The 42,615-nt window shown below is 39.9% G+C and carries 31 protein-coding genes, 1 tRNA gene and 1 pseudogene; 10 read left to right on the forward strand and 23 right to left on the reverse strand.

Annotated features, from left to right (window positions below):
* Window positions 1-110: pseudogene (locus FTU02_RS15130) on the forward strand (IS5/IS1182 family transposase); the annotation flags it as partial.
* Here FTU02_RS15130 and FTU02_RS15135 read toward each other — a convergent pair.
* The 4 genes from FTU02_RS15135 to cysD all read right to left on the reverse strand — a co-directional run bounded on the left by FTU02_RS15135 (window position 90) and on the right by cysD (window position 4,955).
* Window positions 90-473, reverse strand: coding sequence for a UvrD-helicase domain-containing protein (locus FTU02_RS15135; RefSeq protein ID WP_180157840.1), 384 nt, complete (start codon window positions 471-473; stop codon window positions 90-92). The pseudogene FTU02_RS15130 and the gene FTU02_RS15135 overlap by 21 nt on opposite strands.
* On the reverse strand, window positions 461-2,191 hold the full coding sequence (locus tag FTU02_RS15140; protein ID WP_180157842.1) for an ATP-dependent endonuclease: 1,731 nt from the start codon (window positions 2,189-2,191) through the stop codon (window positions 461-463). Before FTU02_RS15140 ends, FTU02_RS15135 begins: the two co-directional genes overlap by 13 nt.
* 106 nt (window positions 2,192-2,297) lie before the next feature.
* On the reverse strand, window positions 2,298-3,911 hold the full coding sequence (gene cysN, locus FTU02_RS15145; RefSeq protein WP_180157844.1) for a sulfate adenylyltransferase subunit CysN: 1,614 nt from the start codon (window positions 3,909-3,911) through the stop codon (window positions 2,298-2,300).
* Window positions 3,912-4,040: 129 nt separating this feature from the next.
* Window positions 4,041-4,955 carry a sulfate adenylyltransferase subunit CysD gene (cysD, locus tag FTU02_RS15150; RefSeq protein WP_078189893.1) on the reverse strand — a complete coding sequence of 305 codons (915 nt, stop codon included), beginning with the start codon at window positions 4,953-4,955 and terminating at the stop codon, window positions 4,041-4,043.
* 321 nt (window positions 4,956-5,276) lie between these two features.
* Here cysD and FTU02_RS15155 point away from each other — a divergent pair, with 321 nt between their 5' ends.
* From FTU02_RS15155 to pgaB (FTU02_RS15170), 4 genes are all read left to right on the forward strand, one after another.
* Window positions 5,277-5,819: a hypothetical protein gene (locus tag FTU02_RS15155; protein ID WP_111884395.1), complete on the forward strand. Its 543-nt coding sequence runs from the start codon at window positions 5,277-5,279 to the stop codon at window positions 5,817-5,819.
* A 464-nt stretch (window positions 5,820-6,283) separates the two neighbouring features.
* The gene (locus tag FTU02_RS15160) at window positions 6,284-6,922 is read left to right on the forward strand and encodes a YqiJ family protein (RefSeq protein WP_180107579.1); all 639 of its coding nucleotides are present in this window, start codon (window positions 6,284-6,286) and stop codon (window positions 6,920-6,922) included.
* Window positions 6,923-7,098: 176 nt separating this feature from the next.
* Entirely contained in the window at window positions 7,099-8,811 is a 1,713-nt protein-coding gene (locus FTU02_RS15165; RefSeq protein WP_180024120.1) for a flotillin family protein, read from the forward strand.
* A gap of 306 nt (window positions 8,812-9,117) precedes the next feature.
* Window positions 9,118-10,374, forward strand: coding sequence for a poly-beta-1,6-N-acetyl-D-glucosamine N-deacetylase PgaB (pgaB, locus tag FTU02_RS15170; protein ID WP_180157846.1), 1,257 nt, complete (start codon window positions 9,118-9,120; stop codon window positions 10,372-10,374).
* Between the two features lie 54 nt (window positions 10,375-10,428).
* Here pgaB (FTU02_RS15170) and pgaD read toward each other — a convergent pair whose 3' ends face one another.
* The 13 genes from pgaD to sdhC form a co-directional block, all read right to left on the reverse strand.
* Window positions 10,429-10,941: a poly-beta-1,6-N-acetyl-D-glucosamine biosynthesis protein PgaD gene (gene pgaD / locus FTU02_RS15175; RefSeq protein WP_180024118.1), complete on the reverse strand. Its 513-nt coding sequence runs from the start codon at window positions 10,939-10,941 to the stop codon at window positions 10,429-10,431.
* Entirely contained in the window at window positions 10,928-12,199 is a 1,272-nt protein-coding gene (gene pgaC / locus FTU02_RS15180) for a poly-beta-1,6-N-acetyl-D-glucosamine synthase (protein WP_180035367.1), read from the reverse strand. The genes pgaD and pgaC overlap by 14 nt, the downstream gene beginning before the upstream one ends.
* Window positions 12,199-14,064, reverse strand: a complete 1,866-nt coding sequence (gene pgaB / locus FTU02_RS15185) for a poly-beta-1,6-N-acetyl-D-glucosamine N-deacetylase PgaB (protein ID WP_257232793.1) — start codon at window positions 14,062-14,064, stop codon at window positions 12,199-12,201. The genes pgaC and pgaB (FTU02_RS15185) overlap by 1 nt, the downstream gene beginning before the upstream one ends.
* On the reverse strand, window positions 14,064-16,520 hold the full coding sequence (gene pgaA, locus FTU02_RS15190; protein WP_180157848.1) for a poly-beta-1,6 N-acetyl-D-glucosamine export porin PgaA: 2,457 nt from the start codon (window positions 16,518-16,520) through the stop codon (window positions 14,064-14,066). The genes pgaB (FTU02_RS15185) and pgaA overlap by 1 nt, the downstream gene beginning before the upstream one ends.
* A 232-nt stretch (window positions 16,521-16,752) precedes the next feature.
* The gene (gene sucD / locus FTU02_RS15195) at window positions 16,753-17,643 is read right to left on the reverse strand and encodes a succinate--CoA ligase subunit alpha (protein WP_078192987.1); all 891 of its coding nucleotides are present in this window, start codon (window positions 17,641-17,643) and stop codon (window positions 16,753-16,755) included.
* A 13-nt stretch (window positions 17,644-17,656) separates the two neighbouring features.
* The gene (gene sucC, locus FTU02_RS15200; RefSeq protein ID WP_078192988.1) at window positions 17,657-18,823 is read right to left on the reverse strand and encodes an ADP-forming succinate--CoA ligase subunit beta; all 1,167 of its coding nucleotides are present in this window, start codon (window positions 18,821-18,823) and stop codon (window positions 17,657-17,659) included.
* A 180-nt stretch (window positions 18,824-19,003) separates the two neighbouring features.
* Window positions 19,004-20,434 (reverse strand): dihydrolipoyl dehydrogenase, encoded by a 1,431-nt coding sequence (gene lpdA, locus FTU02_RS15205; RefSeq protein WP_078192989.1) that lies wholly within the window; start codon window positions 20,432-20,434, stop codon window positions 19,004-19,006.
* Between the two features lie 60 nt (window positions 20,435-20,494).
* Window positions 20,495-21,712 (reverse strand): 2-oxoglutarate dehydrogenase complex dihydrolipoyllysine-residue succinyltransferase, encoded by a 1,218-nt coding sequence (gene odhB / locus FTU02_RS15210; RefSeq protein WP_111884404.1) that lies wholly within the window; start codon window positions 21,710-21,712, stop codon window positions 20,495-20,497.
* A 16-nt stretch (window positions 21,713-21,728) separates the two neighbouring features.
* Window positions 21,729-24,551: a 2-oxoglutarate dehydrogenase E1 component gene (locus FTU02_RS15215; RefSeq protein ID WP_180092566.1), complete on the reverse strand. Its 2,823-nt coding sequence runs from the start codon at window positions 24,549-24,551 to the stop codon at window positions 21,729-21,731.
* 795 nt (window positions 24,552-25,346) lie between these two features.
* Window positions 25,347-26,054: a succinate dehydrogenase iron-sulfur subunit gene (locus FTU02_RS15220; RefSeq protein ID WP_078189905.1), complete on the reverse strand. Its 708-nt coding sequence runs from the start codon at window positions 26,052-26,054 to the stop codon at window positions 25,347-25,349.
* A 14-nt stretch (window positions 26,055-26,068) separates the two neighbouring features.
* Window positions 26,069-27,967 carry a succinate dehydrogenase flavoprotein subunit gene (gene sdhA, locus FTU02_RS15225; protein ID WP_078192991.1) on the reverse strand — a complete coding sequence of 633 codons (1,899 nt, stop codon included), beginning with the start codon at window positions 27,965-27,967 and terminating at the stop codon, window positions 26,069-26,071.
* A 12-nt stretch (window positions 27,968-27,979) separates the two neighbouring features.
* Window positions 27,980-28,345 carry a succinate dehydrogenase, hydrophobic membrane anchor protein gene (sdhD, locus tag FTU02_RS15230; protein WP_078189907.1) on the reverse strand — a complete coding sequence of 122 codons (366 nt, stop codon included), beginning with the start codon at window positions 28,343-28,345 and terminating at the stop codon, window positions 27,980-27,982.
* Window positions 28,345-28,743, reverse strand: coding sequence for a succinate dehydrogenase, cytochrome b556 subunit (sdhC, locus tag FTU02_RS15235; protein ID WP_078192993.1), 399 nt, complete (start codon window positions 28,741-28,743; stop codon window positions 28,345-28,347). Before sdhC ends, sdhD begins: the two co-directional genes overlap by 1 nt.
* Window positions 28,744-29,770: 1,027 nt before the next feature.
* Between sdhC and gltA the strand changes: the two genes are divergently transcribed.
* Entirely contained in the window at window positions 29,771-31,048 is a 1,278-nt protein-coding gene (gene gltA / locus FTU02_RS15240) for a citrate synthase (RefSeq protein WP_078189909.1), read from the forward strand.
* A 334-nt stretch (window positions 31,049-31,382) separates the two neighbouring features.
* Here gltA and FTU02_RS15245 read toward each other — a convergent pair whose 3' ends face one another.
* From FTU02_RS15245 to FTU02_RS15265, 5 genes are all read right to left on the reverse strand, one after another.
* Entirely contained in the window at window positions 31,383-33,023 is a 1,641-nt protein-coding gene (locus tag FTU02_RS15245; RefSeq protein ID WP_180157850.1) for an NAD(P)/FAD-dependent oxidoreductase, read from the reverse strand.
* Window positions 33,020-33,886: an SDR family NAD(P)-dependent oxidoreductase gene (locus FTU02_RS15250; protein WP_180157852.1), complete on the reverse strand. Its 867-nt coding sequence runs from the start codon at window positions 33,884-33,886 to the stop codon at window positions 33,020-33,022. Before FTU02_RS15250 ends, FTU02_RS15245 begins: the two co-directional genes overlap by 4 nt.
* Window positions 33,887-33,898: 12 nt before the next feature.
* Window positions 33,899-34,855: a metal-dependent hydrolase gene (locus FTU02_RS15255; protein ID WP_180157854.1), complete on the reverse strand. Its 957-nt coding sequence runs from the start codon at window positions 34,853-34,855 to the stop codon at window positions 33,899-33,901.
* Window positions 34,856-35,092: 237 nt separating this feature from the next.
* Window positions 35,093-36,532 (reverse strand): VWA domain-containing protein, encoded by a 1,440-nt coding sequence (locus FTU02_RS15260; protein ID WP_180157856.1) that lies wholly within the window; start codon window positions 36,530-36,532, stop codon window positions 35,093-35,095.
* Window positions 36,520-38,022, reverse strand: coding sequence for an AAA family ATPase (locus FTU02_RS15265; RefSeq protein ID WP_180157858.1), 1,503 nt, complete (start codon window positions 38,020-38,022; stop codon window positions 36,520-36,522). Before FTU02_RS15265 ends, FTU02_RS15260 begins: the two co-directional genes overlap by 13 nt.
* Window positions 38,023-38,184: 162 nt before the next feature.
* Between FTU02_RS15265 and FTU02_RS15270 the strand changes: the two genes are divergently transcribed.
* Both FTU02_RS15270 and FTU02_RS15275 read left to right on the forward strand, forming a co-directional pair.
* On the forward strand, window positions 38,185-38,700 hold the full coding sequence (locus FTU02_RS15270; protein ID WP_180126703.1) for a hypothetical protein: 516 nt from the start codon (window positions 38,185-38,187) through the stop codon (window positions 38,698-38,700).
* Window positions 38,701-39,075: 375 nt separating this feature from the next.
* On the forward strand, window positions 39,076-40,701 hold the full coding sequence (locus tag FTU02_RS15275) for an NAD+ synthase (protein ID WP_111884419.1): 1,626 nt from the start codon (window positions 39,076-39,078) through the stop codon (window positions 40,699-40,701).
* Between the two features lie 265 nt (window positions 40,702-40,966).
* On the opposite strand, the gene FTU02_RS15280 is transcribed toward FTU02_RS15275, so the two are convergent.
* Window positions 40,967-41,043 (reverse strand) — tRNA-Met (locus tag FTU02_RS15280).
* A 167-nt stretch (window positions 41,044-41,210) separates the two neighbouring features.
* Between FTU02_RS15280 and FTU02_RS15285 the strand changes: the two genes are divergently transcribed.
* On the forward strand, window positions 41,211-41,627 hold the full coding sequence (locus tag FTU02_RS15285) for a hypothetical protein (protein ID WP_218956200.1): 417 nt from the start codon (window positions 41,211-41,213) through the stop codon (window positions 41,625-41,627).
* A gap of 294 nt (window positions 41,628-41,921) precedes the next feature.
* A complete protein-coding gene (locus FTU02_RS15290; protein WP_078189919.1) occupies window positions 41,922-42,362 on the forward strand; it encodes a universal stress protein in 441 nt (146 codons plus the stop codon).
* The last annotated feature ends 253 nt before the right edge of the window (window positions 42,363-42,615 follow it).

Consider the following 42,615-nt stretch of genomic DNA (forward strand, 5'->3'; position numbering starts at 1 on the left):
TAAAAACTTTCAAAATCCTTGCCGAGCGATATCGTAATCGAGGAAAAAGACTGGGCTTAAGATTCAATTTAATTGCGGGAATCTATAATTTAGAGCTGAGCAAAAAATGAATTATGAAAGAAGTCTAGTCCATCTAACCACAAATCATAACTATCAACTTGGTTTCTATACATATCTTTCAATTGATCATTGATTTTAAAATCAAATGGGAAAATATTTTCAAAAATAAAACTATAAAATGTTGAAATCAAAACTGAAGTATTTTCAATTCTTCCAATCAAGTCACTTTTAGATTTATTTGTAAATGTAAGAATAACTATTTTTTTCCACAGCTTAATAAATCTTAATTCTCTATTAGCTTTTTCAATTAAAGTTGAAGATTTCCCTGAACCAGCACATGCTGATATAATTATATTATTATCAACACTATCTAACACTTTTTTTTGCTCTAAAGTAAACTCTATTGAAGACAATTTTTTATTTCCTTTAAAAAGTCAAATCTATAATCATTAAATAGTATTGAAAAAAGATTTTCATTTTGATTTAAAAACAAAAACATATTATGCCATTTTTTATCCTGAAGTTCTGACTTCAAATCTTGCAAATTAATCTGCTCATCGTCAATTAAACAATGTGTTATTTTCTTGTCCTTCAAGGCATTTAATAAATCATTTTCTAAATCAATCTCAGCTAAATAAATATCATGCTCAAGCTTTAATCTTTCTATGGTTGGGCTAAATTCTTTACATAGCTGGAGTTTTTTTTCATTTAATACTTCTTCACCTTCACTTTTAACACCTTTTAAATATTCCGGAAAATCATCATCTAACTCTCCCCCAATTAACCTTAAACACCTCTTTAAACCATATATATCATTTTTATAGATGTCATTATCAGTACGAACTATTATTTTAATTCCTAATTTCATAAGAAGACTCCTATAAGGTTTAAAATTTGTTCCTAAAACTGGTAGTACATATATTCTTTGGAATTGATTTCTACTTAGTTGTGTCTTTAAAATTGCATCACATAAAAGTTTCTCAGAATATCCCTCAACCAACAGTACGCAGTCTGCAAAATATCCTTTGCTTAAACTCTCCGCATACATCTTTTTTAATTCGTTATATTCTTTTACAATCTGTGCAGATTTACTTTCAGTTATTCTCTCAATTTTATTAGGTTTTCTATATAGTCTTATTAAATTACAATCAACACCTATATGATATAAAAGCTCAGGTGAATGACTAGAGCAAAAAATATATTTTATATTAGAGTCTTCAAATAATGTCTGGGATAAGTCTATTTGTGAAGTTAAAAATAAATGATTCTCAGGCTCTTCTAAAATCAGCAAAGGAATTTTTGATTTAATTTCTTTCCCTAAAAAATAATGCAACATTGCATACATTATTTTTTTCTGCCTACCATCTCCGGATGCAGGGTATAAATAGTCATAGTCATTTTCTATGGTATAAATTTTAAGCTGTTTATATAAATCATCAACTACAGACTGTGAAGTAATTTTTACTTTATAACTTTCATCAAATAACTTTAAGTTATCATTTATTTCATCCTCAATTTTCACAACCGACGATAACTTTTGGATATTTTTATTTACATTCTCAAAGCTCTCTTTAATTAACTTATCAATTTTTAAATCTTCTTTGGTTAAATCTACACCTTTTAAAATCTCTTTTTTTATTTCATTAAATATTTTTATTGTTTCAACATGTGATGGAATATATATAACGCTAAAAACATCGTCTAAAATTAAATAATTTATCCCTTTCGTTTTTATTTCGTTCAAATTCTCAGCATCATCCCCCCAATAAAACCTCTTTAGTATCCCCTCTTCTATTTTTTTCTCAATCGTCAAATTAATATAAAAATTTTTAGAGTCTTCTTTTGTTACAGCTTCATGTGCTTTAGCTATCAGTTTTTGTACATCTTCCTTACCATCTTGAGAAATATCCAATTCTATAAGAATTTCAATTGGCTCTTTATCATTTTTATTATGAAAATCAGTTGAGTGAATATCTTCTAGTCTCAATTTTTTATCAAAAACTAATCTTAAGGCATGTAATAAATTACTTTTCCCAACATCATTCATCCCCAAAATAATATTTTTATCTTTTAGCTCTATATTAATTTCTTCAAAATTTCTAAAATTCTTTAACCGTAAACTCTTAAACATAAAATTACCAATGCACACTTTTTACACATTATTCATTTTATATATCTATTTTTCAATAAAAAAAAACCCGCCATTAGGCGGATCTTTTTTAAATCAATTCAGTCTATTACAGACGAACCAACTCAACAATTTTCTCAGCAACTTCTTCAGCAGCATCGAAGGCATAAGTCACATCAGTGCCTTCGGTCGCATCTGTAATCACAACCACACCAGTTTCACGAACCAGCGCAACTTGATCAGCAGAAAGACCCGCTTTCGCAATCGCAACCACACCTTGTTGAATCAGCAAGCTTTCAATCGCTTGCGCATTTTTAAGGGCTTTTGCAGTCACAGTTACCGCAGCAGGTTTTTGACCTAGACGTGCAGCACGCGCTTCAGCAGTTACAGGTTCGTTGTGCGCAGTCCATTCAACCGCAGCTTCAACCATACCCGCACCAACAGTCACGTTGCTTAAACGGTCAATAAAGATGAATGAACCTGTGTAACGGCTGTCTTTATAACGGTCAATTACCACTGGCGCATCAAACTCAATCGTTACATCTGCAATCGCATTCAATTCAAGCTGTTCAACTTCCGTTTTTTCCAATGTGTTTACATTGGTACGGTAGTTGATTTTAGCAACTTTCGCAGGAATAGTTTGTGTACCAAACTTCACATTATACAGTTTGCCAACTACTAAAGGCGCATCTGTCATCCATACCACAGAGGCACGTGCAGAACGTGAAATTAACGGCTGTTCGCCTGCTTTAACTAAAACGTTACCACGTGAAATATCAATTTCATCATTTAGCGTAAGTGTTACCGCTTGACCTGCAACAGCATGGTCTAAGTTACCGTCAAAAGTCACGATTTCTTTAACAGTCGAAGACTTACCAGATGGTAATGCAGTAATGGTATCGCCAACTTTTACTTCACCAAGTGCAATCGTACCGCAGAAGCCACGGAAGTCGAGGTTGGGACGGTTAACATACTGAACTGGGAAACGGAATTCGTGCTTGCTCGTATCATGCGAAATTTCAACAGTTTCCAAAGTCTCCATTAAAGTCTGACCTTGGTACCACGGCGTATTTGGCGATTTGTTTACAACGTTATCACCATTCAACGCAGAAATAGGCGTGAAGATAATGTTCGCAGGTTTACGGTCGCCCAATTGGTTTACGAACTCATTGTACTCTGCTTGAATTTCATTGAAGCGCGCTTCAGAGAATTCAACCAAGTCCATTTTGTTCACTGCAACCACGATATTACGAATACCCAAAAGACTCGCAATAAATGAGTGACGACGTGTTTGCGTTTGAACGCCATAACGCGCATCAATCAAGATGATCGCTAAATCTGCAGTCGACGCACCAGTAGCCATGTTACGTGTGTACTGCTCATGCCCTGGGGTGTCAGCAATAATGAACTTACGTTTTTCAGTAGAGAAATAACGGTAAGCCACGTCAATGGTAATACCCTGCTCACGTTCCGCTTGTAGACCATCTACAAGTAAAGCCAAGTCAGGTGCATCACCCGTAGTACCGACTTTTTTAGAGTCACGAGTCACGGCTTGCAATTGATCTTCATAAATCAATTTTGAATCGTAAAGCAAACGACCAATTAGAGTCGATTTACCATCATCCACGTTACCGCAAGTGAGGAAACGTAGAAGGTCTTTATTTTCGTGTTGTTTTAAATACGCCAAGATGTCTTGGCTAATTAAATCTGATTGATGAGACATTGCTCAAAGCTCCACATATTCTTTTGAAATCGGTTTCTTTTAATCCCCCTGTTTCCCCCTTTATAAAAGGGGGACTTTCTCCTCTCTTTTTCAAAGATGAGCGGCACTGCTGCGCAAGGGGAGAGATTTTTAGAAGTAACCTTCCTGCTTTTTCTTTTCCATCGAACCTGCTTCATCATGGTCGATCATACGGCCTTGACGTTCAGAGGTGGTGGCTAAAAGCATCTCTTGGATAATTTCCGGTAAAGTTGTTGCAGTTGATTCAACCGCACCTGTAAGTGGGTAACAACCTAAAGTACGGAAACGCACCGATTTCATTTGTGGCACTTCACCTTCGTTCAAACGCATACGCTCATCATCAACCATGATCAGTGTACCGTTACGCTCAACCACTGGACGTTCAGCAGCCAAATACAAAGGAACCAATTTAATATTTTCAAGGTAGATGTATTGCCAAATATCCAACTCAGTCCAGTTAGACAATGGGAACACACGAATACTTTCACCTTTGTTCACTTTACCGTTGTAAAGATTCCAAAGTTCAGGACGTTGGTTTTTAGGGTCCCAACGGTGTTTAGTATCACGGAATGAGTAAACACGTTCTTTGGCACGAGATTTCTCTTCATCACGGCGCGCACCACCGAAAGCCGCATCAAACTGATATTTATCAAGTGCTTGTTTTAAGCCTTGAGTTTTCATGATATCAGTATATTTTGAGCTACCGTAATCGAACGGATTCACGCCTGCGTCTTTACCTTCTTTGTTTTGATGCACGATCAAATCAAAGCCATGCTCTTTTGCCATGTTGTCACGGAAAGTAATCATGTCTTTAAATTTCCAACCCGTGTCTACATGCAGTAGTGGGAATGGAAGTTTGGCAGGATAGAATGCTTTTAAAGCAAGATGCAGCATGACCGCTGAATCTTTACCGATTGAATACAGCATGACTGGGTTTTCGAACTCAGCAGCAACTTCACGGATGATATGAATACTCTCAGCTTCAAGCTGTTTAAGATGAGTAAGTCTTTCCTCATTTAATGACATGGACAACACCAGCTTAGAATATGTGTACTTATTACACTTTTAAAGATATATATACATTATAGTGATTAAGCTTTCATAACGATTGCTTGTTTTGTGATATTGATATTCTTATTCGTCATATACAAATTGTCTGATACTGCTTATCAATTTTAATTAATTTAATACGATAGGCTTATCAATTTCATTATTATTCTAGTCCGAGATCCCTAAGTTTACGCAATTTTTTATCAATTAACTAATCGCTAAATCCTCTAAACAATCGGTATTCAAACTCGCTCAATGTACTTAAAGTAGCTATATCACTCTCCAATAGTTATTGATATGCCATATAGTCACTATACGCTTGAAACCTTAAAGTCGCTGATTGAAGCCGCAGGTCTTGCTGGCTATATTTATCAGCATTCTTCACACATGCTCGTGCTCCAAGAAGCCTTGAATGATGACGGCAGCCCGCTGAATAACTTTATCCAACATGAGCTGAGTGCAGACCAAATTGGCCTTCAGTTCGGTCTACGACTTTTGGACAATAAACTCGAGTTTTTGATTGGGGTGACTCACAGTAACCAAGATCGCGGCTATGAAATTGGCGCTGGCAATTTAAAGGCCGATCAACGCGCATTTAATCTGCTCTATGCTTTTTACAATTTTCCCAAAGCATTTCACTTAATCCACTTCCCACTCGCAGCCAATAGCACCCAGTTAGAGGAAGAGATCGAAAAGCAACTGTTTCAACTTGAAAGCATGGGCTTTTTAGACACCGCGATTAAAACCAATCCGATGGGCGAACAAGTGAAGTGGATGAAAACCTTTATTGTTCAAGCCGCATTAGATATGAAAGTACGTATTCAAACTTCATTGTTATAAAAACGGTTAAAGCCACCTAAAAATAGCTCTATTGAACACCAGTTCAAATCTCCATATGACATCGAAAGTCACGGTAAAGCTCTCAGCACTGCCGTGACGGTTATAAATTTACATTTCCTAACATTGTTTTCTGTGCCTTTTAACAAGCCATTTCTCTCCCTTGAGCACGACCACTTATATATTTGCAATTAGACTGAAAATTTGATTGATCACAATGACTTAAATCTTAAATGGGTAAAGCAGAAATACTATTAACTTTAGATTTAGATAATCCTGACTTAATTGATCACCTATTTTTAAAGAAAAACTTAGTAATAGCTCACATAAAAGCCGACTTTTTGTTAATCTGATCTGTAATTTTTTTACACAATTTCGACAGATAATGTTATTTTATTTACTGAAAAAAATTCAGCCAGAATTATTTTTTTTGATTTTTTATAAGCATAAATATAGAGATAAATATAATGTGGGAATTGTTTACTCACCCGTCTAATATCGTGTTTAGCATCAGTCTCTGCTTAATGTTCTTGTTTGGACTTTTTGAGATTGTGTTAACAATTTTAGGGGGTGGTTCTCAAGGCTTCTTAGATCAATTCCTACCTGAGGATGTTGGTCATAATGCAGAGCTAGGTGTAGATGCCGATGCAGGTATCGTGACACGTGTGCTCGATTGGTTGTATTTAGGTCGTATTCCGCTGTTTGTATGGCTCATCATTTTCTTATGTGTCTATAGTTTATTGGGCTTTACTATTCAAGCCGTCGTTAACCAAATGACCAGTATGATGTTCAGTGCATGGATTATTGCACCAGCCTGTGTTTTTCTGTGCATGCCCTTCGTACGTTTTAGCGCAATGCTCATTGCCCGTATTTTACCCCAAGATGAAACCACTGCCATTTATAGTGATGAATTGATCGGTAGAACGGCCACGATCATTTTGGGTGATGCACGACCCCAGTCTCCTGCTCAAGCCAAAGTCAAAGATCAACACGGATTGACCCATTATATTTTGGTTGAACCTGAACAAGATGAAATTTTCAGCCAAGGTCAATCAGTGGTTTTAACCCAAAAAACAAATGTAGGCTTTCAAGCCACCATGCTCTAAATTTTGAATGAATTGATGCTCGATCAGTTCTTCTAACACCATATAAATACATTTAACGCATCATTCCTTCTGTAAATCTCGAAGTCATGATGAGTCAACAAAATACTGATTTTTAAACCAAACTTGTTAGCACTTTAGAGGGTTAACTTGAATTACAACAAAAGAGATAAACGTCCATGTTAGACATTATTCCAAGCGGTATCCTTGTTTCAGTCGGGATAATTTTTGCCGCACTTATTTTTATTGGTTTTATTATTGCTCGACTTTATCGTCGCTCAAGTAAAGAAATTTCATTTGTGCGTACAGGCTTCGGCGGTGAAAAAGTGATTTTAGGTGGCGGTGCTATTGTGCTTCCTGTGCTGCATGAAATTATTCCAGTCAATATGAACACCCTACGTCTTGAAGTACGTCGTGCAGATGACCAAGCGCTGATTACACGTGACCGTATGCGTGTCGACGTGATGGCGGAGTTCTATGTCCGTGTGAAACCAACCGCAGATTCGATTGCTACCGCAGCACAAACGTTAGGTCAAAAGACCATGTCGCCAAATGAGTTAAAGAATTTGGTCGAAGGTAAATTCGTTGACTCTCTACGTGCAGTTGCCGCAGAAATGGCGATGGAAGAGTTGCATGAAAAACGTGTCGACTTTGTACAAAAAGTTCAGCAAGTGGTGTCTGAAGATTTACATAAAAACGGTTTGGAACTTGAAACCGTTTCATTAACTGGCTTAGACCAAACAGGCTTTAAATACTTTAACCCACAAAATGCGTTCGATGCTGAAGGTTTAACTAAACTGACAGAAACCATTGAAGACCGTCGTCGTAAACGTAATGCGATTGAACAAGATGCAGATCTTGCAATTAAGACCAAGAACTTAGAAGCAGAACAAGCACGTCTACAAATTTTGCGTGAAGAAGAATATGCAAAACTGCAACAAGAACGTGAAATTTCAATCCGTCGTGCAGAACAGCTTGCAGAAATTGCATCACAAGAAGCTGCGAAAAAACGTGAAGCCGAAGAAGCGCGTATTGCTGCTGAACGTGAAGTTGACTTAAAGCGTATTACTGCTGCACGTGACGTTGAAAATCAAAATATTCAAAAGTCACAAATTATTCAGCAAGCCCAAGTGGAACAAAAGAAAACCATTGAACTCGCTGAGCAAGACCGTGCAATTGCCATTGCTGAAAAATCTCGTGCTGAATCTGAAGCTAAGGCACATGCCGATCAAGCCCGTGCTCAAGCGGTAAAAGCCGAAGAAGAAGTGATTACCGTTCGTCAAATCCAACAAGCTGAACGTCAAAAAGCTGTTGAATTGGTCTCTGCGAAAGAAAAAGCGGAGAAAGATGCGATTGCCATTACTGTCGCGGCTGAAGCGGGTAAACAAGCAGCCGCAGATGATGCAGAAGCGATTCGTATTGCAGCTGAAGCCGAAGCTGAAAAAGTTCGCTTAAAAGCCAAAGGTGAAGCTGACGCAAAAGTTCTGTTGGCTCAAGCGATGGAAAAACAATACCAAGTTGATGCTGAAGGTACACGTGCAGTGAACGAAGCAAACAACGTATTGTCATCTGAACAGGTTGAAATGCAAATTCGTTTAGCGATGCTGAAATACTTACCAGAAATCATTCGCGAAAGTGTTAAACCAATGGAAAACATTGATGACATTAAGATTTTGCAAGTAAATGGTCTAAATGGTGGTCATGCAGGTTCTTGCCAAGGTGATGCTCACCACGAAGGCAGCGGCAATGTTGCCTTATCAGACCAAGTGGTGAATAGTGCCCTACGCTACCGCAGCCAGGCCCCACTGATTGATAGCTTGATGAGTGAGCTTGGTATCCAAGGTGGCGATATTAATGGTTTAACTCAGAGCTTAAACAAAAAAGCTGGTTAATTCGTTTTACACGCTAAAAAAACCGCAGCTTAATCCTGCGGTTTTTTTTATTGAGATCATCGACAAGGAAGACTTACGAGAGCTTAAAAAATTCGTTCAGTACCAAATCATGACTTTAAAATGACGAAATACTGGATCACAACAAAGTGCAAACCAAATCACACTTTTAAGAATAACCCTTCCCCTGCAATCTTGCTACAATCTTCAAATTCATCATATTCTGCTTAGCTGTACTTGCTAAAACGTGCAGCAAAATATGCGATGAAAACATTTACGAATGATAATACGCTCAGTGCAAGTATAAATATGACTTCTTCCTTAAATGCCGTTACTTCCCTACGCCCCTTTAAAAAATTAATAGGTCTAATGACCTGCTTCGGTTTGGTCTTTTCAGGCTGTAGCAGTGCTGAAACGGTACGTATTACCCACCACCCTATACAAGATTTGGTCAAGCAATATGCATCAGCCAATTCTGTACATCAAACCCTGACCAATAATACACAAAAGCCAAGTACTCCTGAACGTATGCGCATTATGCATATCGACTTAGATTATGTATATGATGTCAATCAGGCTCAACAAGAACAAAATATCCGCGCATTGATTGAACGTATCCGTCGCATTGAAGCCAATACGATTTTTCTACAGGCTTTTGCAGACCCTGATGCCAATGGTTCGGCTGATGCTGTGTATTTTAAAAATCGCTATATCCCAATGCGCTCAGATTTATTTCAACGTGTTTTGCATGAGATACGACAGCAGACTCAAGTAAAAACCCTATATGCATGGCTGCCTTTAATTGCGTGGGAGTTTCCGAAACAATACCCTCTGCAATATGTAAAAAGCCAAAGTGAAAAAAAAGGTTATATTCGGATATCACCCTTTGACCCGAAAAACCAACAATACACAGCAGAAATTTTTCTAGACTTTATTCAGCAAAATAAAGTAGATGGCATTCTTTATCATGACGATATCACTCTCAATGATTTTGAGGATAATAGTGCAGCAGCGCTTCAGACCTACAAAACATGGGGCTTCGATCAACAATTGATTGGACAGCCAAAGCATGCGCAGCAGCTTGAATTTTCACGCTACAAAACCGCCTATTTAGACCAATTTGCTGAAGGCATTAGTCAGATTTTAAAACAGCAACAACCTGAATTACATTTTGCTCGCAATATGTATGCTGAAGCTGTGCTGAACCCGAATAGTGAAAAATGGTTTAGCCAGTCCAATGCCAGCACGTATCAGCATTATGATTACAACGCCATCATGGCGATGCCCTACATGGAAAAGGCAGATGACCATCGTCAGTTTTATTTAAACTTGATCGAACGTGCCAAAAAATATGACCCCAATTTGAGCCGTACCATTTTTGAACTTCAAGTGACCGATTGGAATCATCAAAAACCCATTTCCAATCAGGAGCTCATTGACACCATCCGTTTACTGGAACAACATGGTGTGCAACATATTGGGTATTATCCAGATGATTTCGTGCAAAATCATCCAGATGTACAGCAAATAAAAAAGGCATTTGCACCTGCCCTAGCTAAGGACTGATACCAATGCCTACATCATCAGATCTAGGATTCTAGATCTGATGAAGAACGCTGATTAGCTGTTGATTTTATAGTGTTCTAATTGTCCTTCGTCCGTATAGTGCAAGGTGATATTTTTTGATTCTCGCATCGTGGCTATATCACTGGCTTTTACATGAAAGCTTTTCGCCAAATCTTCATCTTGAGCATTCTCAGGCGCCTTTCTACGATCTTCCCCATGAAAACGCATCCAGTTATAACTTGCCCAAACAAATAGACAGCAAATAAAGATTCCTATTGAGAAAATCAATTTCATGATCGATAGACTGGTCATCGGTTGGGACTGATCCATAACCTGTGAATACACCACCGTGCCTTCAAACCACCAAAACACTAGGGTTAATAGCGGTAAAAATAACCACATCCAAAGCATCCAACCGACTGCCATCAGACCATAGCCTGCGGACTTACGTTTGACGTATTCAGGTTTATCAATATATTCAGGTAATTCAAGCAATGATTCATCTTGAATAATTTTAAAATCTGAATCTGCAACCGGCTTCTGATTTTGTAAATTAACTTGGTTCATTGTTTTCCTCCCCTCTAAATCCACGGTCTGGACTGACCCAACGCGCACGTTTTTGGGTTTTAAAAATAGTCTTTGGCAAAGCAACGACTGTGGTCAGCATGGCTAATATCCAGAAAAATAAGGGATACCAAATCACCCAAAAATAATTTCGCAGTAAACGTTTTTTGTCGTAAGCACGATCGATCCATAAACTCACGAGGAACTGGAATAAACAGGTTACACCTAAAATCACCCCATACCATTGAGGTAAAAGTGATTGGATCGCCCACTCACCCGGTAATGAGAAAAATAGACCATAAAAATACAAGACAAAAATACTGAACATGACATATGCCCAGATCACGCTAATGATAGATTCGAATGCAATCGGCCACATCCGACGTAAACGCCATTTAAATATTTTAGGTAAATAGGCAAATAGTACTTCGATGCCGCCTTGAGCCCAACGTAAACGTTGTTTCCAAAGTCCATTAAATGTTTCTGGCATATAGATATAGCAAAGGGCTTGCGGTACATAGTGCAAATCCCAATGATCAAACTGCAAACGCCATGACACATCAATATCTTCTGTGATCATGTCATCACGCCAATAACCGATGCGGTCGAGTGCCGTTTTTCTGAAACCTGCAATTGCCCCTGATACTGTAAAAATACGACCATAGGTTCTTTGAGATCGCTTGATTAAGCCAATAATCGAAGAAAACTCTCCAACCTGAATTTTACCCAAGATGCTTGAACGGTTCACAATACGTGGATTACCGGTTACAGCGCCCACGCGTGGAAAACTGGTCAGATGATGCATCATCCAAAGTGCCGAATGCGGGTGCAACAATGCGTCACCATCAATACAGATTAAATATTCAAATTGGCTGACCATCGCACCTGCACGTAATGCATACGCTTTGCCCTGATTCTCAGCCAAATGCACTACACGTAATTTAGGATACTCAAGTGCCAATTGATCTAAAATTTCAGCGGTTCGATCTTTACTTCCATCATTCACCGCTATCACTTCGAAATTTGGATATTGGCTCTGCATCGCATAACGTATAGTGTCTCGTACCTGTGCTTCTTCATTAAAGCAAGGAACAATAATGCTACAACCGTGTCCAGTTGGCACGGGAAGTTCAGGTTGTTTCCATTCACGCTTTAAATAGAACCACACGCCTCCAGCAATCCAAATCCACGCCATAAACAAGGGATATAGGAAAGCAAAGGCAAAAAACAGATCGTTAAAACTCAGTTCCCATTCTTGCATTACTGACCTCCTTGTATATACGGATCACGGTAAGTCAGTGGACTGCCATTCAAGCTGATGCTTTGATATAGGTGATGTTGAACGCGTTCGCCATCCTGAAGCTGATAATTATTCAGTCCGATTTTTTGAACCGACGCTGCGCGTAAAGCCTGATAGTTTTGCTGATACTTCACCCAATCTTTCTCGCTCATATTTGGATTGATATCCAAACTGACAATCAAGCGTTGCTTTTGCTCTGTATTCAAAGTCTTCAATGCTGACATAAAGGCTTTAAAACTTTGCGGATGTTGACCTGGGTTAATACTTAAATACAGAAAGTCCGACGCTGTTAAGACACGAGTCACCAACGGTTTTAATCCAGAAAACTGATGTCCAGTTAAATTCACCTTGAGCGCGGTTTGGTTGTCATTACTAATATTGGAATAAAAATGCGCTTGCGCCTTACTACGCTCTTTAATTGCAATAATTTTTTGCACTTGCTCAGTACATGCGGTTGACCACTGAGCTGAATGAATTGCACAGTCCAAGCTGTTACCGGTGTTAATAATTAAACCTTCTAGCGAACTGTTATTTTTCAATAGATCTGCCGTTAGGTCTGCTAGATTAATCCCCTGCTGTAGCTCTAAACTGATTGGAAGCTGTGCATAGACTCGATTACCAATTCGTGTACGAGCTTGCCATACGGTACGATTCAGTAAATCTTGCTGCATCGGCAGTTTTGAATTTGGAAAAAATAAGGCATCAATTTTACCGTCACCATCATGATCAACTGCGGCATTTAAAAGCAATGTATTGGTTTTTAACGCATTGACCTGGTCTAATAATGTCCCCAATTTCTGATCTGATTGCTCAGCCGTTGGTGCTTGTAATTCAGCCAAATTAAAATTCAGGAATGTTTTACGTTGTTTATAAGGCGCACGAGCTTCAACGATAAAGTCTTCCATATTTTGGTGGATAAACTCTGGTGTTGGGTTATCCATAATCAAGGCACGCTGATAGGTATGCACTGAATCTGCCTGACTGACCACATTACCCAAGCTAAACGACATGGGCAGTCCCGCTTTACGTGCATATCCCTCAATTTCCGGTGTAACTGCACCGTATGGCCAGAAGATTGCCATACTATGAATACCCAGTTGACGATCAAGTTCTTGTTTAGATTTCTTCAAATCTTGCACAATACGCTGCTCAAACTCAGCATCGGTTTCATAACGATTTTGAGCTGGAAAATACTGACGTGTAATCGCAGCAGGTTCCATATTTTTTTGTGGGTTTGCCAAAATACCATGATGCAGATCATCCGAATGCGATACAAATTCGGCATATCCCGACTTTTGCATTTCCCGCATTTGATCCCAATTCATCAAATTACCCACACCATAAGCTTCATAAGCATCTTTGGTATTTCCATTGATCCAACTGGTTGGAATGGCAAAAACTGCAGGAAATTGATATTGCTTTAACAATGGAAAGACTTTGCTATAACTACTTAGCGCACCATCATCAAAAGTTAATAACAGCGCCTTTTCAGGTAACTTTTTCTTTTGTAAACGCGCCTGCATGACATCTTCTAAACGAATGGGCTGCCAACCTTCTCGTTTAATCCACGCAAAATATTGCCCAAGATTTTGCGTACTAATCGCATAGACATCTCGATCACCACGTTTGGCAACATCATCTCGAACATCATGAAAGGTCAGCGTTACAAATTGGTTATGTGCGGTACTTTCATCAAGTTCAGGCATCGCCAAATTTGCAGTTTTTGGCACATTATTGTCAGCAAAAAGATATGTCGTACTGATGGGCAAAGTCACAGCTAGAACTAAGCTTTGCTTCAACATGCGGTGTATTAATGTATTTTTCATTAGAAGCGCCCCTCAAATCCAACAACTGCATAGCTACGATCTTCATCTTTTCCGTCATACGGATGTGAACCCCAACCTATTCCGTAGTTCAGTTTCCACGTGCGTGAGAGTTGCCAATCATGTTGATAATACAAATTATAAATCGGACGACTTGAGTAGCCTTTTTGTCCGAATGTACCGATAGTTGCTGCAAAGTGCTGGTTAAAATGACGTTCATAATCACGCCATGTCATCCAATCATGTTCCAATGTCACTTCAGCGCTATAGCTATGTTCAGGGTTAAAATAAGGCACATCAACCGGATCATTTTTTCCGTAATAACCACGCAGTGTTGCCGCAGAAATATGATGCGGAGATTGTTGGAATTGCTGTTTAAAATACCCTGACAGTTCTTGGCGTAGATTGCCATCATCAATATCGGTCAATTGATAACTTGCACCTGCTTTGCGTGATTCATTTTGTTGCCAGTTCAGTGCAAAACGATATGCCTGCCCTTCGTGGTCCTGTGCCAAAGATTGCAATGGAATATCCGCTTGGCTATCGTAACCCAGTGCATAGTTCCAATGATCATTTAACCAATGTGACCAATCCAATTGCACACCAAAACGGTCGCCATCGGTACTTTGAGAGAATAATGCAGATGCAGCTTTACGATCCGAAGCCCACTCCAAACCCATGCCAATCCGCTGGTCTTTTAATTTGCCAGACTCATACTTCGACCAACGGTTGCTATGATCGACAAAGAGTCGATAATTATCGTAAAACCATGGGCTATTGATGCGCGTCCAGTTTTCCTGTTCACGTGAACCTTTCAGGCGATTTTGTACACGAGGATCATCAGACTCACTTTTCGCAAAGGTACTTTGATGTTGAATTGACGCACGATTCCGATCATCCAATTCTTTTTTACTTTGTTTTACGCCCGTATCATCACCGACATGGCTGACCATATATTGATTGAGTTCACGCCAAGCTTGAATTTGACTTAAAGCTTGGAAATTCTGCATGCGGTTAATTTGCGTTCCCTGTGAAATGGGCTCCAAGCTATTCTGCTGCGCCAAAGTGTGCTGGGATTGCTCTGGTTTTTCACGCCAACGTTGAATTAATGCCAAATTATTTTGATACCCGATATTGCCGGGAGCCTTTGCGGTTAAGTCATTAAAGTAACGTTCAGCTTTTTCATGTTCATTGCGATAAGCAAAGTTCAATCCCTTCAACGCAATAAATTCAGTACGATCATCGTGTGGCGCCTTATCCACTCCTTTCGCATTACTATAAACAAAGGTCGGCAACTGTTTGTCCATAGTGTCGATTAACTGATTGGCTTGTTTAAATTTTTCTTGTTCGATCAAGCTATAATACAAACCAGCATAGACGTTATAGTCAGCATAATTTTTTTCAGCAAATAAACTCTGATATAAAGGCTCAGCTTTTTCAGGTTGACGTAATTTTAAATAACTGTCTGCCAAAGCATGTCGTACATAAGCAGGCATTTCTTTAGCTGTTTGACCGGTTTTTTCTACTTGTGCTAGTGCCTGCTTTGAAGCATTACGTGCATTTAAGGCATAGATATATTCATAATAAAATTTACGTTTACTGGCTTCATCTGCAGGAAGTGAGTCTTCGTAAGCACTCATTTCAGCCAGAACACGATCTAGTGGTTCAAATGCCGTTGCCCCACGCTTCATATCAAACGCATTTTTTGAGGATTGAATGCCTTGTTGGATACGCTGTGAGAACTCATTCATCTTGAGCAAATGTTGCAACACTGGCTTAGAACTATTGAGTCCATTGGCCTGAATATAGCTTTGCGCAGTGGCAAAATCGCTATTTTGCAATAGAGCCAATATATACTGTTCTTGGGTATCAGTATTTGGCTGTTTTTCTAGCGCATATTTCGCTGCATTGAGAGATTCAGCAGGCATATCCAATAATCGATAGGCATAGGCCAATTGCGAAAGATAATCTGCACCAAGCGACTGTAAGTTGAGATTTGCCAGTTTTTGTTTTGCTTGATCTTTTTGACCTGATTCTGCCAGCAACACACCCTGCCAAATCAACCACTGTTCCGATTGATCCTGCTGATAAAATTTTTGTGCCCACTGTAAGGCTTGATCATATTGTTTAAGATCACGTAAAGCTTTGATGACACTGACTTTGCCATAATCTGGAAACGTATCTGGATTAATCTGCGCCAAGTAAGTCACATCTCTAGAGCTAAAGGTTGCATTTGCATAACGCAGGAGCGTGTAATCTGCAATGAGCTTCTGATTTTCAGGATGTTGCTCTAATAAAACTTGTAATTGGTTAAATCCCTGATCCACTTTACCGACACGGATATCTGCAACACTTTGTTCTCTTTGCTGATCAATATTATCAACTGCAAATACAACCGTAGGAAGGCTCGAAAAAATCGACAAGAAACATAGACGAGATAAATAAGATTTATAAATCATGATTATTCACGTTAGAAGAGTAATTATTCATCAAATTAAATTAATGTGACGTGTTTCACATTATATCATATTTTGACCGATTAAATTTGGTTAATTATTCATACTAAAGTGTTAATAATGAATGAGAATATGCTGATTTTATAAATTTTCTTTACTATTCACCCACTATTATTAAATAAAAATAAAAAAACCCCTCATTTGAGGGGTTTTTATTAACAGAAACTTACCGTACTTAAGCAAGACCTTTTGACTTTAAGACTTCAAACATAGTTGAGCCTAATTCAGCAGGACTACGGGTATAGGCCATTCCGGCTTTTTCAAAAGCAGCAAATTTCTCTTCTGCTGTACCTTTACCGCCCGAAATGATCGCGCCTGCATGTCCCATACGTTTACCTTTTGGTGCAGTCACACCCGCGATATAACCGACAACAGGCTTAGTTACATTCGACTGGATATATTCAGCCGCTTCTTCTTCTGCTGTACCACCAATTTCACCAATCATGATGATCGCTTCAGTTTGCGGGTCGTCTTGGAACAGCTTTAAGCAATCAATTTGGTTCATGCCCGGAATTGGATCTCCCCCAATACCGATACACGTCGACTGACCTAGACCCAGCTTCGTGGTTTGCGCTACAGCTTCATAGGTCAGAGTCCCTGAACGCGAGATAATGCCGATTTTACCCGGTTGATGAATATGCCCCGGCATAATACCGATCTTACATTCACCCGGAGTAATAATCCCTGGACAGTTCGGACCAATTAGACGTGCATTGTTACCATAGGTTTCTAGGTAACGTTTAGCTTTCAACATATCGAGTGTCGGCACGCCTTCCGTAATCACGACGATCAGCTCAACACCTGAATCAATCGATTCAATAATTGAATCTAGGACAAATGGTGCAGGTACATAAATCGAGGTTGCCGTTGCACCCGTTTCACGCACCGCTTCTTTCATGGTATTGAATACGGGTAGATTCAAATGTTGTGTGCCGCCTTTACCCGGAGTCACCCCACCGACCACTTTTGTGCCGTAAGCAATCGATTGTTCTGAATGGAATGTGCCGTTTTTACCGGTAAAACCTTGTACCAATACTTTGGTGTCTTTATTAACTAATACGCTCATGATCTCTACTCCCTTAGCCTTTTACCGCAGCAACAATTTTTTCTGCAGCATCAGCCAAGCCATTTGCAGAAATCAATTTCAAACCTGATTCATCAAGTAATTTTGCACCCAACTCTGCATTGTTCCCTTCTAGACGAACAACCACAGGTACAGTCACATTTACTTCTTGAACCGCTGCAATAATTGCTTCAGCAATCATGTCACAACGTACAATTCCGCCAAAAATATTAATTAATACACCCTGCACAGAACTATCCGCCAAAATGATTTTAAAGGCTTCAATTACGCGTTCTTTGGTCGCGCCACCGCCTACATCTAGGAAGTTTGCAGGTTGACCACCATAGAGTTTAATAATGTCCATGGTTGCCATCGCTAGGCCAGCACCATTGACCATACAGCCAATATTGCCTTCTAAGGCAACATAGTTCAGATCAAATTCTGATGCTTTCAGCTCACGCTCATTTTCTTGCGTTTTATCGCGTAGTGCTGCGATTTCTGGTAAGCGATATAAAGCATTTGAGTCGATACCAATTTTTGCATCCACACATAAAATCTCGCCATTTTCACGTACGGATAACGGGTTAATTTCAAATAAAGCAAAATCATTTTCAATGAATGCTTGATAAGCCGCAGACATGATTTTGACAAATTGATTCACTTGACCATCTTTTAGGTTTAAAGCAAACGCCACTTCACGTGCTTGGAATGGTAACAATCCAACTAAAGGATCTACTTCAACTTTAATAATTTTTTCAGGCGTTTCTTCTGCAACTTTCTCAATTTCAACCCCACCTTCAGTCGATGCCATAAAGGTCACACGACGGCTAGAACGGTCAACTACAGCACCTAGGTACAATTCACGCTCTACTGGATAAACATCTTCAGATACCAAAATACCGCTGACGGGTTGACCTAATGCATCTGTTTGATAAGTGACTAAGCGTGAGCCGACCATTTGGTTCACATAATCAGTGGCTTCTTGTGCAGATTTTACGACTTTAACGCCGCCTGCTTTACCACGACCACCTGCATGCACTTGGGCTTTGAGTACCGCAAACTTACCACCCAGTTGCTCAAAAGCTTTGACTGCTTCTTCTGCGGTAGTTACAAATACGCCTTCTTGGACTGGCATACCATATTTTTTTAATAACGCTTTAGCTTGATATTCGTGTAGATTCATTGAACAACCTTTTACTCTTTCTTCGCTTTGTTATGACCCATTAAAGCCCAGACATCCGTCAAAGCAGCTTTAACCTTTTTAAATCTTAAAATATTTCTTATCTTTATTTTTAGATGATTATTCAAATTAAAACAACCATCTGAAACAAAAAAGAGCGGCCTAAGCCGCTCTTTTTACATCTTATTTACGTTTACGCTGAATCGCGTGAATTGCACGTCCATCGACTGCAAGTGCAGCTTCGTGAACGACTTCAGAGAATGTCGGGTGACCGAAAGTCATTAACTGTAGGTCTTCAACACTTGATACGAACTCAAGTGCGATCATACCTTGGTGTACGATGTCAGACGCTGCAGGTCCAATCACGTGCATACCGAGTAGACGATCTGTCTTCGCATCAGCAACAAACTTAACAAAGCCTGCGTTTTCACCAGCAGCCATTGCACGACCATTTGCAGCGAAACCAAATTGACCTGTTTTAACTTCATGGCCTTTTTCTTTCGCTTGCTCTTCTGTTAAACCAACCCACGCCGCTTCTGGGTGTGTGTAAATTACAGAGATGATAGTGTCATAGTTCACTTGAGCTGCATGACCGTGGATACGCTCAACAGCCATTACGCCTTCTTCCATTGCTTTATGTGCAAGCATTGGACCACGTACCAAGTCACCAATTGCGTATACACCTTCAACTGAAGTTGCACACCAATCGTTTACTTCAACTAGACCGCGCTCAGTGAGTTTAATGCCTGAATCTTCAGCCAATAAACCTTCTGCATATGCTTTACGGCCCACACAAACGATCAATTTATCGAAAGTTTGAGTTTTGTCTTCGCCGCCTTGAGTGTACTTAACAGTAACTTCACGGCCATTGACTTCTGTACCAGCAACTTTAGCGCCAACACGGATATCAAGACCTTGTTTAGTCAATACTTTTTGGTAATCTTTTGCCAAAGCTTTATCAGCCATTGGTAAGAATGCGTCCATTGCTTCAAATACAACAACTTCAGCACCTAGACGACGCCAAACAGAACCCAGCTCTAGACCAATAACACCCGCGCCAATAACACCAAGACGTTTAGGCACTTCTGGGAACTCAAGCGCACCAGTAGAGTCAACAATAATGTCTTGATCTACAGGAGCAACAGGAATATTTACTGGCACAGAACCCGATGCAAGGATTACATATTTAGGTTCTAAAATTTGAGTTTCACCTTCATGAGATACAAACTCAACTTTCTTACCTGCAAGTAATTTACCTGTACCTTTTAACCATTCGATACCATTGCCTTTAAGTAGGCCATCAATACCCATTGTTAATTGGTTAACAATTTTGTCTTTACGATCAAGTAATTTTGCAAGATCAAATTTCACTTCACCAGTTGTAATACCGTGGTCATCTAAGTGATGAACGGTATCTTCATAGCGGTGAGATGAATCAAGTAATGCTTTAGATGGGATACAACCCACGTTTAAGCAAGTACCACCTAAAGATGGTTTACCTTTATGAATACGTTTTTCAATACAAGCTACTTTAAAGCCTAATTGAGCAGCGCGGATAGCAGCTTCGTAACCACCAGGACCGCCACCAATAACAACTAAATCAAATTGAGACATGTGTATCTCCAAAAATGGGCTTAGAGGATCGCTCTAAGCCCATTGCATTATTCTGAAGTATTAAAGATCAAGGATTAGCTTAGCTGGTTCTTCTAACAATTCTTTGATTGTTACAAGGAAGCCTACTGCTTCTTTACCATCGATTAGACGGTGGTCATAAGAAAGCGCTAAGTACATCATTGGCAAGATTTCAACTTGACCATTTACAGCCATAGGACGTTCTTGGATTTTATGCATACCCAAAATCGCAGTTTGTGGCGTATTTAAGATAGGTGTAGAAAGCAAAGAACCGAAAGTACCACCATTAGTAATAGTGAATGTACCGCCAGTCATATCTTCAATACCCAATTTACCATCACGCGCTTTACCAGCGTATGCACGGATACCATTTTCAACTTCAGCATAGTTCATGCGGTCAGTATCACGAAGAACTGGAACTACTAGACCACGGTCGCTTGATACAGCAACACCGATGTCGTAGAAACCGTGGTAAACGATGTCATTGCCATCAATCGAAGCGTTTACAGCTGGGTAGCGTTTAAGTGCTTCAGTTGCTGCTTTAACGAAGAATGACATGAAGCCAAGACGTGCCCCATGACGCTTTTCAAAAGCATCTTTGTATTGCGCACGCATTTCCATGATTGGTTTCATGTTTACTTCGTTGAACGTAGTCAACATTGCAGTTTCTTGAGTTGCAGCAAGTAGACGTTCAGCAACACGCTTACGAAGACGAGTCATAGGAACACGTTTTTCGATACGTTCACCAACAGCAACGCTTAATGGCGCAGCAGCAGGAGCAGCTGGTTTAGCTTGATGGTTTGCAACATCTTCTTTAGTGATGCGACCGCCACGGCCAGTGCCAGCAACGTCAGCAGCAGCAATGCCAGACTCAGTCAATGCTTTACGCACTGCAGGAGCTTGATCAGCAACAGGTTGAGCACGTTCAACAACAGGAGCGGCGCCCGCTTGAGTTTGCGCAGCAGCTTGTTCTACTTTCTCTTCTGATTGAACAGCTTGAGTTTGAGCAGCGCCAGAAGCAGCACCTTCTTCAAAAGTCGCAATCACCTCAGCAGAAAGAACTGTATCGCCTTCGTTTTTAACGATTGCAGAAATCGTACCGTCAGCAGGAGCTACAACTTCTAAAACAACTTTATCTGTTTCAATATCACAAATCACTTCGTCACGTGATACTGCTTCACCTGGTTGTTTGTGCCAAGTTGCAACTGTACCGTCAGCAACTGACTCTGGGAATACCGGTGCTTTAATTTCGGTTGCCATTATTAAGAATCTCCTGTTATTCAGCTACGATAGCTAAAGCATCATTTACGAGCTGAGCTTGTTGTTTTGCGTGCAAATATGGTGAACCACAAGCCGGTGCAGCAGAAGCTTCACGACCTGCATAACTAATACGAACTTGTTTGCCCGCTTTCATCACGTCGTCATAAAGACGCGGAGCGATGAATAACCATGCACCTTGGTTCTTCGGTTCTTCTTGAGCCCAAACCAATTCTTTAATGTTTGGATATTGTGCCAGAACTTCAGCAAGACGTGCTTCTGGATACGGATACAATTGTTCAATACGAACGATTGCTGTGTTGTTCAATTCTTTTTCACGACGTTTTTCAAGTAAGTCGTAGTAAACCTTACCACCACAAAGCACTAGACGAGTTACGTCTGACTTGTTGATATTGTCAATTTCATCGATCACAGTTTGGAATGAACCATTTGCAAGTTCTTCTAAAGTAGACGTTGCAAGTTTGTGACGAAGAAGAGACTTCGGTGAAGTCACGATCATTGGTTTACGGATTGGACGAAGTGCTTGACGACGCATCGCATGGTAAATCTGCGCTGGTGTAGTCGGTGTGATCACTTGCATGTTTTCTTCAGCACATAGCTGTAAGAAACGCTCTAAACGAGCTGATGAATGCTCAGGACCTTGACCTTCAAAGCCGTGTGGAAGAAGCATAGTCAGACCGCATACACGTTCCCACTTAGTTTCGCCAGACGCGATGAACTGATCGATTACAACCTGTGCACAGTTTGCGAAGTCACCAAATTGCGCTTCCCAAATGACAAGGCTCTTCGGAAGAGTCGTTGCATAACCGTATTCGAATGCAAGAACCGCCATTTCTGACAATAATGAGTCATAAATAGCTGTACGTGGTTGGTTTTCTTTCAAGTTACATAATGGAATGTAAGTTGAACCATCTACTTGGTTATGAAGTTTTGCATGACGGTGTGAGAATGTACCACGACCTACGTCTTCACCTGTTAAACGAACAAGGAAACCTTCATCTAGAAGAGACGCGTAAGCTAATGTTTCAGCAGCACCCCAGTTCAATGGCATTTCACCAGTCTGCATTTTCAGACGGTCATCAATCACTTTAGCAACCTGACGTTGCATCACGAAGCCTTCTGGAAGCTCGCGCATTTTCGCACCAAGCTCTTTTAGACGTTCGATTGGGAAAGTGGTATCCCATTTGTCTGTGTATTCGTGGCCTAGGTAAGGTTTCCAGTCCACAAACATTTTTGTATTTGGCTCAAGTACCAACGCATTTGCAACGTGTTTACCTGCTTCAAGGTCAGAACGATACTGTTCAACCATTGCATCAGCAGAAGCGCGATCAATAACACCTTCTTGTACAAGCTTGTCAGCATAAAGCGTACGTGTAGTCGCTTTTTTATTGATGATTTGATACATCATTGGCTGAGTTGCAGCTGGCTCGTCGGCTTCGTTATGACCACGACGACGGTAGCAGAACATATCGATTACAACGTCTTTACGGAATGTATGACGGAAATCGTGTGCCAATTGAGAAACAAATAATACAGATTCAGGATCATCACCGTTCACATGGAAGATCGGTGCTTGGATCATTTTCGCGATGTCAGTACAGTATTCTGTAGAACGCGCATCACGTGGGTCAGACGTTGTGAAACCAACTTGGTTGTTTACAACGATATGAACTGTACCACCCACAGTATAACCGCGAGTTTGTGACATTTGGAAGGTTTCTTGGTTTACACCTTGACCTGCAAATGCAGCATCACCGTGAACGATGATTGGTAATACATCATCACCACCGATATCTTTACGACGTACTTGACGTGCGCGTACAGAACCTTCTACTACAGGTCCAACGATTTCTAAGTGTGATGGGTTAAACGCTAATGCCAAATGAACTTCGCCACCCGGAGTCATTACGTTTGAAGAGAAACCTTGGTGGTATTTAACGTCACCAGAGCCTTTTTTATGCAGAGATTTACCTTCAAACTCACCAAATAGATCAGCTGGGTTTTTACCCATGATGTTTACAAGAAGGTTTAAACGGCCACGGTGAGGCATACCGATAACCACTTCTTTACAGCCTACTGAACCTGCGCGTTGAATAAGCTCATTCACCATAGGAATGAAAGATTCACCACCTTCAACACCGAAACGTTTCGCACCAACGAATTTGTTACCAAGGTATTTTTCTAGGCCTTCAGCTGCAGTTAGACGTTCAAGGATGTGTTTTTTCTGGTCTGCAGTGTAGCCAAATTGACCACGAGTACCTTCAAGGCGTTGTTGAATCCAACGTTTTTCTTTTGTATCAACAATGTGCATGTATTCAACACCAATCGAAGCAGTATAAGTTGCTTCCATTGCTTGAACCATTTCACCAAGTGTTGCTTCAGACTTACCGATTGCAAGGTTACCTGTATTAAACACAGTATCTAAGTCAGACTGAGTTAGACCGTGCGCAGCAAGATCTAGATCAGGCACGATTTCACGTTTTGCAAGACCAAGTGGATCTAATTTTGCGTTTTGATGACCACGGTTACGGTATGCAGCGATCAACTGTAATACACCGATTTGACGGCGTTCATGCTCAGAACTTACTGCACTTTGCACTACTGGCTGAACACGGCTTGAATTACGGCCTAATAATAGGAATTGCTCACGTACATTGCTGTGTGGTTGATCACCTTTCGGGAATTTATCGAAGTATTCACGCCAATCAGCCTCTACTGAGTCTGGAGCCGTTAGATACTGCTCATAAAGTTCTTCAATATACGCTGCACTGTCAGCGCTAAGTTCAGTGTCAAGACGCAGTGCGTCAGCAACTTCTTGCATTTGTGGACCCATTTCCTATTGCAAAACATTTCAGGATGCTTTTTAAGCGAACCCATGATTAGTAATGTCAAATTGGTAATATGACATTAGTCCCCATTAGGCTTAAGCCTTGAGGCGTTATCACTACATTAGGATTACCCAATGTGATTAATGAACAATAACGCCCTCAGCGGCATCATTACTCATTGAGAAATACCCGACATAAATCGGGCAATTTTTGCAAATCGTCTTAGAAAAAATAAAATTTGCGCAATTATCTTTTCTAAAGCGACTTTATTAACATTTATATACCGTCTACAGCGCTTAAATTGTAGAAAAAATGTACCTAATTCAAAGTCATTTTTTACATATAGTGATACTTTAAATGCTAACACGTTCAAGCATTTTCAATTGATTTTTTTGACACATACCTCTCATAAATTAGCGAAATACACTGTTCGTATTTTCATCTATGATATGGTGCTACATATAAAATGATCTTTCAATTAAGACAAAAGTCTACGTTCGATTTTTACCTCATCTCATATACAAAAACAAAAGAGAGCTGACATTCCTATCCTCTCTCTTTTTACTACGTTACATAATAACATCTTCTAATCCTTTTGACAGACTTGAACGAGCGTTTCATCAATAAATAACCATTTATCTATCACTTTATACTTTTAATTCACTACGTTTCTATGAAATCCATTTATAGCACTCTGCAATGACAGCGAATAACTTTCACTATCATCATTTTTATATATGACAAAAAAAGCGCACCCAATGGTGCGCTTCTTTTTACTGCTAAATCTATTAACCAAGATCTAAAAGCATATTACGGATGTGACCGATTGCTTTAGTTGGGTTAAGACCCTTAGGACATACAGATACACAGTTCATGATACCTTTACAACGGAACAATGAGAATGGGTCGTCAAGACGAGCCAAACGCTCTTGAGTTGCTGTATCACGAGAGTCAATGATGAAGCGATATGCGTTCAACAATGCTGAAGGACCCAAGAACTTGTCTGGGTTCCACCAGAATGATGGACATGAAGTTGAACAACATGCACAAAGAATACATTCGTACAAACCATCTAAATGTTCACGCTCTTCAGGAGACTGCAAACGCTCTTTAGGAGGCGCAGGCTGATTGTTGATTAGGAACGGATGGATTTTATTGTACTGATCGTAGAACTGATTCATATCTACAACCAAATCTTTAATTACTGGAAGACCTGGAAGTGGACGAATTGTGATCACTTCTGGTAAGTCGTTTAGGTTCCAAAGACACGCCAAACCATTTTTACCATTAATGTTTACACCATCAGAACCACAAATACCTTCACGACATGAACGACGGAATGTTAATGATTCGTCTTGAACTTTTAATGCTAGAAGTGCATCAAGCAACATACGATGCTTATCAGTCAACTCTAGTTTAAAAGTTTGCATGTACGGAGCTGCATCCTTATCAGGATCGTAGCGGTAGATATTAAATGTACGAGTACCTCTACTCATCTTACTTCTCCCAATTAGAATGTACGTGGTTTAGGCGGAATAGCATCTACAGATAAAGGCTTGTAACGTACTGGTTTGTACTCAAGACGGTTATCTACAGAGAACCATAAAGTGTGTTTCATCCACTCATCATCACGACGACCGTATGGGTAGTCAGCATGATCAGGTGGTAATTCAAAATCTACCACTGTATGCGCACCACGACATTCTTTACGTGCAGCCGCAGAAATCAGTGTCGCTTTCGCAACTTCATACAGGTTTTCAACTTCTAGAGCTTCAACACGCGCTGTGTTAAATACTTTAGATTTGTCTTTCAAGTGAATGTTACGTACACGTGGTTCGAGCGCAAGAATCTGTTTCACACCCTCTTCAAGAAGTGCAGATGTACGGAATACACCAGCGTGATCTTGAACGATGTCACGGATTGCATCTGCAACTTCTTGAGCATTTTCACCAGAAGTTGATTCATCAAGATGACGAACACGATTCAAAGTTTTTTCAAGAACAGTTGTAGGAAGCGGTGCATATTCATCACCGTGGTGTTTAGTTACATAGTCAACAATATGTTCACCAGCAGCTTTACCAAATACAACCAAGTCAAGCAATGAGTTTGTACCTAGACGGTTAGCACCGTGTACAGATACACATGAACATTCACCAATTGCATAGAAACCTTTCACTGGTTTAGTGAAATCACGGTCACCCGCATTGTGTGAGTACACACCAGTTTCTTTATTGTAGTTCGCAACCAAAGCTTCAGTTTCACGAGATACAGGAACAACCACTTGACCATGAATATTTGTAGGAATACCACCCATTTGGTAATGGATTGTAGGTACTACAGGAATTGGCTCTTTAGTGATGTCAACGTTCGCGAATTTCTTACCAATCTCAAATACAGATGGAAGACGTTTCATGATTGTTTCAGCACCAAGATGCGTCATATCAAGCAAGATGTAGTCTTTCTTAGGACCACAGCCACGACCTTCTTTAATTTCTTGGTCCATAGAACGTGATACAAAGTCACGAGGCGCCAAGTCTTTCAGTGTCGGAGCATAACGCTCCATGAAAGGCTCACCAGCATCGTTACGAAGGATCGCACCTTCACCACGACAACCTTCTGTCAACAATACGCCCGCGCCCGCAACACCTGTTGGGTGGAATTGCCAGAATTCCATATCTTGTAATGGAATACCTGCACGAGCTGCCATACCAAGACCGTCACCAGTATTAATATAAGCGTTAGTAGATGCACGGTAAACACGACCAGCACCACCAGTAGCGAACAATGTTGCTTTACCTTGGAATACTGCAATTTTACCTGTTTCTTGGTCAATTGCTGTCACACCAAGCACATCACCCTCTTCATTACGGATCAAATCAAGTGCGATCCATTCAACGAAGAATTGAGTACCCATTTTCACGTTGCTTTGATAAAGCGTATGAAGAAGAGCGTGACCTGTACGGTCGGCAGCAGCACATGCACGTGGAACTGGTTTTTCACCATAGTTCGCAGCATGACCACCAAACGGACGTTGGTAAATTGTGCCGTCAGCGTTACGGTCAAATGGCATACCTAGGTGTTCAAGCTCATATACAACTTGAGGCGCTTCACGAGTCATAAACTCAATTGCGTCTTGGTCACCTAACCAGTCAGAACCTTTAACTGTATCGTAGAAGTGGTAGTGCCAGTTATCTTCTTGCATGTTACCAAGAGATGCACCAATACCACCCTGCGCTGCAACAGTGTGTGAACGAGTTGGGAATACTTTAGTCAGTACAGCAACTTTCAAACCAGCTTGAGCAAGTTGGTAAGAAGCACGCATACCTGAACCACCACCACCAACGATGACTGCATCGAAAGTTAGGTGTGGAATATTTGTGTAATCTTCTTTAGGGGTTATAGCGCCCATGATATTTTCCTATCAATTTGCCCAAAAAATCTGGATCGCCCAGATCGCGTATGCAAATACTGCAACAATTACTGCAGAAGTCAGCACTAAACGCAGACCGTTTGCTGAAGGACCCATTTGACGAGTAGTCACATAGTCAGTGAATACTTGCCACATACCAATCCAAGCATGCGCAACAAGAGATAAGACAGACAATAAAGATAAAATCTTCATTGGTGTTGTCATCATAAAGCCATACCATTGCTCAAAAGTGAATCCGCTATTGCAAAGGATCCAACCCAGCACAACAATAGTATAAACAGCCAATACAACGGCACTTACACGTTGGATAAACCAATCGCGCGAACCTGATCCTGTTAAACCTGTAGCACTTTTCATTAGAGAACAATCCATACAAATGCTGCAACAATACCGATTGCAGACAAGATCAATGAAATAGTAGCTGCGATACGACCACTTTGAAGTTCTTCAGCAACGCCAAGATCTGCAAATAGATGCTTGATACCACCAATAAGGTGATAAATTAAGCCGGCTACAAATACCCATACGACAAAACGCACAATAAAGCTATCAAACACAGCTTGAACTTGCGCAAAACCTTCAGGTGAAGATAAGGATTTGTCTAAAATCCAAAGAAGGACCGGTACGAGTAAAAATACGATAACACCTGATAGACGGTGTAAAATTGATGCAATAGCCACAGGGGATTTTAAGTTTACGTCTAAAACTTGACCCATGGACAAATTGACAGGTCTGTTGCTTTTCACAGCGGGCATCCTGTAAGTAAAAACTCCATCCGGAGTTTGTTGGAATTAATTCGTAGGAAAGCTAGCATAGTCAGACATTACAATATAATAAACTCTGCAGCTGTCTGATCTTATAAACGACAGGGAATTATAAAACGTGAACTTTCAAAACACAAACGAAGACAATTAGGAATTTTGCAAAATATCCTTAAATAAGAATCATTAACAATAACTTTTCTAAAAACAAATACCTTATTTATCTAAGAAAATCATACTATGTTGTTGGTTTTAATCAGTTAAATGTAAATCTCACTTATTGTTTTTGTGTGTATATGGCGATTTAAACTTTTAGACTAAAGATGAACAAATCTAAATCTTTCTTTTCCCACTACATTTTAAAATCTTCCAACACATTCGCCAAGCCATAATCATAAAAATAAATGTGCATCATTTTCTCAAATAATAAAACTCAAAGATCATGAAACGAAATAAGTACTTAGTCTGTGCATAAAAATCTTAGTAACAGCAAATCTGTTTAATAAAACGCCATTTTTTACCTTTCCAATGACAAAAATGCTCATTTATTGATCTTTTAAAGGCGTTTAATTAACTATTTTTTAACCAAACGAACTTTTTTTTAAGTACGATTAAGTCGTTTTAATTATGAATAAGAAAAAAGCAATTTAGAGCCAAAGATGTGTGTAAGTTACGAAAATTATAATAATTTAATGAAATAGCGGTCTTGTAATTCATATTTGTTTCAGAGTTTTTAAGAATTAAAAATTGCTTACAATTAAGGCAAAAGGCTTTTTTTAATCTGCACCTCCCCTGCAAATTGACTTATTATACTGCGTCGGCACTGTGATTTTACTCATTTTTTAAGCGGATGAATTGTGTTTCATTTCAAGGAATGATCCTCAATTTATATCCATAAGTATAATTGACAAAATTTCAGTTCCCTCTAATCTTAGAGCAAATTTTTGATCTGTCTGATTCTCGCATTAAAAGATTAGTACTGAGTCAGATAAAACATTCACCAGGACAGGAGATCTATTGAATGTCTGAAGCAACTGGCAAAAAAGCCGTTTTACAGCTTGATGGCAAAGAAATTGACTTACCAATTTACAGTGGCACTCTAGGCCCAGATGTAATTGACGTTAAAGATGTGTTGGCCGCAGGTCACTTTACTTTTGATCCTGGTTTTGTCTCAACGGCTGCTTGTGAATCTAAAATCACTTTCATTGACGGCGGTAAAGGTGTTCTTCTACACCGTGGCTACCCAATCGACCAGCTTGCTACTAAAGCAGACTACTTAGAAACTTGCTACCTTCTTTTGAACGGCGAGCTTCCTACTGCTGAACAAAAACAAGAATTCGATGCTAAAGTTCGTAACCACACTATGGTTCACGATCAAGTTGGCCGTTTCTTCAATGGTTTCCGTCGTGACGCTCACCCTATGGCGATCATGTGTGGTGTTGTTGGTGCGCTTTCTGCGTTCTATCACAACGGTTTCGATGTTGAAAACATTGACCACCGCGAAATCACTGCTATTCGCTTAATCGCTAAAGTTCCTACTTTAGCTGCTTGGACTTACAAATACACAGTAGGCCAACCATTCGTTTACCCACGTAACGACTTAAGCTACGCAGAAAACTTCTTGTACATGATGTTTGCTACTCCTGCAGACCGTGATTACAAAGTTGACCCTATTCTTGCTAAAGCAATGGACCGTATCTTCACGCTTCATGCTGACCACGAACAAAACGCGTCTACTTCTACAGTACGTCTTGCTGGTTCTACTGGCGCTAACCCATACGCATGTATCGCTGCGGGTATCGCGGCTCTATGGGGACCTGCTCACGGCGGCGCGAACGAAGCTGTTCTTAAGATGCTTGACGAAATCGGCACTGTAGAAAACGTTGCTCCGTTCATGGAAAAAGTGAAAACTAAAGAAGTTAAACTTATGGGCTTCGGTCACCGAGTTTACAAAAACTTCGATCCACGTGCGAAAGTAATGAAAGAGACTTGTGACGAAGTGTTAACTGCACTTGGTATCAACGATCCACAACTTGCTTTGGCTATGGAACTTGAACGTATTGCGCTTTCTGACGAATACTTCATCAAACGTAACCTATACCCTAACGTAGACTTCTACTCAGGTATCATCCTTAAAGCGATTGGTATCCCAACAGAAATGTTTACTGTTATCTTCGCTCTTGCACGTACTGTTGGTTGGATCAGCCACTGGTTAGAAATGCACAGCGCACCTTACAAAATCGGTCGTCCTCGTCAGCTTTACACTGGCGAAACTCAACGCGATATCCAAGGTCGTTAATTCGAAAGAATTGTGCGAATCTAAAAACCGCCCCTTTGGGGCGGTTTTTTTATGCGGCTAGATTTATTTTGCACTTTAAAACAGACCCATCTGACTGAATTTTCCTGCTCAATCATTAGATAAAACGATGTCTCACAAGCTATAAAGTATGGTGTATATTGCTGAACGTATTTTAAATCGTCATTTTCTAGACAATCGCACACTGCTTCATCAGATATCGTCATAAAAAAAGCCTAATTCCACGTAGAAATTAGGCTGTAAACAAAAGGTATTAATATTGATGATGCTTTATTTTGGCTTATTGAGTTAAATAACTTTTATTAAGCAACCTTCTCTAAGCAACCGTCTCATAGTCTGTCAAGTCCACCTGTTTTAGACGCTGCTTTAACTGTTTCAGTGACCACGGCCAAGCTGCAAAATTACGTCCATTGGCATCTAAGTAATAACTCTTACAACCGCCACTATTAAAGACTGTAGTCTGTAGATGTGTCTGCACTTTTGCATTGTGATAGGCCAATACATTTGGCTTAATTTCAAGCCGCTGTATCTTCTCTTGTTTCATTTTTACCAAAGCATCAACGATATACCCAACCTGTGCTTCTGCAATCCCAATAAATGAGTCATAAACCAAAATATTTGGCCCAAGCACCAAGAAGGCATTAGGTACTTGCGCGATACTGGTACCCAAAAACGCTTCAGGAGAACTGTTTTTCCAAAGTTCTGACAATAACTCCCCTTTGGCATTTTTTACACGCTGCCCAATCGGCGGATGAGAAACTTCAAAACCTGTACCCCAAATAATGACATCGACTTCATGACGTTCACCATTCGCAGCAATAACAGTATTACCTTCTATTTCAACTAAACCATGTGGTACAAGTTCGACATTGGCTTGCTGCAAAGCAGGATAATAGTTATTGGCAAATAAAAGACGCTTACAACCAATAGAAAAGTTTGGTGTAACTTTTTCACGTAATTCAGCATCTTGAATTTGTGTTTTTAACAACTGACGACCCAAATAATTCACAGGCTCTAAAAGCGAAGGATTACGTAGTCCTAAATTAATACCATTTAATATACCGGCCACACTTTTGCGCCAAGTTTCTTGTACTGTTGGAAAGCGGGTAATGATGCCTTTCGCACGGTCATTCAGTGGCAAATCTGCTTTTGGCAATACCCATGGTGCGGTACGTTGAAACACCACCACATTTTTGGCAATAGGTTGAATCTGAGGAATAAACTGAATCGCAGATGCCCCCGTACCAATCACCGCAATACGTTTATCTTTTAAGTCATAGGCATGGTTCCATCGCGCAGAATGGAACATTTCACCTTCAAAGCTTTCAATACCTTTAATTTTTGGAATTTGAGGTTCAGTAATCGGCCCAGTGGAAAAAATTACCGTTCTCGCCGCATACTTACCTTTGCTCGTCTCCAATTGCCATTGCTTTAATTCCTCATTCCATTCCGCTGCAATCAATTCACAGTTGAACTGAATGTTACGATAAAGCCCATGCTGCTCTGCCACATCCTCTAAGTAGTTCAGAATCTCAGGTTGCTTGGCAAATAAATGACTCCATTTATGACTCGGAGCAAATGAAAAAGAATATAAAGCCGAAGGAACATCACATCCACAACCTGGATAGGTGTTGTCGCGCCATGTACCTCCCACGCGATTGGCTTTTTCCAAAACCACATAATCGGTATAACCCCGTTCATTCATTTGATGAGCAGCAGCTAAACCGGATATCCCAGCACCAATCACAATGGTATCGTAGACACGCACTTGATTTTCTACGCTTGGTTTTTCTAGGCTAGGCTCTGACTCTGATTGATCTTGTACTGCTTTTTTTGCTTTGGCAGAAGACGTTACAGGACGACGTGCATTAGTTTGCGTTGTTGCCTTTTTAGTTTGAGTTTTCTCTTGATCTAATGCTTTTACATCTTCGTCATGTAATTGTGTCGGCATGTTCATGCTTTTGCTCCCGACTTTTTAATATAGTTGTTAAATAAGGGATAACCCACCCCCAATAAGCGGGTATAGGTTTGCGGGGATAGACGCTTTAACCACCAAAATAATTTGGCATCAGGTTGCGGAATGGTATACAACTTCCCTGCATCTAAATTATTCAATGTCAAATCGACGACATCGTGGCTCGTCGTAAATGCATGATTCATCAGCAGTTGATCAGCCAAGCCTGAATATCGATTGGGCAAGCGTCCATTTTTCATAATATTGGTTGGCACTAAGGTTGGGCACAGCACATTCACACGGATATTTGCCGATCTGAGCTCTGCCGATAAAGTTTCAGACAATGCCAACACACTCGACTTCGTCACGTTATATGCTGTCATTTCTGGTGCAGCAGTATATGCCGCAGCAGAAGCAACATTAATAATCGCGCCGCCTTGCTTATTTTGTTTCAGCTTGGGTACAAAATAATGGCAGCCATGCACCACACCCCACAAATTGACATGCATGCACCACTGCCAGTCGTCTAAACTCAGTTCATCAAATTTACCACCCAGCCCGACGCCTGCATTATTGATCACTAAGGTCACAGCATGTCCCATCAGCTGCTCAGCTTGCTCTGACAGTGCTTTAACTTCTTCAGCCTTACCTACATCACACTTCACCGCATAAGCACTTGATGAGGTCATGGATTGAATTTGATCCACCGTTTCTTGCGCTGCTTCTAGATGAATATCGGCACAGACCACTGTCCCACCACGACGTGCCAACTCCAAAGCAAAGCTTCTTCCTATACCACTGCCTGCACCAGTAACCACCGCGTAGGCGTTTTCACTTGGCTTATTCTTTTTTCCAAATAGACCCATGGTTGTGTCCTTTTATCGTTTTAATGCTGGGGTAAATTCTTTGACAAAATAAGGTGTTAACACGCCATCAACAGGGTTCAGCAAACGCTTTTTGTAATATTCAAGAAATGCAGAAGTGTCATGATCATTCGGGTGAAAACTTGGTCGTAGATAGTCAAAAATATGCCCGAGGCTGCTGCCATAAACACCATCTTTTAACCCAAAAATCAGTTGGAAACTGCGCGGAACATCTTTCCAGTAGCTTAGGCTAATCAAGTTCGACGGTTTTCTGTAAAACGGTACAATCGAAGCGCCTATCGAAATCAAACCCAAAATGGTAATTAATGCAGGGAAAAAGCCAGCAATACGTAAAGCATAATTACCTGATAATTCTTGATAAACATCATAGGCAATGTCTTTGTGTTCAGACTCTTCCAACATATGCCACATCCAAATAGCGCGCTGCTTTTCATCTATTGAATTAAAAAAGATTTCTTCATGATTCATCATGTATTCCGCAAGCACTGCGGTGAAATGCTCAATTGCTGCCATTAAAGATAACTTCATTGGCTGTGGCATACGTTCAAAACCATAGGCAAAGACGTAGTGTTCTAACTTTCTAAAAAATTGCACAGGCAGATTTCTTGCGCGATATGCTTCATTCATTTCTTCATGCATACGTGAATGAATGGCCTCTTGCCCAATCAACGACGTGACACGTTGTCTTAATACAGGATCTTGAATAAAGTCGCGATGATATCGAGCAGTATCAATCACCAAATCTTCGCCACGGGTTAAGAAAATAGATAAAGATGCAAAATAGGCACTGGCCAATTCTGCATTCATATAAAATTTTGGATCAATTTTTTCTGGTTCGAAATCAAATTTCATATGACGAATAGGTACAACGGCAGACTGTTTTGTTGGGTCAAAGACAGGGCCTGCAAATACGCGTGCTAACGTTTTTTTTATCAGTTGAAAAGCGCTCATGGTTTTGCTCTCAATTTGGGTGTTTACCGTTCATTGACTTCATGTCGATTAAAGTAAAAACACATAGATTGAGGATCAAATTAAGTGAGATAGATCACTAGGCCATTAGCAAAACCGACCTCTAGATTTGCAAAAATGCTCAAATATTTTCTTTGTCAGACAATCTTTAAAACATCGGTGTTGTATGGCTCAAAAGCTTGTCATTAAAGGTCATGGCGTATTTTGAGTGAGTGATGATTATTGGATTTTTTGCACTTCACCGGTCGCAGATTGATAGACCCATTGATGATCAAACAGATTGTCATCTAAATGATCCAGTTTAAAATTACCGATAGCCACAGCGTAAAATCCATTGCCCTGCTGCTTAAAATGTGTGATCTCTTGCATGAGTTCTTCAGTAAGTTGACCCATAATAAAGTCTGAAATCACCACCACATCAGCATGTACAAAATTCGGTTGTTTCAGCATGTCCACGGCATGATTCATCGCAGGGATAATATCTGTTCCCCCATGAAATGACTGCCCTAAAAAGTGAATGACATCATCCAAAGCGCTGTTACGCTGTAAATTCAGCGCGGTTAAATTGGTCGAGAAATTTACCAAATACATCGCTCGCTTTTCTTTTAGCGCTCGAATCGATAAATATAGACAAATCGCTTTGGAAATCAGTTCAGGTTGTCCATTCATTGAGCCACTGGTATCTAAGCAGACAATCATCGGGCCTTTTTGTCCGACTCGACGCTGTGTATGGCGTGGGTTTTCGATCACCCGTCCCTGTTGCTGACCTTGTCGATTAAAACTCATCAGGTTAGATTCTAAATATTTCAAATCAAATAAAACCTGCAAGTCTGGATCGGCTAATAGCGCCAACTCGCTAGGTAAAGCCATACTGAGTTCTTGTGCTAATTTAATTCCAGTAATTTCCTCTTGCGCCATCGGGGTGTGAATAAGCTGCTGTGGTTCTTGTTCTAACTGAGCAGAAATCCGCTTACGTGGCATATTCGGCTGTGCGCTTCCAATCATTTGACATAGACGTTTAAGCGCCCGATCTTGCTCGAGATAATTCGCCCATTGCTCAAAGTTCTGTACATCATGCTCAGTTAATTGCCCTTTGGAATAGTCCAGAAAAATCCCAGTTTCAAACCCGACACTGTCATGGTGCTTGACCATTTTCGACAATGTCGCAAGAAAATCTTTGATTTCATCTAAAAAGGCATCTCGTTGTAAACGGAGTTGCTCAAACTCCCAATGCGCAATAGCTTCAGTCAATTTGCGCTGCCATTTACCTTTGAATAGCTCAATGTGTAATTGACGCTGTTGCTCGGTCAGCAACGACTGTTGGCTCTGTTGCCACATTTCAGTGAATTCTGGAATCCCCAAGGTTTGCATGAAGGCAGCATATTCAGTGTGGAATTGAACAAAATCGCCCTGTTCCCAATGCTTTATCGCAAGCCAATGTTCCAATTGCTGCTGCGCCATTGCATAGGGATGCTGCTGATCTAAACTCGACTTTGCCTGAAAGGCCCATTCCTGAATTTTTTGATCGAGCTTTTTTGCAACTTTATGATCTTTCAACCAATGTTTTAAGCTGGATTGTTTTAATTCATCATAAAGCTGCGAACTTAATTCATCGAGCGCCGATTGGGTTTGTTGTCGTGTCGGTTTTAATTGCGACATAACTGTTCCAAGCGCTCACAATCTTGCAACTGCAATTGATATCTTGCCAATTGCTGCTCAATAGATTGAAATAAATGTTGAATATCCTGTTCAGTGACAAAGACAGAATTAAACTGATGCTTTTGGCTGTTAAAGCGTTCCGTCAACAGATCCAATTCTGTTTGAAAATGTGCTTTGATCTGTTGAACTTCGTGTAATAGCTCATATTGGCTTTGTGCTGAAAGAGAGCTGCGTGGACTGCCTTTGGTATGTTTTATATACGGCGTCACCACTTCTTCTAAGCCGTAATAGCCACCTTTTAACGTACACACTCTTGAACCATTAAAATTACATACGATGCCACGCACTTCTTCACCGGTATCATCTAAGGCAAAGAAGTCCTTTTTCGTATCCATTTTATCCAGTTCGAGATACAACACTTTATCTTTATAGTGTCGATCTAGATTGGTCACTGCACGTAAGTAGTCAGTGCCATGAATTAAATAACTCTCATACACATCATCGGTATAATAAAAATGATTGAGCACCCGCTGTTCAAGTGCATCCTTCTCTGCCACATGCTGTTCGAATTGCAAACCGTAATTTAAGCCATTTTCAGCCAATACTTCATCTATCTGCTGTGAAACAAAGGCGATGTCTTCAGGCTGATTCCATAAGCAATGTTTTAAAATTAATAGATCATTCAAAATCACTGATGGACGATCATTTAAAAATGCACAGGTTTTGACTAGATAAGCCACACGTTGCCAACGACGGTCAGAGACATAGACCACGTGATCTTCAAAGTTATGATTGAGTCGATTTTTAAGTTGATCAAACAGATTTAAAATCGATTCGGGTAATTCCACCTGATAAATCTGTTCCCGCCAATCTTGCAACTCCGCTTTTGTTATTTTTAAGGTCGCATCGACTTCAACACTGACTTGACTCGGCTTGGCCTGTAATAGTGCATGAAAGTTTTCTGCAACAGCAATCGGCGGCACTTCTAAGCGCAAAATAAAACGATCATACAAGGCATCTAAACCTTGATTCGGTTCGGGAATTTCATTCGATGCACTGACCAAAACATTCAATGGAACTTTTTGGACAATGTCACCATTTTTAAAACTCCGCTCATTCACCAAGGTCAGTAAAGTATTTAAAATCGCTGGACTGGCTTTCCAAATTTCATCTAAAAAAGCAAAATCTGCCCGTGGTAAATAATGTTCTGTTTTACGAATATATTGATCTTCTTTTAAGGCTTTAATTGATACTGGGCCAAAAATTTCTTCAGGCGTACTGAAACGATTCATCAAATATTCAAAATAGTCATGGACTTCAAAAGCAGAAGCGATTCGACGTGAAATCAAACTTTTTGCAGTGCCAGGCAAACCATATAAAAAGGTATTCATACCCGCAACACCAGCCAACAAACTCAAAGCAATAATCTGCTCACGTTCATACATATTTTTGCTGATTTCAGAAATTAAAGTATTGATCCGTGCTTGCATCTGATTATCTGTTTGACCGAAAACTAAATTGTAACGCCCTAACCGATTTTTCGCTGTAGGAGATGCAAAAATATCGCTTTTTAAATACAGCGCAACAGCGTGATATTGTATTTTCAGGTTATAGTAAAACTACACATCCCTTTGGAACTCTAGAAACTTTTCATCATGTTGCCCTTCTTTCCTACACTCATCCGACTGTTAAAACTTGAAGGTTTTAAATATCGATCCCTCACGGCAGGTGAAATATCCATGTGTCAGAGTGTATTTGGGGATTTGATTCAATATGAGCAAGTGAAAGTGATGAATCACCCTTTTTTGCCTTGGCAATCGGCGCATGTGGTCATGGCGCCTCAGGGGTATATCCATGCACGAAATTTACTGTTTAAAGCGGACTATGCCAAAGCGTCCTTAGGATATCGCGCCCTGTTTATTCATGAGATGGCCCATGTTTATCAATACCAGCAGCAGATCAATGTTTTGGGGCGGGGTGCTGTTTTACAGATGGCGTATTTCTTCAGTTTTAAAAAATATAATCCTTACCGCTATACCCTCAAACCACACAAGGCATTTTTTGACTACAACATTGAGCAACAAGGTGACATTGCTCGTGACATCTATTTAAAGCGAATTAAAAATATTATTTTATATCCAGAACTTGTTCATCAAATTGAGCTGTAAAGCGTCAATGCTCTTTGACGAATATTTATAGATAAAATTAAATATCGCCTGATCATTCTATTTCACACTAGTGCTTGGCCATTGACGCTATTTTAAGTACAAAAAAACAGCATTAATATTTACTTTATGGCACATAAGCTCAGCTAGGCTTTTAAAAGCTATGAATACCTCTAGTATCTCGCTTAAATTCAGATAAAATAGGTTCACCTTATTTTTTTGCTTTGCATCAAAACAAGTGAATTATCATACGATGATGGTGTTTTGTTTTCGCCTTTCGGCAGTATTTTTCGTATCTAAATACACTCGCTGAATAATCACAATAATACAAATCAGTGTGTTAAGTGTATTCACCTATAGGAATAGGATTTAGTTGGAATGAATAGTTTTAAAATTGCACTTGCTCAGTTCTCTCCGCATATTGGTAATCTAGAATCAAACGCAGCAAAAATGCTTCAACAAGCCAATGCTGCAAAAGAACAGAACGCAGATATTATTGTTTTTCCTGAACTTTCTACAGTTGGTTATCCTGCTGAAGATTTATTATTACGTCCAAGTTTAAATAAACGTACACAGCAAGCTTTTGAACAATTGGCGAACGTTAAGGACATCGTTTTAGTCTTTGGTTTTGTGAATCAAACTGAAGATGGTCAGCGCTATAACTCTGCTGCTGTCATGAAAAATGGTCAAGTTCTCGGGATTTACAATAAACAAAATCTTCCAAACTATAGCGTTTTTGATGAAAAACGGTATTTCAGTGAGGGTCATCAACACCTTGTCTTTGAATATTTAGGTCATAAGTTTGGTGTGTTGATTTGCGAAGATGTTTGGGCATTACCAACTGTTCAACAGCTTGCTCAGTTAAATGTTGAAACCGCTTTGGTTTTAAATGCTTCACCTTATGAAGTTGGTAAACCACAGCATCGCATTGAAACCATGGCTGCATTGACCAAACAATTGAACATCAATTTGGTTTACTGTAACCAAGTGGGCGGTCAAGATGACCTTGTCTTTGATGGCACAAGCTTTGTGATGAACAATTCAGGTGAAGTTGCATTGCAAGCACCGAGTTTTGTTGAAGATCTATATATCGCAGAATACGATGCTGAACAAAAAGCCTTTAAAACAGGTGCAATCACGCCTGTATTAAATACCATGGCTGAAATCTACCAAAGCCTTGTGATCGCAACACGTGACTACGTACAACGTTCAGGCTTCCCAGGTGTGATTTTAGGTCTATCTGGTGGTATTGACTCAGCATTAACTTTAGCGATTGCTGCCGATGCGATTGGTGCAGATAAAGTTCAAGCGGTCATGATGCCATATACTTATACTGCACAAATCAGTGTTGAAGATGCTGCTGAACAAGCCAAAAATATGGGTGTGACTTTTGGAATTGCCGAAATCAATCCAATTGTGAATGGCTTTATGCAAACCTTATTCCCTTTCTTTGGCGCTGCACCGACTGATGCGACTGAAGAAAACCTACAAGCGCGTTCTCGTGGTACGTTGCTAATGGCCTTATCGAACAAGTTTGGCAATTTAGTCCTTTCTACAGGGAACAAGTCTGAATTATCTGTTGGTTACTGTACATTGTACGGTGACATGGTCGGTGGCTTTGCAGTTCTTAAAGACGTTTATAAAACGATTGTATTTGAACTAGCAAAATACCGTAACAGCATTTCAGAAACACCAGTGATCCCTGAACGTGTAATTACTCGTCCACCTTCTGCGGAACTTCGTCCAGATCAGAAAGACCAAGACTCATTACCTGAATATGAAGTATTGGATGCCATCTTGTATGCGTATATCGAAGAAGACATGAGCCAAGATGACATCATTGCCAAAGGTTTTGATGCTGAAGTGGTGAAAAAAGTCATCCGTTTGGTTGATCTAAACGAATACAAACGTCGCCAAGGCGCGATTGGTCCACGTATCAGCTCACGTGCATTTAGCCGTGAACGACGCTACCCAATCGTGAATGGTTGGAAACCGGGTATCTAATTATTCGATTCAAATTAAAAAAAGCCCAGTTCTATAACTGGGCTTTTTATAGGCGCAAAAAACACAGCAGTAAAAATTAAAAGTAATTGAGATGTGTATTTCAAAAGTTAGGACATCAATTCATAACATCAAAGATTTGAGTTCTCTTTTTTTCTACATAAACATCGTAAATAGATCATTTTATTAGTGCTGTAATTATTTCAATCTATTTGACTTTTTCTAGGCACAAAAAAAGAGACCAAGCTGAGAGCTTGGTCTATAAAAATGGTGGCTATGACGAGACTTGAACTTGTGACCCCCGCATTATGAGTGCGGTGCTCTAACCAACTGAGCTACATAGCCGTAAACTGTGGTGGCATTATCTAGATTTCATACATTATCGTCAAGCATTTTTGTTTGCAATTGTTCAGAGTTTAAACAAGCAAAGTTCAAGATGTTACTATTTAAGCAAATCATGCTATTTTTAGCCCTAATTACTATATTTTTTGATTAAAAATTAGAGTTTTATCATGCAATTCAATTCGATAAAAAAAATCTGTCTGACCCTTAGCCTAACCGTTATGACACTGACGGGCTGCCAAATCGTCTCCCCAATTTTTGTTGACTATAATGGTGTGCGACGTGATGTGGCGACTTGGATTAATAAACAGCCTTTATTGAGCATGCAACAAAAGCGCAGCATGGCTCAACTTAGCCGAGCACAGCAACCCATCATTCGACTCGACTTCACTGATCAGGAGAAGTTAGTTAGTGTTGCGCGCGCCAATGAAGCTGCGATGTATTGTGCCAATCAGCATTTATCAGCACGACAGATTCAACGCCTACAAAAACAGATCTTTCCTAAAGATACTTTGCATAAATTAAGCTTGCTTGAGCAACAAGCGTTGCATATTACCCTTACAGAGCAAGAGAAACAGTGTGATTAAAACCATGTCCGCTGTTAAATGAAATTATCAAAGCTCAATTTTTTCTGCACCAAATTGTCTTACAATCTAGACATAGCTGCTTACATTATTGAGCATTTTTGCTATCGCTAAGCGTGTTGAAAACAAGTCCATATTTTTGCAATATTTTTATTGCGAATTTCGCAATATCCTTATGAATTTACTTGGTTTTATTCCAAAATAAAAAAGCGTATGATGAAACTATGATCAATGTAAATAGCGCTTTTTTTCAGGTTTTTCCATCCAAATTCAATTGATCAGATAAGGAGAAATAAGATGGCTTTAAATAATATTTTAGTTCCAGTGGACGGTTCAGAAACTTCTTATGCTGCGGTGGCTAAAGCTGTCGAGTTTGCAAAAACTTTTGGCAGTAAAATTACTGTGGTTCAAGTACTGACGCTCGATCCATATATTGCTGCAGAGTATATTTCAGCAGCGCAAACCAATGATTTAATTGAACGTGCTCGTGCATCGATTTTAAATACACTCGAAGAAGCAAAAGCGAAATTTTCAACTGAAGGTGTCACTGTTGAAACTCGCTTACTTGAAGGTCAAGTGGTGCATACAGAACTGGTTAAAGCTGCAGAAGAAACACATGCGGACTTGATTATCATTGGTTCACATGGCCGTACTGGGATCAAAAAATTCTTCTTGGGCAGCGTAGCTCAAAGCGTACTGGGTGCTTCAGACATTCCTGTTTTGGTTGTACGCAAATAAGCCATTAGATTTATAGCGTGAAATAAAAAGCCTTCTGATCCTAGAGGGCTTTTTATTGACTACTTCATCAATTATAAAATTATAATTCTATGTTTAAGGCAAGGATTTTTTAGGGTAACCATTGATATTAAGCCTCTTTCATAAATCAAAAAACGAACAGTCTCTTGCTGATTATTTGTACCGAAGAATTTTAAATATTCATGCATAATCTGCGGATGAAATATATCGATTCAAAGAAGCTTTCTGAAACACA

It is taken from the genome of Acinetobacter sp. YH12045 (assembly GCF_013419925.1).
Taxonomy (GTDB): domain Bacteria; phylum Pseudomonadota; class Gammaproteobacteria; order Pseudomonadales; family Moraxellaceae; genus Acinetobacter; species Acinetobacter amyesii.

Bases quoted from the DNA above. Each gene is read 5' to 3' on its own strand.
- FTU02_RS15140 (WP_180157842.1), bottom strand. From the start codon at position 2,191: ATGTTTAAGAGTTTACGGTTAAAGAATTTTAGAAATTTTGAAGAAATT.
- cysN (WP_180157844.1), bottom strand. From the start codon at position 3,911: ATGTCTCATCAATCAGATTTAATTAGCCAAGACATCTTGGCGTATTTA.
- cysD (WP_078189893.1), bottom strand. From the start codon at position 4,955: ATGTCATTAAATGAGGAAAGACTTACTCATCTTAAACAGCTTGAAGCT.
- FTU02_RS15155 (WP_111884395.1), top strand. From the start codon at position 5,277: ATGCCATATAGTCACTATACGCTTGAAACCTTAAAGTCGCTGATTGAA.
- FTU02_RS15160 (WP_180107579.1), top strand. From the start codon at position 6,284: ATGTGGGAATTGTTTACTCACCCGTCTAATATCGTGTTTAGCATCAGT.
- FTU02_RS15165 (WP_180024120.1), top strand. From the start codon at position 7,099: ATGTTAGACATTATTCCAAGCGGTATCCTTGTTTCAGTCGGGATAATT.
- pgaB (WP_180157846.1), top strand. From the start codon at position 9,118: ATGACTTCTTCCTTAAATGCCGTTACTTCCCTACGCCCCTTTAAAAAA.
- pgaD (WP_180024118.1), bottom strand. From the start codon at position 10,941: ATGAACCAAGTTAATTTACAAAATCAGAAGCCGGTTGCAGATTCAGAT.
- pgaC (WP_180035367.1), bottom strand. From the start codon at position 12,199: ATGCAAGAATGGGAACTGAGTTTTAACGATCTGTTTTTTGCCTTTGCT.
- pgaB (WP_257232793.1), bottom strand. From the start codon at position 14,064: ATGAAAAATACATTAATACACCGCATGTTGAAGCAAAGCTTAGTTCTA.
- pgaA (WP_180157848.1), bottom strand. From the start codon at position 16,520: ATGATTTATAAATCTTATTTATCTCGTCTATGTTTCTTGTCGATTTTT.
- sucD (WP_078192987.1), bottom strand. From the start codon at position 17,643: ATGAGCGTATTAGTTAATAAAGACACCAAAGTATTGGTACAAGGTTTT.
- sucC (WP_078192988.1), bottom strand. From the start codon at position 18,823: ATGAATCTACACGAATATCAAGCTAAAGCGTTATTAAAAAAATATGGT.
- lpdA (WP_078192989.1), bottom strand. From the start codon at position 20,434: ATGTCTCAATTTGATTTAGTTGTTATTGGTGGCGGTCCTGGTGGTTAC.
- odhB (WP_111884404.1), bottom strand. From the start codon at position 21,712: ATGGCAACCGAAATTAAAGCACCGGTATTCCCAGAGTCAGTTGCTGAC.
- FTU02_RS15215 (WP_180092566.1), bottom strand. From the start codon at position 24,551: ATGCAAGAAGTTGCTGACGCACTGCGTCTTGACACTGAACTTAGCGCT.
- FTU02_RS15220 (WP_078189905.1), bottom strand. From the start codon at position 26,054: ATGAGTAGAGGTACTCGTACATTTAATATCTACCGCTACGATCCTGAT.
- sdhA (WP_078192991.1), bottom strand. From the start codon at position 27,967: ATGGGCGCTATAACCCCTAAAGAAGATTACACAAATATTCCACACCTA.
- sdhD (WP_078189907.1), bottom strand. From the start codon at position 28,345: ATGAAAAGTGCTACAGGTTTAACAGGATCAGGTTCGCGCGATTGGTTT.
- sdhC (WP_078192993.1), bottom strand. From the start codon at position 28,743: ATGCCCGCTGTGAAAAGCAACAGACCTGTCAATTTGTCCATGGGTCAA.
- gltA (WP_078189909.1), top strand. From the start codon at position 29,771: ATGTCTGAAGCAACTGGCAAAAAAGCCGTTTTACAGCTTGATGGCAAA.
- FTU02_RS15245 (WP_180157850.1), bottom strand. From the start codon at position 33,023: ATGAACATGCCGACACAATTACATGACGAAGATGTAAAAGCATTAGAT.
- FTU02_RS15250 (WP_180157852.1), bottom strand. From the start codon at position 33,886: ATGGGTCTATTTGGAAAAAAGAATAAGCCAAGTGAAAACGCCTACGCG.
- FTU02_RS15255 (WP_180157854.1), bottom strand. From the start codon at position 34,855: ATGAGCGCTTTTCAACTGATAAAAAAAACGTTAGCACGCGTATTTGCA.
- FTU02_RS15260 (WP_180157856.1), bottom strand. From the start codon at position 36,532: ATGTCGCAATTAAAACCGACACGACAACAAACCCAATCGGCGCTCGAT.
- FTU02_RS15265 (WP_180157858.1), bottom strand. From the start codon at position 38,022: ATGCAAGCACGGATCAATACTTTAATTTCTGAAATCAGCAAAAATATG.
- FTU02_RS15275 (WP_111884419.1), top strand. From the start codon at position 39,076: ATGAATAGTTTTAAAATTGCACTTGCTCAGTTCTCTCCGCATATTGGT.
- FTU02_RS15285 (WP_218956200.1), top strand. From the start codon at position 41,211: ATGCAATTCAATTCGATAAAAAAAATCTGTCTGACCCTTAGCCTAACC.
- FTU02_RS15290 (WP_078189919.1), top strand. From the start codon at position 41,922: ATGGCTTTAAATAATATTTTAGTTCCAGTGGACGGTTCAGAAACTTCT.